This window comes from Streptomyces sp. NPDC058880 (genome assembly GCF_042742535.1).
GTDB lineage: Bacteria > Actinomycetota > Actinomycetes > Streptomycetales > Streptomycetaceae > Streptomyces.
Window position 1 is genome coordinate 19,721 of record NZ_JBHYMC010000023.1, and the last position, 57,671, is coordinate 77,391.

At 72.4% G+C, this 57,671-nt stretch carries 43 protein-coding genes and 1 riboswitch (1 of these 44 cut by a window edge); of the genes, 24 read left to right on the plus strand and 19 right to left on the minus strand.

Annotated elements, in window-relative coordinates:
* Positions 1-131: 131 nt before the first annotated feature.
* The gene (locus tag ACFW2G_RS15900) at positions 132-1,685 is read right to left on the minus strand and encodes an MFS transporter (RefSeq protein ID WP_384448322.1); all 1,554 of its coding nucleotides are present in this window, start codon (positions 1,683-1,685) and stop codon (positions 132-134) included.
* Between the two features lie 145 nt (positions 1,686-1,830).
* Between ACFW2G_RS15900 and ACFW2G_RS15905 the strand changes: the two genes are divergently transcribed.
* The 3 genes from ACFW2G_RS15905 to ACFW2G_RS15915 all read left to right on the plus strand — a co-directional run bounded on the left by ACFW2G_RS15905 (position 1,831) and on the right by ACFW2G_RS15915 (position 3,949).
* On the plus strand, positions 1,831-2,433 hold the full coding sequence (locus ACFW2G_RS15905; RefSeq protein WP_384448325.1) for a TetR/AcrR family transcriptional regulator: 603 nt from the start codon (positions 1,831-1,833) through the stop codon (positions 2,431-2,433).
* A gap of 116 nt (positions 2,434-2,549) precedes the next feature.
* A complete protein-coding gene (locus ACFW2G_RS15910; protein ID WP_037929774.1) occupies positions 2,550-3,260 on the plus strand; it encodes a ribonuclease HII in 711 nt (236 codons plus the stop codon).
* Between the two features lie 59 nt (positions 3,261-3,319).
* The gene (locus ACFW2G_RS15915; protein ID WP_384448328.1) at positions 3,320-3,949 is read left to right on the plus strand and encodes a hypothetical protein; all 630 of its coding nucleotides are present in this window, start codon (positions 3,320-3,322) and stop codon (positions 3,947-3,949) included.
* 207 nt (positions 3,950-4,156) lie between these two features.
* Here ACFW2G_RS15915 and ACFW2G_RS15920 read toward each other — a convergent pair whose 3' ends face one another.
* Both ACFW2G_RS15920 and ACFW2G_RS15925 read right to left on the minus strand, forming a co-directional pair.
* On the minus strand, positions 4,157-4,786 hold the full coding sequence (locus tag ACFW2G_RS15920) for a hypothetical protein (protein WP_384581512.1): 630 nt from the start codon (positions 4,784-4,786) through the stop codon (positions 4,157-4,159).
* A 215-nt stretch (positions 4,787-5,001) separates the two neighbouring features.
* Positions 5,002-7,161, minus strand: coding sequence for a RecQ family ATP-dependent DNA helicase (locus ACFW2G_RS15925; RefSeq protein WP_384581514.1), 2,160 nt, complete (start codon positions 7,159-7,161; stop codon positions 5,002-5,004).
* Between the two features lie 122 nt (positions 7,162-7,283).
* Between ACFW2G_RS15925 and ACFW2G_RS15930 the strand changes: the two genes are divergently transcribed.
* From ACFW2G_RS15930 to ACFW2G_RS15960, 7 genes are all read left to right on the plus strand, one after another.
* On the plus strand, positions 7,284-8,549 hold the full coding sequence (locus tag ACFW2G_RS15930) for a DUF4192 domain-containing protein (RefSeq protein WP_384448337.1): 1,266 nt from the start codon (positions 7,284-7,286) through the stop codon (positions 8,547-8,549).
* Positions 8,550-8,758: 209 nt separating this feature from the next.
* Positions 8,759-10,747 carry a glycogen debranching N-terminal domain-containing protein gene (locus tag ACFW2G_RS15935; protein WP_384581516.1) on the plus strand — a complete coding sequence of 663 codons (1,989 nt, stop codon included), beginning with the start codon at positions 8,759-8,761 and terminating at the stop codon, positions 10,745-10,747.
* 192 nt (positions 10,748-10,939) lie between these two features.
* A complete protein-coding gene (locus tag ACFW2G_RS15940; protein WP_037929764.1) occupies positions 10,940-11,686 on the plus strand; it encodes an NUDIX domain-containing protein in 747 nt (248 codons plus the stop codon).
* Positions 11,687-11,873: 187 nt separating this feature from the next.
* Complete coding sequence (locus tag ACFW2G_RS15945; RefSeq protein ID WP_384448344.1) at positions 11,874-13,655, plus strand: ATP-binding cassette domain-containing protein; 1,782 nt, start codon at positions 11,874-11,876, stop codon at positions 13,653-13,655.
* Positions 13,656-13,846: 191 nt separating this feature from the next.
* The gene (locus ACFW2G_RS15950) at positions 13,847-14,734 is read left to right on the plus strand and encodes a FadR/GntR family transcriptional regulator (protein WP_078557136.1); all 888 of its coding nucleotides are present in this window, start codon (positions 13,847-13,849) and stop codon (positions 14,732-14,734) included.
* Positions 14,735-15,117: 383 nt separating this feature from the next.
* Positions 15,118-16,698: an RNA polymerase sigma factor gene (locus tag ACFW2G_RS15955; protein WP_384581518.1), complete on the plus strand. Its 1,581-nt coding sequence runs from the start codon at positions 15,118-15,120 to the stop codon at positions 16,696-16,698.
* Positions 16,699-16,835: 137 nt separating this feature from the next.
* On the plus strand, positions 16,836-17,693 hold the full coding sequence (locus tag ACFW2G_RS15960) for a S1 family peptidase (protein ID WP_384448350.1): 858 nt from the start codon (positions 16,836-16,838) through the stop codon (positions 17,691-17,693).
* Positions 17,694-17,939: 246 nt separating this feature from the next.
* On the opposite strand, the gene ACFW2G_RS15965 is transcribed toward ACFW2G_RS15960, so the two are convergent.
* Positions 17,940-18,173: a hypothetical protein gene (locus tag ACFW2G_RS15965; protein WP_030028922.1), complete on the minus strand. Its 234-nt coding sequence runs from the start codon at positions 18,171-18,173 to the stop codon at positions 17,940-17,942.
* Positions 18,174-18,620: 447 nt separating this feature from the next.
* Here ACFW2G_RS15965 and ACFW2G_RS15970 point away from each other — a divergent pair, with 447 nt between their 5' ends.
* The 3 genes from ACFW2G_RS15970 to ACFW2G_RS15980 all read left to right on the plus strand — a co-directional run bounded on the left by ACFW2G_RS15970 (position 18,621) and on the right by ACFW2G_RS15980 (position 22,992).
* Positions 18,621-20,741, plus strand: a complete 2,121-nt coding sequence (locus ACFW2G_RS15970; RefSeq protein WP_384448353.1) for a type IIA DNA topoisomerase subunit B — start codon at positions 18,621-18,623, stop codon at positions 20,739-20,741.
* 176 nt (positions 20,742-20,917) lie between these two features.
* Positions 20,918-21,403, plus strand: a complete 486-nt coding sequence (locus tag ACFW2G_RS15975; protein WP_384448357.1) for a DUF485 domain-containing protein — start codon at positions 20,918-20,920, stop codon at positions 21,401-21,403.
* Positions 21,400-22,992 carry a cation acetate symporter gene (locus ACFW2G_RS15980; RefSeq protein ID WP_384581520.1) on the plus strand — a complete coding sequence of 531 codons (1,593 nt, stop codon included), beginning with the start codon at positions 21,400-21,402 and terminating at the stop codon, positions 22,990-22,992. Before ACFW2G_RS15975 ends, ACFW2G_RS15980 begins: the two co-directional genes overlap by 4 nt.
* 64 nt (positions 22,993-23,056) lie before the next feature.
* Here ACFW2G_RS15980 and ACFW2G_RS15985 read toward each other — a convergent pair whose 3' ends face one another.
* From ACFW2G_RS15985 to ACFW2G_RS15995, 3 genes are all read right to left on the minus strand, one after another.
* Complete coding sequence (locus tag ACFW2G_RS15985) at positions 23,057-23,758, minus strand: response regulator (protein WP_384581522.1); 702 nt, start codon at positions 23,756-23,758, stop codon at positions 23,057-23,059.
* Entirely contained in the window at positions 23,755-25,371 is a 1,617-nt protein-coding gene (locus tag ACFW2G_RS15990) for an ATP-binding protein (protein WP_384581524.1), read from the minus strand. Before ACFW2G_RS15990 ends, ACFW2G_RS15985 begins: the two co-directional genes overlap by 4 nt.
* 301 nt (positions 25,372-25,672) lie before the next feature.
* On the minus strand, positions 25,673-26,908 hold the full coding sequence (locus tag ACFW2G_RS15995) for a citrate synthase (RefSeq protein WP_037929741.1): 1,236 nt from the start codon (positions 26,906-26,908) through the stop codon (positions 25,673-25,675).
* A gap of 80 nt (positions 26,909-26,988) precedes the next feature.
* On the opposite strand from ACFW2G_RS15995, the gene ACFW2G_RS16000 reads away from it, so the two are divergent.
* Together ACFW2G_RS16000 and ACFW2G_RS16005 are read left to right on the plus strand one after the other, a co-directional pair.
* On the plus strand, positions 26,989-28,149 hold the full coding sequence (locus ACFW2G_RS16000) for a citrate synthase/methylcitrate synthase (RefSeq protein ID WP_384448369.1): 1,161 nt from the start codon (positions 26,989-26,991) through the stop codon (positions 28,147-28,149).
* Positions 28,150-28,173: 24 nt separating this feature from the next.
* A complete protein-coding gene (locus ACFW2G_RS16005) occupies positions 28,174-29,316 on the plus strand; it encodes a CobW family GTP-binding protein (protein ID WP_384448372.1) in 1,143 nt (380 codons plus the stop codon).
* A 27-nt stretch (positions 29,317-29,343) separates the two neighbouring features.
* Here ACFW2G_RS16005 and ACFW2G_RS16010 read toward each other — a convergent pair whose 3' ends face one another.
* The 3 genes from ACFW2G_RS16010 to ACFW2G_RS16020 all read right to left on the minus strand — a co-directional run bounded on the left by ACFW2G_RS16010 (position 29,344) and on the right by ACFW2G_RS16020 (position 35,129).
* On the minus strand, positions 29,344-30,261 hold the full coding sequence (locus tag ACFW2G_RS16010; RefSeq protein ID WP_384448375.1) for a CAP domain-containing protein: 918 nt from the start codon (positions 30,259-30,261) through the stop codon (positions 29,344-29,346).
* A 217-nt stretch (positions 30,262-30,478) separates the two neighbouring features.
* Complete coding sequence (locus ACFW2G_RS16015; protein WP_384581526.1) at positions 30,479-32,566, minus strand: restriction endonuclease; 2,088 nt, start codon at positions 32,564-32,566, stop codon at positions 30,479-30,481.
* Between the two features lie 106 nt (positions 32,567-32,672).
* Positions 32,673-35,129: a DNA topoisomerase (ATP-hydrolyzing) subunit A gene (locus tag ACFW2G_RS16020; RefSeq protein ID WP_384581528.1), complete on the minus strand. Its 2,457-nt coding sequence runs from the start codon at positions 35,127-35,129 to the stop codon at positions 32,673-32,675.
* Positions 35,130-35,371: 242 nt separating this feature from the next.
* On the opposite strand from ACFW2G_RS16020, the gene ACFW2G_RS16025 reads away from it, so the two are divergent.
* The 4 genes from ACFW2G_RS16025 to ACFW2G_RS16040 all read left to right on the plus strand — a co-directional run bounded on the left by ACFW2G_RS16025 (position 35,372) and on the right by ACFW2G_RS16040 (position 40,191).
* On the plus strand, positions 35,372-36,730 hold the full coding sequence (locus ACFW2G_RS16025; RefSeq protein ID WP_384581530.1) for a M16 family metallopeptidase: 1,359 nt from the start codon (positions 35,372-35,374) through the stop codon (positions 36,728-36,730).
* Between the two features lie 20 nt (positions 36,731-36,750).
* Positions 36,751-38,118, plus strand: a complete 1,368-nt coding sequence (locus tag ACFW2G_RS16030; protein ID WP_384581634.1) for a M16 family metallopeptidase — start codon at positions 36,751-36,753, stop codon at positions 38,116-38,118.
* A gap of 214 nt (positions 38,119-38,332) precedes the next feature.
* Positions 38,333-38,492, plus strand: a riboswitch (cyclic di-AMP (ydaO/yuaA leader).
* 12 nt (positions 38,493-38,504) lie between these two features.
* Positions 38,505-39,305, plus strand: a complete 801-nt coding sequence (locus ACFW2G_RS16035) for a M23 family metallopeptidase (protein ID WP_037929724.1) — start codon at positions 38,505-38,507, stop codon at positions 39,303-39,305.
* Between the two features lie 208 nt (positions 39,306-39,513).
* Positions 39,514-40,191, plus strand: a complete 678-nt coding sequence (locus tag ACFW2G_RS16040; protein WP_384448387.1) for a GntR family transcriptional regulator — start codon at positions 39,514-39,516, stop codon at positions 40,189-40,191.
* A 237-nt stretch (positions 40,192-40,428) separates the two neighbouring features.
* Here the strand turns inward: ACFW2G_RS16040 and ACFW2G_RS16045 are convergent, their stop codons facing one another.
* The gene (locus ACFW2G_RS16045; RefSeq protein WP_030026990.1) at positions 40,429-40,710 is read right to left on the minus strand and encodes an HPr family phosphocarrier protein; all 282 of its coding nucleotides are present in this window, start codon (positions 40,708-40,710) and stop codon (positions 40,429-40,431) included.
* Positions 40,711-40,895: 185 nt separating this feature from the next.
* Between ACFW2G_RS16045 and ACFW2G_RS16050 the strand changes: the two genes are divergently transcribed.
* From ACFW2G_RS16050 to ACFW2G_RS16070, 5 genes are all read left to right on the plus strand, one after another.
* The gene (locus ACFW2G_RS16050; RefSeq protein WP_384581532.1) at positions 40,896-43,685 is read left to right on the plus strand and encodes a GNAT family N-acetyltransferase; all 2,790 of its coding nucleotides are present in this window, start codon (positions 40,896-40,898) and stop codon (positions 43,683-43,685) included.
* Positions 43,686-43,752: 67 nt separating this feature from the next.
* Complete coding sequence (locus ACFW2G_RS16055) at positions 43,753-44,352, plus strand: DUF5998 family protein (RefSeq protein WP_037929715.1); 600 nt, start codon at positions 43,753-43,755, stop codon at positions 44,350-44,352.
* Complete coding sequence (locus ACFW2G_RS16060) at positions 44,352-45,554, plus strand: alkaline phosphatase family protein (protein ID WP_384448393.1); 1,203 nt, start codon at positions 44,352-44,354, stop codon at positions 45,552-45,554. Before ACFW2G_RS16055 ends, ACFW2G_RS16060 begins: the two co-directional genes overlap by 1 nt.
* Positions 45,555-45,615: 61 nt before the next feature.
* The gene (locus tag ACFW2G_RS16065; protein ID WP_384448396.1) at positions 45,616-46,266 is read left to right on the plus strand and encodes a thymidine kinase; all 651 of its coding nucleotides are present in this window, start codon (positions 45,616-45,618) and stop codon (positions 46,264-46,266) included.
* A gap of 205 nt (positions 46,267-46,471) precedes the next feature.
* Entirely contained in the window at positions 46,472-46,852 is a 381-nt protein-coding gene (locus tag ACFW2G_RS16070; RefSeq protein ID WP_384448399.1) for a hypothetical protein, read from the plus strand.
* 215 nt (positions 46,853-47,067) lie between these two features.
* On the opposite strand, the gene ACFW2G_RS16075 is transcribed toward ACFW2G_RS16070, so the two are convergent.
* The 8 genes from ACFW2G_RS16075 to ACFW2G_RS16110 form a co-directional block, all read right to left on the minus strand.
* The gene (locus ACFW2G_RS16075) at positions 47,068-48,351 is read right to left on the minus strand and encodes a DUF2254 domain-containing protein (protein ID WP_384581534.1); all 1,284 of its coding nucleotides are present in this window, start codon (positions 48,349-48,351) and stop codon (positions 47,068-47,070) included.
* A gap of 169 nt (positions 48,352-48,520) precedes the next feature.
* Complete coding sequence (locus tag ACFW2G_RS16080; protein ID WP_384581536.1) at positions 48,521-50,329, minus strand: cation:proton antiporter; 1,809 nt, start codon at positions 50,327-50,329, stop codon at positions 48,521-48,523.
* Positions 50,330-50,371: 42 nt separating this feature from the next.
* Positions 50,372-51,427 carry a cytochrome d ubiquinol oxidase subunit II gene (locus ACFW2G_RS16085; protein WP_037929680.1) on the minus strand — a complete coding sequence of 352 codons (1,056 nt, stop codon included), beginning with the start codon at positions 51,425-51,427 and terminating at the stop codon, positions 50,372-50,374.
* Positions 51,424-52,902, minus strand: a complete 1,479-nt coding sequence (locus ACFW2G_RS16090) for a cytochrome ubiquinol oxidase subunit I (protein ID WP_384448410.1) — start codon at positions 52,900-52,902, stop codon at positions 51,424-51,426. The genes ACFW2G_RS16085 and ACFW2G_RS16090 overlap by 4 nt, the downstream gene beginning before the upstream one ends.
* 31 nt (positions 52,903-52,933) lie before the next feature.
* Positions 52,934-53,728, minus strand: a complete 795-nt coding sequence (locus tag ACFW2G_RS16095) for an SDR family oxidoreductase (RefSeq protein ID WP_106967708.1) — start codon at positions 53,726-53,728, stop codon at positions 52,934-52,936.
* A 212-nt stretch (positions 53,729-53,940) separates the two neighbouring features.
* On the minus strand, positions 53,941-55,521 hold the full coding sequence (locus tag ACFW2G_RS16100) for a GMC oxidoreductase (protein ID WP_384581538.1): 1,581 nt from the start codon (positions 55,519-55,521) through the stop codon (positions 53,941-53,943).
* Between the two features lie 151 nt (positions 55,522-55,672).
* Positions 55,673-56,590, minus strand: a complete 918-nt coding sequence (locus ACFW2G_RS16105) for a cyclase family protein (RefSeq protein ID WP_384581636.1) — start codon at positions 56,588-56,590, stop codon at positions 55,673-55,675.
* Positions 56,591-56,638: 48 nt separating this feature from the next.
* Positions 56,639-57,671, minus strand: the 3' portion of a protein-coding gene (locus ACFW2G_RS16110) for a gluconokinase, GntK/IdnK-type (protein WP_384581541.1). It continues 467 nt past the right edge of the window; only the last 1,033 of its 1,500 coding nucleotides appear in the window; its start codon lies beyond the right edge, outside the window — the gene reads right to left on this strand; its stop codon occupies positions 56,639-56,641.

Sequence of the window (57,671 nt, forward strand, 5' to 3'; positions counted from 1 at the left end):
CTGCGGCGCCCGCTTATTTTTTTTAAAAGACCCTGGCCCACTCGGCGGCCCGGGGGCCAGTAGCAGGCCCCCCGCCGAGGGGGGGGGGCGGGGGGCGCCCCCCGCCCCCGACCCGCGTGGGCGAGGAACATTCAGGCCGCCGGACCGGCCTTCGCGGCGGTCCCGGCCAGGGCCTCCAGGTCGCTCTTGCGCACCCGGATCACCAGCAGGGCGGTGGCCAGGGCCAGGCCGGCCATCGCCACGGCGGCCATGAACGAGGTGGAGATCCCCTGGGCGAGGACGAGGTCCCCCCAGGGGTCGGGCAGCCGCCCGGTCTCCCGGAAGGCGGCCGCGGCCTGGGAATCCGCCTGGGACAGGAAGGCGGGGACCTGCTTCGAGGCCTCCTCGCGGCTGGCCGTGCCGAAGACGGTGACGAGGATGGACAGGCCGAGCGAGCCGCCGACCTGCTGGCTCGCGTTCAACAGTCCGGAGGCCGCGCCGGCCTCCTTCGGCTCCACCCCGGAGACGGCGGTGAGGGTCAGCGTCACGAAGTTCAGGCCCATGCCGAAGCCGAACAGGAGCATCGGCCCCAGCACGCCGGAGAGGTACGAGCTGTCGGTCCTCAGGAGGGTCAGCCATGCCAGCCCGGTGCCGGTGAGCGCGGATCCGATGACCATGAAGGGCTTGGGCCCGAAGCGCGGCAGGAAGCGCTGGGAAAGGCCGGCGGCGGTGACGATGGCGATCGTGACGGGCAGGAAGCCCAGTCCCGACCGGATCGGTGAGAAGCCCAGCACGTTTTGCACGAACTGGACGATGAAGAAGAACATGCCGAACATTGCCGCGGCGAGGCCGAGCATGATCACGTAGGTTCCGGTGCGGTTGCGGTCGGCGAACATGCGCAGCGGGATGATCGGCTCACGGGCCCGAGACTCGATGACGACGAAGAGGGTCAGCAGGACCAGGGCGGCGGCGAACGACCCGAGGGTGAGCGGGTCGCGCCAGCCCTCCTCCGAGGCGCGGATGAAGCCGTAGACGAGCGAGGCCATGCCGATGGTCGAGGTGAGGGCTCCGGCGATGTCGAACCGGCCGGGGTGGCGCTCGGACTCGCTGATGTAGAGCGGGGTGAGCACGGCGATCAGAAGGCCGATCGGCACGTTGACGAAGAGCACCCAGCGCCAGTCGAGCCACTCGGTCAGCATGCCGCCTGCCAGCAGGCCGATCGCGCCACCGCCTGCGGAAACGGCGGCGAACACGCCGAACGCCCGGTTCCGCTCGGGGCCTTCGGGGAAGGTCGTCGTGATCAGGGCGAGCGAGGTCGGGGAGGCAATCGCCCCGCCGACGCCCTGGAGGGCCCGGGCGGCGAGCAGCTGCCACGGTTCCTGGGCGAAGCCACCGAGGAGCGAGGCCAGGGTGAAGAGCAGGATTCCGGCCAGGAACACCCTGCGCCGGCCCAGGATGTCGCCGGCCCGGCCGCCGAGCAGGAGCAGCCCGCCGAACGTGAGAGTGTAGGCGCTGAGCACCCAGGACAGGCCGGTGGTGCTGAAGTCGAGCGCGGTCTGGATGTGCGGGAGCGCGATGTTCACGATGGTCGCGTCGAGGACGACCATGAGCTGGCAAGCGGCGATGACGGTGAGCGCCACGCCGGGGCGTCCCTCCCGGCGTGCCGCCCCCGGTATCCGGGGCGCGGCGAGTTGAGAGCTTGTCACTGAGGATCCCCCCCCAAAGTGAAATAGTGAACGCTGTCGTTCACTACGGGGTCCACGGTAGGAGCCCAGCCTTAGTGAACGCAAGCGTTCACTAAGGCTGGAAATCTATGCGGCGTCGGTGCTCGGGCCGGTCGGAGGTGGAGAGATGGTGGGTTCGCGCTGGTCATCGGCGTCGCCGGGGCGCAGGAGGGGCCCCGAACTCGAACGGGCGATTCTCGACGCGGCGTTGGAGCAACTGAGTACGGTCGGCTGGAACGCGTTGACCATGGAGGGTGTCGCGGCCGGCGCGCAGACCGGGAAGGCTGCGCTCTACCGGCGCTGGCCCTCGAAGGTGGACCTCGTGGCCGACGCGCTGCGCACCGGCCTGCCTGGGATCGGTGAGATTCCCGACTCGGGATCGATCCGTGAGGACCTCTATCTGCTGTGTGTCCGTACGAGGGAGGTCATGTACTCCCGGGCCGGGCAGGCCCTCTGGTCGGTACTTCACGAATGCGATCACGCGACGGCGGAGCGGTTTCATGGGGTCATCTGGTCCGGGTTGCAGGAACCTGCCCAGCGCCTGATCAGGGAGCTTGTGCTGCGTGGGATCGTGCGGGGGGACGTGCGACCGGACGCTACGGGTCCGTTCGTCGTGGACGTCATTCCGGCGATGCTGATGTATCGGGCCAAGGTGTGCGGAAGCGAATGGGGGGACGTCGACCTCGCCGAACTGATCGACGAGGTGATGGTGCCGCTACTCAGGGTCTGAGACGGGGAGGGGTGGCGGAGGGGAACGGTCCGGTGGGGTCCGAGGTCGGTCGCATGTCGCTCCGACCGGGGCGGGGGTGTGCAGCAGGCCCGGGGCGGCGTACCCTTGCTGGCGCCATGCCGTACGAAGCACCCACCCACACCGTCGAGCGCTCCCTCCGTGCAACCACCGGCGCCAAGGTCATCGCCGGGGTCGACGAAGTCGGACGAGGGGCCTGGGCCGGTCCCGTCACCGTGTGCGCGGCGATCACGGGCCTGCGTCGGCCGCCCGCCGGACTCACGGACTCCAAACTGCTCACCCCCAAGCGGCGCGATGCCCTGCTGGACGTCCTGGAGGCCTGGGTCACCGCGTACGCGCTCGGGCACGCCACACCCGAGGAGATCGACGAACTGGGCATGACGGCCGCCCTGCGGCTCGCGGCGCAGCGTGCGCTGGGAGCCCTACCGGTGCGGCCCGACGCGGTGATACTCGACGGCAAGCACGACTATCTCGGCCCGCCCTGGCGGGTTCGGACGGTGATCAAGGGCGACCAGTCCTGTATCGCCGTCGCCGCGGCATCGGTCATCGCCAAGGTCCGCCGCGACCGCATGATGGCCGAAATCGGTGAACAGGGCGGTGGAATCGAAGACTTCGCTTTCGCCGCCAACGCCGGATACCCCTCGCCCGTGCACCGGGCGGTCCTGGAGGAGCGGGGGCCCACCCCCTACCACCGGCTCTCGTGGTCGTACCTCGACGCGCTGCCCAGATGGCGCCACCTGAAGAAGGTGCGCCGCAGCGAAGACTCGATGGAGCTGGAAAACGGAGGCCAACTCGGCTTCGATTTCTGATCGCACACACGTGCCACCGGCCGGTACGTTTCGTACTGGCGTTTGAAGGACGTCAACTCATGCCTCTCACCCCCGCCATCGAGGAGCCTCAGATTCACGAGAGTGCCCAGGGTCCCCGCGTCACGCCGGCCGCGAGCCGCAACGCGCAGACCCCCCGCCCCGTACCTGGTCCGCGTCCCGCCGCCCCGCGGCCCGGCCGCCCCGGTCCCGCCCGGCCCGCACCCCCCGCGCAGCGTGCGGCGCAGGCCACCCCCGGACCCGTTCCCGCAGCCCCCACCGCACCGTCCGTCTCTGCGGCGGTGCCGCAGATCCAGCTGATCCCGGCGTCCGCCGATGGTGCGCTGGACGCGGCCGAAGAAGCCGTGGACCTGCTGCTCGACACCGGGCGCGCGCCCGGCGACATCCTGGTGCTCACCACCGGCGACCCGCACCCGTGGGCCGCTCACGAGCTGTCTTTCGGCGAGCCCGCCTACTGGGCCCTGCACGATGCCGGGGACGACGTCTTCTACGCGGACGCGGCCCAGGTCAAGCGTGCCGCCGGTCGTCCCGTCGTGGTCTTCGCGGCCAATGGCGGTCCGGTTGACACCGTGGCGGGTTCCCTGCCGGTCGCTCTCACCCGGGCGGGTGCGCTGCTGATCGTGTGCGGTGACCCGCAGCAGATCAACTCCGTTCTGGGTGCGGGCGTCTGACGCCCTGTACCCCGGCATGGGCGAGGGGCGGGGCGGGCGTTGAGCCGGCCCCGCTGAAGCCCCGGCCGGGGTCCGTGGCGTGGCCGCGTGGGCGGCCGGGGCCTGATCCGCCGTACGTCCGTTCCGCGTGTACGGCCGTGAGGCCCGCCCACGAGCGGGCTCCGCACCGTGAACCGGAGACGGCCGAGCCCGGCGACGGGTATGACCTCAGCGCGCGGCGGTCCGGCGCAGGGCCTCGACCGCACCGCCACCGGTGTGCAGGGCGAGCGGAGCGAACTCGGCCACGGTGTCGCCGAGCCGCTGCGGCCGCGAGTCCGAGCTGGGTCGCCGGCCACCGCGCCCTTCGCCCAGCACCTGCCAGCCGTCGCGGGTGAGCGTGATGTACGCGCCGCAGCGCAGCCCGTGCAGGGTGCAGGCGTCCCGCAGGCCCCACATCCAGGCCCCGTCCTCAGGGGTCCACCGCTCGTCGCCCTCGCGGCAGTAGAGGAGCACGGCCGTCCGAACCGGGGTCCGCCGACGCAGGTCGTGCGGGAGCACCCGGCGCAGCCGGGACAGCAGGGCGTTGCGGTACTCCCAGCCGTCGGCCGACACCGAGCGCTGTACGAAGGAAGCGCTCGCCACGAGCTGTTCCTCCGGGCCCAGGACGGCGATCACCGCGGTCGAGGGAACCGGACTGTGCCGGGAGTGCAGGCCGCTGACGACGTCGCGCGGATTGCGCAACAGGGGAATGCCCGCCGACAACCACTCGGACGGTTCCAGCAGTCTGCCGTGCCGGCTCGCGCCGCCGGTGGCTGTTGCCAGAGACGAAGTCGAAGGCGGCGTGAATCCGAAGGTCACGTTCCTCCCTTCGGGTACACGCCCGCGGACGGGCACGGCTGGAGTCAGGGCGCGCCGCAGCGCGGCCCAGGAGGGTGCCGAGGAGCCGAGCGGGAGCACTCCAATTCTCGCGTGGCTTCCGAGCATGCGGCAACGAGCAATTGACGACGCCGACCGGAATTCGCCGGTATGCCGTTCATATCCTTGCCCCGCCACGCCGAGGAAGACGCACGGGGTCACCCCTGGAGCGCCAGCACCAGCGGGAACACCTCCTTTGCGCCTGCGCGTCGCAGGAGCCGGGCCCCCACCGCGAGAGTCCATCCGCTCTCCGCGCGGTCGTCCACGAGGAGCACCGGGCCGGGGGTCTGCGCCAGCGCCGCCGCCAGCTCCTGCGGGACCGTCAGGGCCTGGTGGAGGCCGCGGACCCGCTGGGCGCTGTTGGAGGACGCCGGCCCGGACTCGGGGACCTGGTCGGTGTAGGCGACCGTGCCGAGCAAGGGCATTCGGCCGACTTCGGCGATCCGCGCTGCCAGCGAGCCGACCAGCTGGGGGCGGCTGCGCGAGGGCAGCGAGACCACGCCCACCGGACGCGCTGGTGCGTCGGGGGCGCCGGAGGCCCACCCCCCGGGGCCGCGCGCCCAGTCGGCGAGCACCGCGACCACGGCTTGTGCGACATCGTCCGGAACGGGCTGGTCGGGAGCCTGCGGGGCCAGCATCGGGCGCAGCCTGTTGCCCCAGCCGATGTCGGACAGACGGCCCAGGGCTCGGCCCGTCGAGGCCTGTTCCCCGGCGGGGATGCGTCCCTTGAGGTCGACACCGACGGCGGCGAGCCCGGTGGGCCACATCTTGCGCGGCTCCAACTCCACACCGGGGCGGCCCAGCTCGCCGCGTGCGGTGTCGAGCGCGGCTGTCGACACCTCGGCCGCGAACCGGGCGCCGGCGCAGTTGTCACAGCGGCCGCAGGGCCCGGCCTCGTCGTCATCGAGCTGCCGGCGCAGGAACTCCATCCGGCACCCCGTGGTCGCCGCGTAGTCACGCATGGCCTGCTGCTCGGCCGCCCGCTGACGCGCCACCCAGGCGTAGCGCTCGGCGTCGTAGGACCACGGTTCCCCCGTCGAGGTCCAGCCGCCCTTGACCCGGTGCACGGCGCCGTCGACGTCGAGGACCTTGAGCATGGTCTCCAGCCGGGTGCGGCGCAGGTCGACCAGCGGTTCCAGGGCGGGCAGCGACAGGGGGCGCCCGGCCTGGGCCAGCACGTCGAGGGTGCGGCGGACCTGCTCCTCTGGCGGAAAGGCGACCGACGCGAAGTACTGCCAGATCGCCTCGTCCTCCCGGCCGGGCAGCAGCAGCACCTCCGCGTGCTCCACTCCGCGGCCCGCACGTCCCACCTGCTGGTAGTAGGCGATCGGCGAGGACGGTGACCCCAGGTGCACTACGAAGCCCAGGTCCGGCTTGTCGAAGCCCATCCCCAGGGCCGAGGTGGCCACCAGTGCCTTGACCCGGTTCGCCTGCAGGTCGTCCTCGGCCTGCTGGCGGTCCGCGTTCTCCGTCTTGCCGGTGTACGAGGCCACCGTGTGCCCGCGGTGGCGCAGGTACGCCGTGACCTCCTCGGCCGCCGCGACCGTCAGCGTGTAGACGATCCCGGACCCGGGCAGCTCGCCGAGGTGGTCCGCGAGCCAGGCGAGCCGGTGCGCCGCGTCGGGCAGGGACAGGACCGCCAGGCTGAGACTCTCGCGTTCCAGCGGGCCGCGCAGCACCAGGGCGTCCGTCCCGGCTCCGGTGCCGAGCTGCTCGGCGACGTCGGCGGTCACACGGGCGTTGGCCGTGGCGGTCGTGGCAAGCACCGGTACGCCGGGCGGGAGGTCGGCCAGCATGGTGCGCAGCCGGCGATAGTCGGGGCGGAAGTCGTGTCCCCAGTCGGAGATGCAGTGCGCCTCGTCCACCACGAGCAGACCGGTGGCCGCCGAGAGCTTGGGCAGGACCTGGTCGCGGAAGTCCGGGTTGTTGAGCCGCTCCGGGCTGACCAGCAGGACGTCGACCTCGCCCGCCGCAACCTCGGCCTGGATCCCCTCCCACTCCTCGGGGTTGGCGGAGTTGATGGTGCGGGCGCGAATCCCGGCCCGGGCCGCGGCCTCGACCTGATTGCGCATCAGCGCGAGGAGGGGGGAGACGATCACGGTCGGGCCGGAGCCCGCCGCCCGCAGCAGCGAGGTCGCGACGAAGTACACGGCGGACTTGCCCCAGCCCGTGCGCTGAACCACGAGCGCACGCCGTTTGTGCGCGACGAGGGCCTCGATCGCGAGCCACTGGTCCTCGCGCAGCCGGGCCGTGCCCGTGGGGTCACCCACGAGGCGGGCGAGTACGGAGTCAGCCGATGACCTCAGGTCTGCGTTCATGCCTCCATGCAACCCGATGTGTCTGACATCGCGCCAATGCCGCCCCATCCCGGTGGAAGTTGAACCGTCAACACTTATCCACAGGGCTTTCGGTATCGGATCACGCACGGGACCTTCGTGGCATGACGAACAGCAACGAAGCCCGTCGCCCGTCCGGCCGGTCCCTGATCGGCCCGGCCGGAACCACCGGCGTACCCCAGATCACTCTGCGCAGCCCGGCCGAACTGGCCGACGCGCTGCCCTACATGCTCGGCTTCCACCCGTCCGACTCTCTCGTCATGGTCGCCGTGCACGGCGAGGGCGGGCGCTTCGGCGGTCGGCTCCGTGTCGGCATCCCCACCGCCCCCGCGGAATGGGAGGACACCGCCCGGCAGGTCGCGGACTGCCTCGTCCGGGGCAGCGAACGCCGCGGCGGCAAGCCCGACGGCATCGTCGTCTACCTCTGTCAGGAGCCGTGTGGAGACGAGGACGGCCGGGCTGTGATGACCCGGCTGCGGCCGTTCGCCCAGCGGATCCGACTGGCCTGTGGCGCGCTGGACGTGCCGGTGCTGGAGGCGCTGTGCCTGTCGGCGGGCCGCTTCTGGTCCTATGTCTGCCCTGACGAGCGGTGCTGCCCGGCCGAAGGCAGCCCGCTGACCCCGGTGGGCACCTCGGTGACGGCCGCTGCTGCGACCTTCGCCGGGATCCAGATCCGCGGCTCCCTCGAAGAGATCGAGGGCAGGCTGGCGCCGCTGCGCGGGGCTGTGGCGGAGGAGGCCGAGCGGGCTCTGGACCGGGCCGCCGCGGCTCTGATGCCCCGGATCCTGCACGGCGCCACCCGGGAGGAGGTCGGTGCCGAGACCATCACGCTGGCGCAGGCCCTGATGCGGCGCATGGTGCTGGCCCCGCCCGTCGAGGGCGGTGCCCAGGGAGACGACTGGGACGACGCGCTCCTCGGGCACGACGAGGCGGCCTCGCTGATCCTCGGCCTCCAGGACCGGGAAGTCCGCGACATCGCGGCCGAGTGGATGGAGGGAGAGGAAGCGGCCCCCGCCCTGCGGCTCTGGCGGGCCCTGGCCCGCCGCTGCGTCGGCGCCTACGCAGAGCACGCTGCAGCCCCGCTCACCCTGGCGGGGTGGGTCTCCTGGTCGACCGGCGACGAGCCCACGGCCCGGATCGCCCTCGGCCTGGCCCTGCGCGCCGACTCCGAATACCGCTTCGCACAGCTGCTCCACCACGCCTGCAACGAGGGGCTCGACCCCGAGGGGCTGCGGCAGTGCCTCAGGGAGGAACGACGCCGCAGGCAACCCAGGCGCAGCCGGTCCTCGGCCGCCACTCGGCCGCCCGGCCGGCGGGGCCGCACGGCCCCGCGCCGCGGATCCCGCCGCACTGCGGGGACCGGGCAGTGAGCGCGCACCGGCCGCCGTCCGGCCGTCCCGTACGGATGCACCGCGGTGTCCCGACACCCGCCCGGCCGAACGGGCCGCGCCCACGGAGCACCCGGCCGGAGCCGCGGCCCGTGACCCGGGCGGGGCCGGGGGCGTTCAGCTGGGGGGAGGTCCGGCCCCGGCCGCGCCGCCGCCCAGCTGAACCCACCGGAGCGCAGACAAGGCGACACATGTCTCACCCCGCACCCGCCCGCCCGCCCGGCGTGCCCGCTGCCCGCAGGCCCGAGCTGCCACCCGTGCACGGCGCCGTCATCTGCGTCGCCGCGCCCTGTCTGGTCATTTCGCCGGAGCACGGCCAGTTGACCGGGAGGGGGGTCGACGGGATCTACCGCTCCGGGCGCAGGCTGCTTTCCCGCTGCATGCTGCGCGTCGGCGGCCGGGACCCGGTCGCCGTCCAGGGGCGCAGCCTCGGTGCCGACCGGGCCGCCTTCACCGCGACCGTGCGGACCGGCGCCGACCCCGGACCCGACCCGGACATCGGGGTGGAACGCGTCCGCCACGCCGACGGCACCGAACGGATCACCCTGCGCAGCTTCGCGGCCCGGCCGGTACGGCTCCCGGTGGAGGTCCACCTCGGGACCGACCTGGCGGAGCTGGCCGCCGTGGCCGCCGGCCGGGCCGGCCCGGAGCTGCCCGCCGGGGTGCACGCTGCCGGTCTGCGCTGGAGCACCGGCGAGGCCCAGGCCGTCACCGCGGCCGACCCCGCGCCCGACGACGCCGTGGCCTCGGCCGGACTGCTGCGCTGGCAGCTCGAACTGGGCCCCGGCGAATCGCGCACCATCGAGCTGCGGACCACGCACGACCAGGTGGTGCGGGCCCCCGTCGGCCGGGTGGCGAACCCCCTGGCCGACGCCCGCGCGGAGGGGGACGACCCGAGGGTCGGGGCATGGTTCCGCAGCAGCGTCCAGGACCTGGGCGCGCTGCTTTCGCGGGACCCCGCGGAACCGGGCGACGCCTTCGCCGCGGCCGGGGTGCCCTGGCGGCTGGGCCTGGCGCCGGCGGAGTCGCTCTGGGCCGCCCGTATGGCGCTGCCGTTGGGGACCGGCCTTGCCACCGCCACCCTGCGCGTGCTCGCCCGGACGCAGACCGGGGGGCACGGGGCCGACGCCGGGAGGATTCCGGGTCCCCTGCGGGGGGCCGGCCCGCAGTTGCCGCCCGCCTGCACCGGCACCGAGGCGACCCTCGCCTTCCCTTCGGTGCTCGCCGAAGCCCGGCTCTGGGGTATGCCGGAGGAGGACCTCGTCCGGCTGCTCCCCGCTGCCGAACGGTGCCTGGACTGGCTGCGCGGAGCCCTCGGGGATGACGGCTTCCTGGCCGATCCCGACCCCGGTCCCCGACGCTGCGAGACCCAGGCCCACGCCCACCGGGCCGCCGTGCTCGGCGCCGAACTCCTCGCCGGATGCGGGCGCCCCGGCGCTGAGGAGTGGCGGGAGCGGGCAGCGGCACTGCGGGAGCGGTTCCGGGAGCGGTTCTGGATCGATGGCCCGGACGGCGGCCGGCCGGCTTCGGCCCTGCATCCCGACGGGCGGCCGCTGCCGCGGCTGACCGGCGCTGCCGCCCACCTGCTCGACACCGGGCTCCTCGGCGGCGGGCGGCTCGCCCCCGGGCTTCTCGACCGGATCCGCACCGAGCAGCTCGCCCGGCTGTTTGGAGCCCCGGCCATGGACTGCGGATGGGGGCTGCGGAGCATGGCCCTCAAGGAGCCGGGATTCAACCCGTTCGGCCACCGCTCGGGCGCCGTGCGGGCGTACGAGAGCGCCGTCGCCGTGTCCGGCCTGGCCGCTGCGGGCTTCGAGCAGGAGGCAGCGGGCCTGCTCAGAGGGCTCCTGGACGCGGCGGAGGCCTTCGGGTACCGGCTTCCGGAGATGTTCGCCGCCGAGCAGCGCACCGCGGGCAGCGCCCCGGTCCCGCACCCGGCGGCCTGCCGCCCCGCCGCAGTGGCCGCGGCCGCGGGAGTCCACGTGCTGACCGCCCTCGCGGGCATCCGTCCCGACGCCCCCGTGGGCACCGTCGCCCTCGCCCCCCTTCCCGGCGCGCCCCTGGGAGCGATCCGGCTCGCGGGCCTGCGGGTGGCGGGCGAGCCCTTTGCCGTCCGGGTCGGCCGGCTCGGCCTCGGCATGGTGGAGGAGGCCGCGGATGCGCTCCAACTGGGAGGCTGAGGGTTCCGGCGGCCCGAGCCTCGTACGAGTGGTGATGCCCCGCCTCGTGCGAGCGGTGATGCTTCGAGCCGGGCGCCTGGGCGGAGCACGTCACAGGTCGGGTGCGACGGGCACCCTCGCCGGCCCGCGGGCCATCGTCTTCAAGGTCACCAAAGCGCTGTTTATCGTCAAGCAGACGACTATGATCGCGGCATGTCGCCCTACGACCCGTCGGCCTATCCGCCCTTCGCAGTCACCGTCGACCTGGTCGTGCTCACCGTGCGGCGCCACGCGCTCTGCGCGCTGGTCGTCCGGCGGGGTGAGCAGCCGTTCCAGGGGCGCTGGGCGCTGCCCGGCGGATTCGTCCGCGGTGACGAGGACCTCGCGGCCGCCGCTGCGAGAGAGCTCTCCGAGGAAACCGGCCTGTGTGCCCACGATCCGGCCATGCCGGGTGCGGGCAACGGGGCCCACCTCGAACAGCTGGCCACCTATGGCGATCCGAAGCGTGATCCCAGGATGCGCGTCGTCAGCGTGGCGCACCTGGTGCTGGCTCCGGACCTCCCCGCGCCCCGGGCCGGAGGCGATGCCAACAGTGCGCGCTGGGCACCCGTCGACGAGGTGCTGGCCGTCGGGGACGAGGGCGCCGCGGGGCTCGCCTTCGACCATGCGCAGATCCTTGCCGACGGTGTGGAGCGGGCCCGCTCGAAGATTGAGTACTCCTCGCTGGCCACCGCCTTCTGCCCGCCCGAATTCACCGTCGGGGAACTGCGCCGGGTGTACGAGGCGGTGTGGGGGGTGGCACTGGACCCGCGCAACTTCCACCGCAAGGTCACCGGCACTCCGGGTTTCCTGGTGCCGGCCGGCGGAACGACGACCCGTCAGGGCGGCCGTCCCGCCCAGCTGTTCCGCGCGGGCGGGGCGACCCTGCTCAATCCGCCGATGCTGCGCCCGGAGGTCTGACCCGGGGGAGCCCGCGCCACGGGTGCCGCGTCCGGCGATGGCCGCACCAGGGCCCGGCCGGGGAAAGATCCGGCGGAACGATCGGCATTCGATCGGACCGGTTGCGCCGAAAATCGGACATATCGCGTTATCTTGCTTGCGGTACTCACGCTGCCGCAGAGCGGTCTCACACCCCGCGAGAGAAGCGATGCTCCAGGCCATCGGACTCACCAGCACACCACGATCCGACACTCCGCCCCTTGTGGACGACCTCACCCTCGAGGCCCGCCCGGGGCATGTGACCGCCCTGTTCGGAGGGTCGGGCTCGGGCAAGACGACCGCCCTGCGGCTCATGCTCGAACTCGAACCCGGGCGCGGCGTCACGTACTTCCGTGGCCGCCCGCTGCACCGGATTCCGCACCCCTGCCGTGAGGTCGGAGTGGTGCTCGGAGACGTCCCCGGCAACCCGGCACGGACCGTCCGAAACCAACTGAGGATGCTCTGCGCCGCCGCCGGGGTGCCCGCCTCCCGGGCCGACACCATGCTTGAGGTCGTCGGCATCGCGGGTCTGAGGGACCAGCGTCTCGGTTCGCTGTCGGTCGGCATGGAGCGCAGGGTCGCCCTGGCCTCGGCGCTGCTTGGTGATCCCTGCACCCTGCTCCTCGACGAGCCTGCCGCGGGGCTCTCGCCCCGAGAACGTGGCTGGCTGTACGGGCTGCTGCGCGGCCACGCCGCCCTCGGCGGCGCCGTCCTCTTCACTACTGCCGATGCCAGGGAAGCGGCCAGGAGCGCCGATCGGGTCGTCAGTATCGAGGCGGGCCGCCTCGTCGCCGATCAGGAGGCCGCGGAGTTCGCGCGGACCCGGCTGAGGCCTCGGGTCGCCGTACGTACCCCGCATGCCGCCCGCCTGGCCGACGTCCTGGGCCGGGAAGCCCGGGCGGCCCAGCGGGCGGTGGAGATCGTCGAGGAGAGCGGCAGCCGTTTGTCGGTGTACGGGAGCAACTGCGCCGAGGTCGGCGAGGCGGCGTTCCGTCACGGCGTGCTGGTCCACCAGCTCGCCGACGAGACCGGCGACGCTGGAACGCCGGCGACCCAGGTCCCGCACGCGCGGGTCGCGGACGCGACGGCCGCCGGTGCTGCACCCGGCCCCGGCGAGGACACCGCCGGGCGCGCTCGGCAGGGTCACCCCCAGGGTCCAGCCTCGGCCGTGCGGCGCCTGGGTGGGCCCCTGAGGCCGCTGCGCTACGAGCTGCTCCGGGTCTTCGGGACCGCCACCCCCATCCTCACCACTGCCCTCGTGGTCGCGGTCTCGGTTCTCACCGCCCTCGTGCTCGCCCGGTCCGGTCGGATCCCGCAGGGTCGACTGCTGGCCGCCTGGCCCGAGTTGCTGCCGCTGCCGCCTGCCGCCCTCGGCGCGGGGTTGCTCGGCGCGCTCGCCTTCGGCGAGGAGTACCGCTACCCGGCGCTGGCTGCCGACCGGGGCACCGTGCCCCGCCGGCTCGGGCTGCTCACCGCGAAGCTCGGCGTCAGCGCCGCCCTCGCCCTGCTGCTGGGCGCCCTGGTGGTGACGGCCGACGCGGCCGCCCTGGCGCTCGCCTTCGGCAGCGGCCCGCTGCGCGCCCCCGCGCACTGGCTTTCCCCGGCCGCGAGTTGGGCCGGACTACTGATCGGCTGCGCCTGGGCCGGCGTGCTGGCCTCCGGCGTCTTCCGATCCGCCGCCGCGGGGCTGGCGGCCGTGCTCGCCGTACCCGTGGGAGTGGTTCCGCTGGTGCGCAGGGCGCTGGAAGGCTCGTCCGCGTACCCGATGACCGGACTGGGCCCCAGGCTGCGCGGTCTGTCCTGGGTGCAGTGGCCGCCCGAGGCGGACCGGCTGCTGGTCGGTGCCCTGCGGGTGGTGACCCAGCCCGTCGCCACTGCACTGCTGTTGTCGCTGATGGTCCTGTTGTGCGCCTATGGGTTCACCGGACTGCGCAGCAGGGTTCGTTGGTGATCGTTCCGGTGCCGGAGCGGTCGCGGACGGGACCGATGCAGTCCATGTCGCGTCAAGGGGACCGCAACTCCGCGCAATAGGCCCGGTTCTTTACGATAAGTCGTCAATTGCGTAGGTGGCACCGATCACCCTTTCGTGTGCTTTTCACCAAAGACCTCAAGGGCCGCGGAGGCACGACCGACAAAGGATTCGTGAGTACCCTTGCGCACACCATGATGACCGCCGCCCGCCATGCCGACTCCGGCCTCGCCGGCGCGGGCGAACTCGACCGCTACCCCTACGCGGAGACCCCCGGGTCCGACCGCGTCGGAGCACCCCACTGGGACGGCGCCGACGTCGAGTTGAGCCGGGTGGGCCGCCGGGCGGCAGGCAGCCGCGGCCGCGGACTGCACGGCCAACTCGTCCAGCAGCTCGGCCAGATGATCGTTTCCGGCGATCTCGGCGCGGACCGCCCCCTGGTTCCCGAGGAGATCGGCCAGCGCTTCGAGGTCTCCCGCACGGTCGTCCGCGAATCGCTGCGGGTCCTCGAGGCCAAGGGCCTCGTCAGCGCCCGTCCCAACGTCGGCACCCGGGTGCGCCCCGTCGCCGACTGGAACCTGCTCGACCCCGACATCATCGAGTGGCGTGCCTTCGGGCCCCAGCGCGACGACCAGCGCCGCGAGCTCGGCGAGCTCCGCTGGACGATCGAGCCCCTCGCCGCCCGCCTGGCCGCCGGCCACGGCCGCCCGGACGTCCAGCAGCGCCTGGCCGACATGGTCGAGATCATGGGCCACGCCCTCGGTCAGGGTGACTCGATCACCTTCGCGCGCGCCGACAACGAGTTCCACGCACTCCTCATCCAGGTGGCGGGCAACCGCATGCTGGAACACCTCTCCGGCATCGTCTCCGCCGCCCTCCAGGTCTCCGGCAGCCCGATGACCTCCTGCGACCGCCCGAGCGAGGCGTGCGTAGCGCACCACGCCCGGATGGTCGAGGCCCTCGCTGCGGGCGACGCAGCGGGTGCCGAGAGCGCGATGCGCCAGCTCCTGACGGTTCATCCGGAGGTCGAGCGCGTGGTTCCTGCCCCGCGCGAGCACTGACGGGCGGGCGCGCGGGGGTGTACGACACGTCGCCGGGCCCGGCCGGGCCCGGCGACACCGGCGTGTGGGCTTCGTCCCTCTTTCGGAGCCCCTCCGGGGCTGCCGCGAAGCTTCCGGGGCCGAGGGGTGCGACCGTATGACCGGCATCCGCGCATACAGGGTGTGACTCGGGCCACGAAGATTGGGCGTAACGCTCCGCGAGGTCGCGCGATGACTTAAGAGGTGATGGCCGACGGAGGGAACAGCAGCCCTTGGGGTTGCTGTGCAGCTCCCCGGCCCCTGCCCGCGCCGCCGGCCCATCCCCGGTCGGTGGTCGTCGGCTCCGGTCCAGCACCACCAGGCCCGGGGTCGGAAGCCGTTCCCATCGTTCCGAGAGGTTGTTCGTGTCGGCCAGCACATCCCGTACGCTCCCGCCGGAGATCGCCGATTCCGAGTCTGTGATGGCGCTCATCGAGCGGGGCAAGGCCGAGGGGCAGATCGCCGGCGATGACGTGCGTCGGGCCTTCGAGGCTGACCAGATTCCTGCGACCCAGTGGAAGAATGTTCTGCGCAGCCTCAACCAGATCCTCGAGGAAGAGGGTGTGACGCTGATGGTCAGTGCCGCGGAGTCGCCCAAGCGCACCACCCGCAAGAGCGTCGCAGCGAAGAGCCCGGCCAAGCGGACGGCCACCGAGCCCGTCAGGAAGACGGCGGCCAGGACGGCGGCGGCCCAGCCCGTGGCCGCGGCACCTGCCGCGGTGGACCCGCAGGAGCAGGAACCGGACGCCGCCGTCGAGCAGGCCGCGGCGGAGCCCGTCGCCAAGAAGGTGGCCGCGAAGAAGACGGCCGCGAAGAAGGCCGCGCCCGCCAAGAAGGCCGCCGCGAAGAAGGCCGCCGCGAAGAAGACCGCGGCCAAGAAGGACGCGGACGAGGCCGGCGAGGACGAGACCCCGGACGAGGGGCCCGACGCGGTCAAGGCCGAGGGCGACGAAGAGGACGAGGGCGGGGAGAACAAGGGCTTCGTCATCTCGGACGACGAGGACGACGCCCCGGCCCAGCAGGTCGTGGTGGCCGGCGCGACCGCCGACCCGGTCAAGGACTACCTCAAGCAGATCGGCAAGGTGCCGCTCCTCAACGCCGAGCAGGAGGTCGAGCTCGCCAAGCGGATCGAGGCCGGTCTGTTCGCCGAGGACAAGCTGGCGAACTCCGACAAGCTGGCGCCGAAGCTCAAGCGCGAGCTGGAGATCATCGCCGAGGACGGCCGCCGCGCCAAGAACCACCTGCTGGAGGCCAACCTCCGTCTCGTGGTCTCGCTGGCCAAGCGTTACACCGGCCGCGGCATGCTCTTCCTGGACCTGATCCAGGAAGGCAACCTGGGCCTCATCCGTGCGGTCGAGAAGTTCGACTACACCAAGGGCTACAAGTTCTCCACCTACGCGACCTGGTGGATCCGGCAGGCGATCACGCGTGCCATGGCCGACCAGGCCCGCACCATCCGCATCCCCGTCCACATGGTCGAGGTCATCAACAAGCTCGCCCGCGTGCAGCGCCAGATGCTCCAGGACCTGGGCCGCGAGCCCACCCCGGAGGAGCTGGCCAAGGAACTCGACATGACCCCCGAGAAGGTCATCGAGGTCCAGAAGTACGGCCGCGAGCCGATCTCCCTGCACACGCCCCTCGGCGAGGACGGCGACAGCGAGTTCGGTGACCTCATCGAGGACTCCGAGGCCGTCGTCCCGGCCGACGCCGTGAGCTTCACGCTGCTGCAGGAGCAGCTGCACTCGGTGCTCGACACTCTGAGCGAGCGCGAGGCCGGCGTGGTCTCCATGCGCTTCGGCCTCACCGACGGACAGCCCAAGACCCTCGACGAGATCGGCAAGGTCTACGGCGTCACCCGCGAGCGGATCCGCCAGATCGAGTCGAAGACCATGTCGAAGCTGCGCCACCCGTCGCGCTCCCAGGTGCTGCGCGACTACCTGGACTGAGCCGGTCGGCGGGCCTCGGCGGCGGATGCCGCTGAGGCCCGCGCGACGGAGGCGCCGACGGTGTCCGCGCGGGTGCGCTCGGCCACCGGGCAACCCACTCTGGGTGGAGTCATGCACACTCGGAGTCAGGAGGCCCCATGCGTCGTCCCTTTGCCCGTGTCCTGGCGGGCGCGCTGACCCTGGCGGCGGGAACGGCCGCGGTGCCGCTCGCCCAGATGCCCCGGGCGGCCGCGGACAGCGTGGTGATCGGCGGGAAGCCGGTGAAGGTGGCCGACAGCCCCTGGGTCGTGGCCCTGGCCAGCCGTGACCGGTTCGGAGGTACGCGGGACGGGCAGTTCTGCGGGGGTGTCGTGGTCGCGCCGACCAAAGTGGTCACCGCGGCGCACTGCCTGGGCCGGCAGGTGCTCGGCGGACCCGTCGAGTCCGTGTCCGATTTCCGGGTGATCGCCGGTCGTACGGAGCTCCGGGCGGCCGACGGCCGGGAGATCGCGGTGCGCGGGGCACGGGTGAATCCCGACTACGACCCGCGGAGCAATGCGGGCGACCTCGCCGTCCTGGAGCTGGCGGAAGCCGTTCCGGCACACCACGTCCTGCCCATGGCGGAGACGGGGCATCCCGCCTACCGGGCGGGCACCGAGGCGGACGTGTACGGCTGGGGCGACACCAGCGGCTTCGGCGACTACGCGTACGCCCTGCGGGCCGCACGCGTGAGGGTCCTCGCGGACGAGGTGTGCGGGCGCGCCTATCCCGGGGACATGGACGGACAGTACCGGGCCGAATCCATGGTGTGTGCGGGAGACGGCGGGGGAGGCAAGGACGCCTGCCAGGGCGACAGCGGCGGGCCGCTGGTGGCGCAGGGCCGGCTCATCGGGCTGGTCTCGTGGGGCCGGGGCTGCGGACGTGCCGACAGCCCGGGTGTGTACACGCGTATCGCCCCACTGGCCGGCTTCGTGACGGGCTCGGAGAGGGCCTCGCAGCAGGACGGGGTCCAATAGGTCGGCCGGGGGCCCCGCGGGCGACCTGGCCGCGTGCAGCGTCCGCACAGGGGCAACGAGCGGACCAGGGGCGGCCGGCCCGTTGCCGCCGTCCTGTGACACCGGCCCGGGACGGCTCGGTACCGCCGACTTTCCCAGTGCGGGCGGCCTGCGGACGTGAGGACGGGCGGCACCCCTGGGTCTCAGGGGTGCCGCCCGTCGACCGGCCTGGCCGGTCCTGGCTCGTCGGATGCGAGGTGGCCTGTGTCAGCGGTCCTCGGGTTCGGCGTGGGCAGCCGGAGCGGACGTGAGCCGCTCGGTCTCATCCTGTATTTCCGCGGCGATCTTCTTGAGTTCCGGCTCGAACTTGCGACCGTGGTGGGCGCAGAAGAGCAGTTCACCGCCGCTCAGCAGGACGACGCGCAGATATGCCTGGGCGCCGCAACGGTCGCATCGGTCAGCGGCCGTCAGCGGGGTCGCGGGTGTCAGAACAGTAGTCACGTCGCCTCTTCTCTAGCTCGACGAGCTGTCGTACCAGGGTCAACATCCAACCAGGCCGAAAACGTTCCCGCTCTCGGCTTTTCCTCGAAACTTCCTTCCGAAGCTGGCCGGCTGTTGCCGGTTGGCGGCGAAGGAGCCGTATTGCGTTGCTTTACGGTTTCGCGTTGTCACTCGTGCGCTTGTTGCAGTTCCATCCTCCCCGGCGTGAGTGCCAGGTTGTTCATGAGGACGTGCCCGAACCCTAAATGGTTCATGCGCGGAAGGGAACGTGATGTTTCCTTCACCCGCCCGGGGGATCGAACATCCGTACGGATCTGGACTAGGCTGAGGAAAGCGCGAGGGTGGCGTTGCATCGGCTCTACCTGGCCTCGGTACCCTTCGACGGGTACCCGAGCCACCCCTGCGCCCGACAGGGCCAGAAAAGAAATTCAGCGAGGAGCGAACTGCGTGACCGCCGACACGTCCGTGCCTTCCAGCGCGCTGCTGCCCGGAGCAGACCGGGACGGTTCCAACTACACCGCGCGGCACCTGCTCGTCCTCGAAGGGCTGGAGGCCGTCCGCAAGCGTCCCGGCATGTATATCGGCTCGACCGACAGCCGGGGCCTCATGCACTGCCTGTGGGAGATCATCGACAATTCCGTCGACGAGGCCCTGGGCGGCTACTGCGACCACATCGAGGTGATCCTCCACGAGGACTCCTCGGTCGAGGTCCGCGACAACGGCCGCGGCATCCCCGTGGACGTCGAGCCCAAGACCGGCCTGTCGGGTGTCGAGGTCGTCATGACCAAGCTGCACGCGGGCGGCAAATTCGGCGGCGGCTCGTACGCCGCCTCCGGCGGCCTGCACGGCGTCGGCGCCTCGGTGGTCAACGCCCTCTCCGCCCGCCTGGACGTGGAGGTCGACCGGGGGAGCGCCACGCACGCCATCAGCTTCCGGCGCGGCGTCCCCGGGATGTTCACCGAGCAGGGCCCCGACAGCCCCTTCGACCCGGCGAACGGCCTGCGCAAGGTCAAGCGCATCGCCAAGGGCAGGACCGGCACCCGGATCCGCTACTGGTCCGACCGCCAGATCTTCCTCAAGGACGCCCGCCTCAACCTGGAGACGCTCTACCAGCGCGCCCGCCAGACGGCCTTCCTCGTCCCCGGTCTGACCCTGGTCGTCCGCGACGAGCGGGCCATCGACGGGGCCGGCAAGACCGAGGAGACCTTCCGCTTCGACGGGGGCATCAGTGAGTTCTGCGAGTACCTGGCCCAGGACAAGGCCGCCTGCGACGTGCTGCGGCTGACCGGCTCGGGCACCTTCAAGGAGACCGTCCCCGTCCTGGATGACCGCGGCCACATGACCCCCGCCGAGGTCACCCGCGATCTCGGTGTGGACATCGCGCTGCGCTGGGGCACGGGCTACGAGACCAACGTCAAGTCCTTCGTGAACATCATCGCCACCCCCAAGGGCGGCACCCACGTCACCGGCTTCGAACGCTCCGTGACCAAGACCGTCAACGAGGTGCTTCGCTCGGCCAAGCTGCTGCGCGTCGCCGAGGACGACGTGGTCAAGGACGACGCGATGGAGGGCATGACGGCCGTCGTCACCGTCCGTCTCGCCGAGCCGCAGTTCGAGGGCCAGACCAAGGAGGTGCTCGGCACCTCGGCCGCCACCCGGGTCGTCGCGGCGGTGGTCGCCAAGGAGCTCAAGGCCTTCCTGACCTCCACCAAGCGTGACGACAAGCAGCAGGCCCGCGCCGTGATGGAGAAGATCGTCGCGGCCGCCCGGACGCGGATCGCGGCCCGCCAGCACAAGGAGGCGCAGCGCCGCAAGACCGCGCTGGAGACCTCCTCCCTTCCGGCGAAGCTGGCAGACTGCCGCAGCGACGACGTGGACCGCAGCGAGCTCTTCATCGTCGAGGGCGACTCCGCCCTCGGCACCGCGAAGCTCGCCCGCAACTCCGAGTTCCAGGCGCTTCTGCCCATCCGGGGCAAGATCCTCAACGTCCAGAAGTCCTCGGTCTCGGACATGCTCAAGAACGCCGAGTGCGGTGCGATCATCCAGGTCATAGGGGCCGGATCGGGCCGGACCTTCGACATCGACGCCGCCCGCTACGGCAAGATCGTGCTGCTCGTCGACGCCGATGTGGACGGCGCCCACATCCGCTGTCTGCTGCTCACGCTCTTCCAGCGGTACATGCGGCCGATGGTCGAGGCCGGCCGGGTCTTCGCGGCCGTCCCGCCGCTGCACCGGATCGAGCTGGTCCAGCCCAAGAAGGGCCAGGACAAGTACGTCTACACGTACTCGGACAACGAACTGCGCCAAACTCTTCTGGAGTACCAGCGCAAGAACATCCGCTACAAGGACTCGATCCAGCGCTACAAGGGCCTCGGCGAGATGGACGCGGACCAGCTGGCGGAGACCACCATGGACCCCCGCTTCCGCACCCTGCGCCGGATCAACATCGGCGACCTGGACTCCGCCGAGCAGGTCTTCGACCTGCTCATGGGCAACGAGGTGGCCCCGCGCAAGGAGTTCATCACGAGCTCCGCGGCCACGCTGGACCGCTCGCGCATCGACGCCTGAGCGGAACGCCGCCGGCGGCCGGCGGCATCTGACACGGGGCGGGCGCCACGGCACACCGGTGCTCTTCGCTGCATCACCTGTTGGAGTGAAGAGCACCGGTACACCAGTCCGGAAACCGTCCATTCCGCACATCCTTGGGGCACGCGGCCAATGCGGCAGCGGACAAGGAGAGTTCGGTGGACAAGCACGAAGGCCGCGATGCCGGAACGATCCGGCTGGACGACCCCTGGTACGACGCGCTGGCCGTCGGCTGGGGCGAGGGCGCGGAACCGTACCCGCCCCGGCCGGCCCCGGTCGGCCGCCCGACGCCCGGCGCATCCGACATCTACCGGGAAGTGCAGCGCAGCGCCGCCTTCCAAGAGGTCCGCAGCCGGTATCGCCGCTTCGTCGTCCCCGCGACCGCCGGGTTCTTCCTCTGGTACGTCGCCTACGTGGTGGCCGCCACGGCCGCGCCCGGCCTGATGGCACGGCCCGTCCTGGGCGCGGTAAACGTGGCCATGCTGGCGGGGCTGGGGCAGTTCCTCAGCACCTTCCTGCTCACCTGGGCCTACGCCCGGCACGCACGGCTGCGCCGGGACCGGGCCGCACTCGACCTGCGCTGGACCGTCTTCGAGCAGGAACACGGCCGGGAGCGGAGCCGGGCGAGGAGGGCAGGCCGGTGACCAGTGAGCACCAGACCCTCGCGCTGATGCTGTTCAGCCTCTTCATCGCGGTGACCCTGGGCATCACCACCTGGGTCAGCCGCAACCGGCACGGTTCCGCCGAGGAGTTCTACGTCGGCGGGAGACTCTTCTCCCCGATGGAGAACGGCTTCGCCATCGCGGGCGACTACATGTCCGCCGCGTCCTTCCTCGGCATCTCCGGGCTGATCGCCCTCTTCGGCTACGACGGCCTGCTCTACTCGGTGGGGTTCCTGGTCGCCTGGCTGGTCGTGCTCTTCCTCGTGGCCGAACTGGTGCGCAACTGCGGGCGCTTCACCCTCGCCGACGTGGTCGCCGCCCGGATGAGCGAGCGCCCGGTACGGATCGCCGCCGGCACCTCCTCGGTCGTCGTCTCCGTGCTCTACCTCGTCGCGCAGATGGTCGGCGCGGGCAGTCTGGTCGGGCTGCTGCTCGGCAACTCGAGCGCCGCGGCACGGACCTTGACGGTGATCGGGGTGGGCGCCCTGATGGTGGTCTACGTCTCCTTCGGCGGTATGCGGGCCACCACCTGGATCCAGATCGTGAAGGCCGTGCTGCTGATGGGCGGGGCGATCACCCTGACCGTGCTCGTGCTGCTGCGCTTCCACGGCGATTTCGGCCGGCTGCTCACCGGCGCCGCCGAACGCAGCGGGCACGGGCTCGCGTTCCTGAGCCCCGGCCTGAAGTACGGCGGGGACTGGACGGCCCGCGCCGACTTCATCAGCCTGGGTCTCGCCCTGGTCCTGGGGACCGCGGGCCTGCCCCACATCCTGTCGCGCTTCTACACCGTGCCCACCGCCCGGGCGGCCCGCCGCTCGGTGGTCTGGGCGATCGGGCTGATCGGCGGCTTCTACCTGATGACCATCGTGCTCGGCTTCGGGGCGGCGGCCCTCGTCGGACCCGACGAGGTACGGGCCTCCAACGCCTCGGGGAACACGGCCGTCCCCCTGCTGGCGGCCTTCCTCGGCGGCGGCGCCGATACCACCGGGGGTGCGGTGCTGTTCGCCTTCGTCGCCGCCATCGCCTTCGCGACCATCCTGGCCGTGGTGGCCGGGATCACCCTGGCCTCGTCCGCCTCCGTCGCCCACGATCTGTACGCCTCGCTCAAGCGCAGGCACGCTAGGCAGCGCAGCGAGGTCTCGGTGGCCAGGGCCGCGGCCGTGGGGATCGGCGCGGTGGCCATCGCCCTCGGGCTGCTCGCGCAGAACCTCAACGTGGCGTTCCTGGTGGGGCTGGCCTTCGCGGTGGCGGCCTCGGCCAACCTTCCGGTGCTGCTGTACTCGCTCTTCTGGCGCGGTTTCACCACCCGGGGGGCTGTCTGGTCGGTGTACGGGGGCCTGGTTCCGGCGGTGCTGCTGGTGCTGGTCTCGCCGGTGGTGTCGGGCAGCGCGGAGTCGCTGTTCCCGGGGGTGGACTTCCAGATCTTCCCGCTGCAGAACCCGGGGATCGTCTCGATCCCGCTGGGCTTCCTGGCCGGCTGGGTGGGTACGGTCACCTCGGGCGAGGAACCGGACGAGGCGAAGCACGCGGAGATCGAGGTTCGCTCGCTGACCGGCGCGGGAGCGGTCTGAGCCGCGACCGGTTGCGCAGGCTGCAGGGGGGGGCGGGCAGGAGGCGGGGTGCCGGGCGTAGGCCTCAGGCGCGCCCGTCCGACGGGATCCAGGCGTAGCGGTGCTCCGGGCGGCCGGTCCCGCCGTAGCGCAGGGCCAGGGAGACGCGGCCGGAGCGTTCGAGGAGCTTCAGATAACGCTGGGCGGTCTGGCGGCTGATACCGGCGCGGTCGGCGATCTGCTGGGTGGACAGCGGGCTTTCGGCCGGGCGCAGCACCTGGCGGACCAGCTCGGCCGTGGTGGGGGAGTGGCCCTTGGGCAGCTCGTTCTCGTACGCAGCACCGGCGAGGGCGCCGAAGATCCGGTCCACCTCGTCCTGTTCGGCCTCGCCGCCCGTGGCCAGGGTTCGGCGCAGCGAACGATAGGCCTCCAGGCGGGCGCGCAGGCCGGCGAAGGTGAACGGCTTGACCAGGTACTGGAGTGCTCCGAGGCGCATCGCGGCCTGCACGGTTGCGAGGTCGCGGGCGGCGGTGACCATGATCACATCGGTGCCGTCGCCGCGCTGGCGCAGACGGCGGACCAGGTCGAGACCGTTCTCGTCGGGCAGGTAGTGGTCGAGGAGGACCAGGTCCACCGGGTGGGCGGAGAGGAAGTCCAGGGCCTCTGCGGTGGAACGGGCCTGAGCGATCACCCGGAATCCGGGAACCTTCGCCACGTACGCCGCGTTGATCTGGACAACACGCATGTCGTCGTCGACGACCAATACGTGGATCGGGGTCTCGTTCATCGCAGGGCCTCCGGAAGTACGACGGAGAATTCCGCCCCTCCGTCCGCTGCTTCACCGGCCCGGGCGCTGCCGCCCTGCCGCTCCGCGAGGCGGCGTACGAGGGCGAGGCCCAGCCCGCGCTCGCGGTGGGCCCGGGGCAGCTTGGTCGACCAGCCCTCGGTGAAGATCTCCTCGCGGCGCGCGGCGGGGACTCCGGGGCCGTTGTCGCGCACCCGCAGCACGGCGGTACGGCCCTCCGCGCGGAGCTCCACCTCGACCAGGGGCGCCGTCCCGCCGGCGGCGGCGTCCAGGGCGTTGTCCACCAGGTTGCCGACGATCGTGACGAGCCCGCCCGGGTCGACCAGGCGGTCGGGAAGGAGCGTGGCGGACGCCAGCCGCAGGGGGATGCCGCGCTCCGCGGCGACGGTGGCCTTGCCCACGAGGAGGGCGGCCAGCAGCGGGTCGTGGACCTTCTCGGTGACCTGTTCGGCGGTCGTGCGGTGCGCGCCGACGACTTCGGTGACGAACTCCACCGCCTCCTCGTGCAGGCCCAGTTCCAGCAGGCCGAGGAGGGTGTGGAGGCGGTTGGCGTGTTCGTGGTCCTGGGCGCGCAGGGCGTCGATGAGGCCGCGCGTGGAGTCGAGTTCGCGGCTCAGGTGCTCCAGCTCGGTGCGGTCGCGCAGGGTGGCGACGGCGCCTCCGTCCGCCGTGGGCATGCGGTTGGCGACCAGCACCCGGGGGCCCTGGACGGTGAGCAGGTCCCGGCCCGTCACACGGCCCGAGAGCACGTCGGCGGTGCGGCCGGCACCGAGGACGTCGTCCAGAGGGTGTCCGGCGAAGGCGCCGGTGGAGTCCGGGGTGAGGCCCAGCAGCCGGGCGGCCTCGTCGTTGACCAGCCGGACCCGGCCGTCCGGGGCGAGGGCGATCACGCCTTCCCGGACGGAGTGCAGCATGGCCTCGCGTTCGGCGAGCAGGCCGGCGATGTCGGAGAAGGCCAGGTCGCGGGTCTGGCGGTGGATCCTGTGGGACAGCAGGCAGGCGGCCAGGGCGCCCGCGGCCAGGGCGCCGCCGGCGTGGGCGAGCAGCCCCGGGACGGCCCCGAGCAGGCGGTCGCGGACGCTGTCGTAGGCGATGCCGACCGAGACGGCGCCGACGATCTCGCCGTCGGCGGCGACGAGGGGGACCTTGCCGCGTGCGGTGCGCCCCAGGGTGCCGTCGTCGATCTCCATGACCTCGCGGCCCGCCAGGGCGTCGCTCGGGTCGGTGGAGACGGGCAGGCCGATCCGGTCGGGGCTCGGGTGCGAGTGGCGGATGCCGTCCCGGTCGAGGACGACGACGTACTCGGCGCCGGTCGCCTTGCGGATCCGCTCGGCCGAGGCCTGCACCGGGCCGTCCGCCGACGCCGCGGTCTCCAGGAGACCCGCGGCGATCGCGGGGTCCGCCGCGGCGCTCTGCGCGATGGCCAGGGCGCGGCGCATGGCCTGGTCATCGAGCTGGGCGCCGAGCGGCGCGAGGAACAGCCCCGTGGCCAGGACGACGACTCCGGCCGCGATGGCCAACTGGGCCAGCAGGATCTGCGAGACCGCCCGCTTGGGCAGCCCGAGGCGCCGAGCGCTGATGAGGGGGAACCGCATGGACAGCAACGGTAGGTCGGCCCCGGTGCGAGCGGAATGTCCGGGCGCCGTTCGTCGGGCACCCCGCTCCGTGCCCGGGCCATGGGCCATGGGCCCTTGCGGGTGACGCGGACGACACGGGTGTCGTGGCGGTCGGCGGCGGCGCCTCGTGCTCTGGCCAGAAAGGTTCACCGCCTCGCGGGCCCCGGCACGGCACCTCGCCGCGTTGTCGGACCGCGGGAGGACGCCGGGGGCGAGCTGCGGCCCTCCGCCGTGCGCCGCACCGGACGCTGCGAGCCGGCACACCTCTCCGGCCACAGCACTAGGGAATCGGGCGGGGCGGACGGGGGCCCCGGTAGTCGCCGCTCGGGCGCATGCGCAGCGGGCGCTCCTGGTACTCCTCCAGCGCGTGGGCGATCCAGCCCGCCGTGCGGGCCACCGCGAACACGGTCTCCCCGGCCTCGGCGGCCATCCCGCAGGCCAATGTCAGCACGGCCAGTGCCAGGTCCACATTGGCATGCAGACCGCCCTGACGGGCCATCACGGCAACCACCTCACGGGCCGCCGCCAGTGCGGGGGCGGCCTGTTCCAGCCCCTCCAGCCGGGCGAACAGCGCCGCCGCGCGGGGATCCTCACCCTGGTAGAGGCGGTGGCCCAGGCCCGGAACCCGGCGTCCCGCGCGCAGGTACTCAGCGACGACCGGCGCAGCGCCGCCCCGTTCCAGCACCTCCCCCAGCATCCGGTGCGCGAGCCGCCCGGCCGCCCCGTGCAGGGGTCCTTCGAGCGCGCCGAGCCCGGCGGACACCGCCGCGTAGGGATGCGCGCGCGCCGACGCCGCCACCCGTACGGCCAGCGTGGAGGCGGCCAGGTCGTGGTCGACCAGCAGTGTCAGGGCCAGGTCCAGGGCGGCGAGGGCATCCGGATCGGGCTCCCGCGGCGTCAGCCGGGACCACAGCTGCCGGGCGATCCGGCCGTCACCGGCCCACCCGGTGCCCACCGTCGGCAGAGCGCCGACCAGGGTCGGGATCAGGCAGCGCGCGGAGCCGAGAACGGCCTCCTCGGACAGGTCGAAGCGCAGTGGATCGGCCACCGCGGCGGCGGCGACCGCCACCCGCAGCCGGTCGATGGGGCCGCTGTGCGCCGGCAGGGCGTCCACCGTCCGGCGGGCGGCTTCCAGCACCTCCGGGGGAGCGGTGAACCGTGCCCCGGGGGTGACGGTTCCCGTCCAGAGCCACTCGGCGACCTCCTCGTAGCGGTACTGCGAGGCCAGGGCCACGGCGTCGACCCCGCGGAAGTAGTACCGGTCGGGTTCGATGAGCGTCAGCGACGTGCGGACGGACAGTTCACCGGCCGGCGGAGGGGCCGCCTCGCGCCGGCTCCGCCGGGCCAGCGCCGTCACCTCCGCAGGGTCGAAGCTGCTGCCGCGCCCCGCCGGATCACGTCGGCTGGTGAGCTGGCCCCGGCTGACGTAGGCGTACACGGTGGCCGGCTTCACGCCCAGCACCCGGGCCGCCTCCTGCGTGCTGAGCCGGCGTCCGCCGTCCGTCTGGTCACTCATGCCGCCCACCCTACAGATGGATCCGTATATTGATTCAATCAATATTGACAGTGATGGAATCCATCGTAGATGTTCGATGCATGAACACCATCGAAAGCACCGTCGAAGGACCGCGGGGCCTCGCGGGAGTCGTGGTCACCGACACCGTGCTGGGCGACGTCCGGGGCCGCGAGGGCTTCTACCACTACCGCCAGTACTCGGCCGTAGAGCTCGCCTCCTGCCGCAGCTTCGAGGACGTGTGGCACCTGATGTTCCGCGGCGAGCTCCCGGCGGACCCCGCCGAACGGGTCGCCTTCGCCGCCGAGACCGCCGCGCTGCGCCCGGTCCGCGAGGAGGTGCGGGCGGCCCTGCCGGACCTGGCCCGCGCCACCCGGCTGTCCGGCCCGCTCTCCGGGCTGCGCACCGCGCTCTCGCTGCTCGGTGCGTCCGCCGGCTTCCGGCCGGTGTACGACCTCACCCCCGAGCGCCGCGCGGCGGACGCGCTGGCCGCATGTGCCGCGGTGCCGACCCTCCTGACCGCCCTGTACCGGCTGGGCCGGGGGCTGGAGCCGGTCGAGCCGCGCGAGGATCTTCCGTACGCCGCCAACTACCTCTACATGATGACCGGCGAGGAGCCCGACCCGGCTCGGGCCCGTGCCGTCGAGCGGTACTTGATATCCACCGTCGACCACGGCTTCAACGCCTCGACGTTCACCGCACGGGTGATCGCCTCCACCGGTGCCGACGTCGCCGCCTGCCTGACCGGGGCCATCGGCGCGCTCTCCGGCCCGCTGCACGGGGGCGCCCCCAGCCGCGCCCTGGACACCCTCGACGCGATCGGGACCGTGGACCGCATCAGACCCTGGATCCGCGGGCGCGTCCTCGCGGGCGAGCGGATCATGGGGTTCGGGCACCCCGTCTACCGCACCGAGGACCCCCGTTCACGCATGCTGCGCGAGATCGCCCTCGGCTTCGGCGGGCCCCTCGTGGACTTCGCCGTAGAGGTCGAACGCCAGGTGGAGGAGATCCTCGCCGAACTCAAGCCGGGCCGTGAACTGCACACCAACGTGGAGTTCTACGCGGGTGTGGTCATGGAGCTGTGCGGGCTGCCGCGCGAGATGTTCACCCCGACCTTCTGCGCCGCCCGGGTCGTCGGCTGGAGCGCGAACATCCTGGAGCAGGCCACCGACTCCAAGATCATCCGTCCGGCCGCCCGGTACACGGGCCCCACCCCGCCGCAGCCCGTTCCGCCGCCGCACTGACCGGGCCTGGATACGATCGACCGGGTGAACAGCAGGCAGCCCATCCCCGTCGTCGTCCTCGCCGGATTCCTCGGATCCGGGAAGACCACCATGCTGAACCACCTCCTCGCCAGCCGTGGAGGCACCCGCGTCGGCGTCGTCGTCAACGACTTCGGATCCATCGAGGTCGACGCGATGTCGGTGGCCGGCCAGGTCGGAGACTCGATGGTCTCCCTCGGCGGCGGCTGCCTGTGCTGCGCGGTGGACGGCAGCGAGCTGGACGCGTACCTGGAGAAGCTCTCCGCACCCGTCCACAGGATCGACGTGATCGTCATCGAGGCGAGCGGGCTGGCCGAGCCCCAGGAGATGATCCGCATGCTGGTGGCCAACGAGAACCCGGCCGTCCGGTACGGCGGCATGGTGCAGGTCGTGGACGCCGCGGAGTTCGACGCGACCCGGGTCCGGCACCCGGAGACCGACCGCCATCTCGCCGTCGCGGACCTGGTCGTGCTCAACAAGACCGACCGGGTCGACGCGGACGAACGGGCCCGGATCGAGAGCGCACTCGCCACGCTCTGCGCGCCGGGTACCCCGGTGGTGGGCGCCGCCCACGGCCGCATCGACCCGGAGCTGCTCTTCGACCGCAGGCCCTGGACCGAGACCCGGGGACAGCTGTCCTTTGAGGACCTGATCGCGGAGGCCGAGGGCCACGACCACCGCACCCACGCGCACGCCGCCTACGAGAGCACGGAGTTCACCTCGGAACAGGCCCTCTCCCCGCGCCGGTTCATGGACTTCCTCGACCGCCGCCCGGCCGGGCTCTACCGGATCAAGGGTTTCGTGTGGTTCGGAGTCCCGGGTCACGGGGAGTGCTACGAGATCCAGGCGGTCGGCCGCTTCCTCCGCTTCGCCCCGCGGCCCTGGGGGCGGGGCGAAGCACGCCTGACGCAGCTGGTCCTGATCGGCTCGGGCACCGACGGCCAAGGTCTGGTGAGGGAGTTGGCGGCCTGCCGTGAGCAGAGCCCCCAGGACGTGAACCCCGAGACCATGTGGGGCGTGCTGCGGTACGTCGACCGGCCCGGGCCGGAAGGGGAGGACACCCCCGGCCCGGAGGAGGGCGACGCCCCCGGGGCGGACGGGAGCGACGTCCCCGGGCCGGACTCGCCCGGGACAACCCGGATGTATTGACCCGCGGCGCCGGCCCCGGTCCTTCCCCTACGCGCCGTCCGAGAAGACGTGGACGCCCCACCAGCCGGAGGCGTCCCGGTACATGCCCACACCGACCTCGGTGAACTCCGGATTGACCTGGCCCTTGTAGTGGCCGGGGCTGTGCCGCCACATCGACTGGAACTTCTCGGCGGCTTCCTGGGCGGTCATCGAGGCATCGCTCCACCAGACGATGTTCTCGCCCGTCCAGGTGCGCGAGCCGGTCTTCAGGTGCGCGCGGTCCCGGTCGGAGGAGTGGCCGAACCCGTTCTTGCTCATGTGCTCGGCCCAGGTGCGGGCGAAGGTGCTGAGGTCCTGTTTGAGCGCGAGCGGAGGCCTCCCGACGGTGGCCCGTTCGCCGTTCAGCAAGCGCAGGGACAACGACTCGGCCACCTGGACGTCCTGGGTCGAGGTGCGGGCGCCCGCAATCTTCGGGTCCGGCCCCACCGGACCGGTCCCCGAAGGGGCGCGGGTCGGCTGCGCGGACCGCTCCTGCTTCGCGGACCGCCCGGACGACGGTTCGGCCGACGCGGCACGCGCAGGGGACGCGGCGGTGGTGGCACTCGCGCTCGGCGTCGCCGAGGCCGTGGGGGTCCCCTCCGCCGCAGCGGCGGTGGGTGAGGCCGGGTCGGCCGACGGCTCACCCAGGGGGCCCGGGCCGACGGCGTCGGAGGACGGGGTCGAGGACGACGCCGTCGCCGCGGTGCGGGCAGGGGCATCGGCGGATATGAGGGTGTACGCACTCCCGGCCCCGGTCAGCAGGACCACAGTGGCGACCGCTGCCGGCACGGGCATCTTCCTGCGGGCCCGGCGGCGGCCACCGGTCACCCGGCCCGCGTGGCGAGGCCCGGAAGGCAGGCCCGTCCCCGCCGTGTCGACCGTCGCCCGGTCCCCGTCCTGTCCGAACTCGTCGTCGCGCAATTGCATCGCATCTCCTCAGAGGTGTGACGGCCCACTCGGCCTGACACATGAGGAGACCTGCGGGGCGGGCGGCGATAACACTTTCTCCGCGTGATCCGCGTGATCCGCGTGATCCGGCCGGATCCGCGCCGACCCGGCTGCGTCGGCCCCGTCGGAGCCGTCCGGGTACGCCGCCTCGCCGGTGGGGCGGGCGGGGCATGCGGGCCGCGGTCCCGGTCCGCCCCTACGCGACCTCGACGCCGTAGTCGCGCAGCAGGTCCTCCAGGCCGCCCCGGTAGCCCTTGCCGCCGATCACGAAGTCCCAGTCGCCGTTGGACCGGCGCCGGAAGGAGCCGAGCACCAGCGCGGTCTCTCCGGCCCGGCCGTCGGAGACCTCCAGCCGACCCGCCTCGGCGCCCGACGCGTCCAGGAGCCGGATCCGGGCGTCGGTGAATCCGGCCAGGTCGGCGTGCGGATCGGCCTCCGGGTCGATGGCGGCCACGAGCACCAGCCGGTCGGCCCCGGATGGCAAGGCGTCGAAGGAGACCTCAAGTGCCGCCTTGTCCGGCGCCGCGTGTGCCCGCGTCCGTACCGAACCGTCGGGCGTGCACGGGTTGTTGAAGAACACGAAGTGGTCCTCGCTCAGCACCCGGCTGCCGGCGCAGACGAGGGCGCACACGTCCAGCGCGACCCGCCCCGACCAGGTCATGCCCAGCACGTTGTGGTCGGCCGGCGGGGCGGGCTCGGCAGCGCGCTGTGCCGGTACCGGGGCCGCCGGACCGTCGCCGAGGCGCCCGCGCAGCCCGTACTGGTGCAGGAGTTCCACCAGCCGGTCGCCGGGAACCAGCTCCAGCGGCTTGCCGTTGGAGAAGGTGTACGACGTCGGTCCGAAGGACGAGGTGGTGACCAGCACCCCCTTGTTCGCGCCCTTGTCCTGGACTGTGCCGTACAGGTCCCGTACCGCCGTGGGCGGCACGGTGTTGCGGTAGCGCTTGACCTGGACCACGATCCGTCCGCCCGTGATCGGGGAGGGGTCGTTCGCCTCGATGTCCACACCTCCGTCGCCGGACCGCTGCGTGGTCAGCGCCTCCATGCCCATCGCCCGGAAGAGCTCCGCCACCAGGTTCTCGAAGGCGATCGGGTCCATGACGAAGAGGTCGGGCTCCTCGTCCTCGGCCGCGTCCCCGCCGTGGCTGACGACTCCGCCGCCGACCTCGTCGGGCCTGCGCCCCGGCCGTACGGCCGTCAACTGGTCGGGCCGCGCCGACAGCTGCCCGCGCAGCCCCTCCAGCAGGCAGTCCACCGCGCTGACCTGTTCCAGCCTGAGCCCCGCGAAGGCGGTGCGGGCGGTCGACACCGAGGCGAGTACGATCCGCGCCTCCTGCCCCGTCACCGGATCGTGGTCGTCCACGAACCCGTTGACCACGACGGACTCCAGCGCGCCGAACTCGTCCGCCGCGTACAGCTCGCGCACCACCAGCAGCAGGCACTGTGCCAGCAGGTCGCGGTAGAGCGCGCGTCGCTGAGTCACCGGGCGGGCCGTCTCCCGGTCCTGGTCCGTGCTGGGCATGTACCGCACCGACTTGGCCTCGGGCACCACCCGGAAGCCCGGCAGCTGCCAGTCCAGCACCAGCTCGCGCGTGCCCGGGTCGTACGCGGCCGCCAACTGCCTCGGCAGTGCCTCGGGCCAGGCGGTGGACGCGTAGAGGGCTGCCGAGAAGTACTCCACGGCCGCATCCGGGTCGCCCGCGCGCAGCGACCGGGCCAGTTCGGCGAGGCCGTCGTTGTGCTCCCGGATCCCCGCGAGCTGCTGCGCCGCCCACTGGTCGTACTGCTGTCGGTACGCGGCCAGTTGCTGCTGCCGCTGCATCTCCGCGGCATGCGCCGCCTGCCAGGCCTGGGTGTAGCGGGCGTGCGCCTCGCGCTCCGCCTGTGCCCGGCGGTGCGAGCCGAGCGTCCAGCCGGTGTTCTGCTGCTGGAACTGCTCCAGGCGCGGCATCGGCAGCGGATGCGCGAGGTTCCCCGGGGCGAAGGGCTCCAATCGCTCCGGTCTGACCAGCGCGGCCGTACGGAACGCCGGAGCCCGGCAGCCTGCCGCCAGCAGCCCCTGCAGGGCGGCGACCTCTGCCTCGATGCGCTCGGTGCGCCGTCGTGCCTCGGCCTCGCGGTGCTGCCGGTAGGCGGCCTGCTGCTCGCGCTGTCCCCGGGCCGCCTCGCGCTCGTACGCCCGTTGCCGGCGTTCCGCCTCGCGGTGCTGGATCAGCTGTGTCTGCTGCATCCGGCGCTGGGCCTCGGCCCAGTCCCCGATCAACCCGCCCGACCGACGACTCATCAGCTCTGTGTTCTCCCGCCCCACCCGACAGTGCCAAGAGGGAAGACACTAGTCGCCGTTCGGGTGGTACGTCCCCCCGACGTACCACCCGAACGGCCCGCAATCCCTACAACGCGGGTCCCGCCAGCGTCGCCACGGCGGCCGGCAGGGCCGCCCCCGAACCGTCCCGGCGCGGGTCCGGGGTCGGCAGCTCGGCCGGAGCGCCGTTCGCCGCGGCCGCGCGGGCGGGTGCGCCGCCCGCCCAGGCGAGGACCAGCAGGTCCTCGCCCTTCAGGAACCGCTGGCAGCGCACGCCGCCGGTGGCCCGACCCTTGCGCGGGTACTGGTCGAACGGGGTGAGCTTCCCGGACAGCACCGAGTCGTCCAGGGTCCCGTGCGAGCCGGCCACCGTGAACACCACGGCGTCCCGGCCCGGGTCGACGGCCGAGAAGTGGATCACCTTGGCGTTCTGGGAGAGCTTGATGCCCGCCATACCGCCCGCCGGGCGGCCCTGCGGGCGCACCTGGCCGGCGGGGTAGCGCAGCAGCTGGGCGTCGTCGGTGATGAAGACCAGGTCCTCCTCACCCGTGCGCAGCTCGACCCCGCCCACGATCCGGTCGCCCTCCTTGAGGGTGATGACCTCCAGCTCGTCCTTGTTGGCCGGGTAGTCCGGCACGACCCGCTTGACCACGCCCTGCTCCGTGCCCAGCGCCAGGCCCTGCGAGGACTCGTCCAGTGAGGTCAGGCAGACCACCTTCTCGTCCGCCTCCAGTCCGGAGAGGAACTCCGAGACCGGCGCGCCCCCCGCCAGGTTGGGTGCGGCGTGCGTGTCCGGCAGCTGCGGCAGGTCGATCACCGAGAGCCGCAGCAGTCGGCCGGCGGAGGTGACCACGCCGACGTCCGCCCGCGCGGTCGCCGCCACCTGCGAGACGATCAGGTCGTGCTTGGCCCGGGCGCCGCCCTCGTCCTGGGGTAGCGGGTCGCCGTTCGCCGTACGGGCCAGCAGGCCCGTCGAGGACAGCAGCACCCGGCACGGGTCGTCCGCGACCTCCAGCGGTACGGCGGCCACCGCGGTGCCCGCCGACTCCAGCAGGACGGTGCGCCGCTCGGTGCCGAACTTCTTCGCGACGGCGGCCAGTTCCGCGGAGACCAGCTTGCGCAGCTCGTTGTCGGACTCCAGGATGCCGGTCAGCTCGTCGATCTCGCCCGTCAGGCGGTCGCGCTCGGACTCCAGCTCCAGGCGGTCGAACTTGGTGAGCCGGCGCAGCGGGGTGTCGAGGATGTACTGGGTCTGCGTCTCGCTGAGCGAGAACCGCTCCATGAGCCGCGCCTTGGCCTGGGCGGAGTTCTCGCTGTCGCGGATGAGCCGGATGACCTCGTCGATGTCGATGAGGGCCACCAGCAGGCCCTCGACGAGGTGCAGCCGGTCCCGGCGCTTGGTGCGGCGGAACTCGCTGCGCCGCCGGACGACCTCGAAGCGATGGTCGAGGTAGACCTCCAGCAGCTCCTTGAGGCCGAGGGTGAGCGGCTGCCCGTCCACCAGCGCGACGTTGTTGATGCCGAAGGACTCCTCCATCGGCGTCAGCTTGTAGAGCTGTTCCAGCACGGCCTCCGGGTGGAAACCGTTCTTGATCTCGATGACCAGGCGCAGGCCGTGGGCGCGGTCGGTGAGGTCCTTGACGTCGGCGATGCCCTGGAGCTTCTTGGAGCCGACCAGGTCCTTGATCTTCGCGATGACCTTCTCGGGACCCACCGTGAAGGGCAGTTCGGTGACGACCAGGCCCTTGCGGCGCGCCGTGACGTTCTCCACGGCCACCGTCGCGCGGATCTTGAAGGAGCCGCGGCCGTTCTCGTAGGCGTCCTTGATGCCCGAGAGGCCGACGATCCGGCCGCCGGTGGGCAGGTCGGGACCCGGTACGAAGCGCATCAGCGCGTCCAGGTCCGCGTGCGGGTACCGGATCAGGTGGCGGGCCGCCGCGACGACCTCGCCGAGGTTGTGCGGGGGCATGTTGGTCGCCATGCCGACTGCGATCCCGGACGCGCCGTTGACCAGCAGGTTCGGGTAGGCGGCGGGGAGCGCGACCGGCTCCTGTTCCTGGCCGTCGTAGTTGGCGGTGAAGTCGACGGTGTCCTCGTCGATCGACTCCGTCATCAGCGACGTGGCATCGGCCATGCGGCACTCGGTGTAGCGCATCGCGGCCGGCGGGTCGTCGTTGCCGAGCGAGCCGAAGTTGCCGTGGCCGTCGACCAGCGGCAGCCGCATCGAGAACGGCTGGGCCATGCGTACGAGGGCGTCGTAGATCGAGGCGTCGCCGTGGGGGTGGAGCTTGCCCATCACCTCGCCGACGACACGGGCGCACTTGACGTACCCGCGGTCGGGGCGCAGGCCCATCTCGTTCATCTGGTACACGATGCGCCGGTGCACCGGCTTCATGCCGTCCCGTGCGTCGGGCAGGGCACGGGAGTAGATCACCGAGTACGCGTACTCGAGGAAGGAGCCCTGCATTTCGTCGACGACGTCGATGTCGAGGATCTTCTCCTCGAAATCCTCCGGCGGCGGGGTCTTCGTGCTGCGGCGGGCCATCGCTGCGCGGCTCCTTAACCAAGAATGGGATGTGCTGGGTGTCTGGCTGGTCTGGCGGGGTCTGGCTGGGTCCTGCCGAGGTCCGGCGGGACGTACGACGCGGACCATTGTGTCCCGAGCGACCGACAACGCCGACTCCGACCCAGGTCTGGCCCGGGAACTTATCCGGTGGCCGACGCGCTTGCATACAGTGGCAGGTCTGACGGAAATCTCTGCATCGCGATCGAAGGGACCACATGCCCATGGGTCACACGGCCACAGCCCAGGCCGGCTCCGGCGGCCTGACAGCGACCGAGCACCGGCTGGCCAACGGCCTGCGCGTGGTGCTGTCCGAGGACCACCTGACCCCGGTCGCCGCGGTCTGCCTCTGGTACGACGTCGGCTCGCGCCACGAAGTCAAGGGGCGTACCGGTCTGGCTCACCTCTTCGAGCACCTGATGTTCCAGGGCTCGGCGAGCGTACCGGGCAACGGCCACTTCGAGCTGGTCCAGGGCGCCGGCGGCTCCCTCAACGGCACCACCAGCTTCGAGCGCACCAACTACTTCGAGACGATGCCGACCCACCAGCTGGAGCTCGCGCTCTGGCTGGAGGCGGACCGGATGGGCTCGCTGCTGGCCGCCCTGGACGACGAGTCCATGGAGAACCAGCGCGACGTCGTCAAGAACGAGCGCCGCCAGCGCTACGACAACGTCCCCTACGGCACCGCCTTCGAGCGGCTGACCGCCCTCGCCTACCCCGAGGGCCACCCGTACCACCACACCCCGATCGGCTCCATGGCCGACCTGGACGCCGCGTCCCTGGAGGACGCGCGCGCCTTCTTCCGCACCTACTACGCGCCCAACAACGCCGTGCTGTCGGTCGTCGGGGACATCGACCCGGAAAAGACGCTCGCCTGGATCGAGAAGTACTTCGGCACCATCCCCGCCCACGACGGCAAGCAGCCGCCCCGCGACGGCTCGCTGCCCGACGTCATCGGGAAGCAGCTGCGCGAGGAGATCGTCGAGGAGGTCCCGGCACGCGCGCTGATGGCCGCCTACCGGCTGCCGCACGACGGTACCCGCGAGTGCGACGCGGCCGACGTGGCACTGACCATCCTGGGCGGCGGCGAGTCCTCGCTGCTGCACAACCGGCTGGTGCGCCGCGACCAGACGGCCGTCGCCGCCGGCTTCGGCATGCTCCGCCTGGCCGGGGCGCCGTCGCTGGGCTGGCTGGACGTGAAGACCTCCAGCGGGGTCGAGATCCCCGCCATCGAGGCGGCCGTCGACGAGGAGCTCGCGCGGTTCGCCGCGGAGGGCCCGACCGCCGAGGAGATGGAGCGCGCCCAGGCGCAGCTGGAGCGCGAGTGGCTGGACCGGCTGAGCACGGTGGCCGGCCGCGCCGACGAACTGTGCCGGTACGCGGTGCTGTTCGGAGACCCGCAGCTGGCCCTCACCGCCGTCCAGCGGGTCCTCGACATCACCGCCGAGGAGGTGCAGGCCGTGGCCGCGGCCCGGCTGCGCCCGGACAACCGCGCGGTCCTCGTCTACGAGCCGCTCGCGGCGGACGGGGCCGAGGGCGAAGAGAACGCCGACAGCGACGAGAACGAGGGGGCGGAGCAGTGAGCGACACCGCAGCCGTCACGATGACCTTCCACCCGCGCCCGCAGGCCGGCGAGCCGCAGCCGTGGGCCTTCCCGGCCCCTGAGCGCGGGACGCTGCCCAACGGGCTGACCCTGCTGCGCTGCCACCGCCCGGGCCAGCAGGTCGTCGCGGTCGAGATTAACCTCGCCGCGCCCCTCGACGCGGAGCCCGAGGGCCTGGACGGCGTGGCGACGATCATGGCGCGGGCCCTGTCGGAGGGCACCGACAAGCACACCGCCGAGGAGTTCGCAGCCGAGCTGGAGCGCTGCGGGGCCACGCTCGACGCGCATGCCGACCACCCCGGCCTGCGGGTCTCCCTGGAGGTTCCGGCCTCCCGGCTGGCCAAGGCGCTGGGTCTGCTCGCCGAGGCGCTGCGCGCCCCCGCGTTCGCCGACGCCGAGGTCGACCGGCTCGTGCGCAACAGGCTCGACGAGATCCCGCACGAGCTGGCCAACCCGCAGCGCCGCGCCGCCAAGCAGCTCTCCAAGGAGCTCTTCCCCGCGTCCCTGCGGATGTCCCGGCCGCGCCAGGGCACCGAGGAGACGGTCGCCCGGATCGACGCCGCCGCCGTGCGCGCCTTCTACGAGGCCCATGTACGCCCCGCCACCGCCACCGCGGTGGTCGTCGGCGACCTGACCGGCATCGACCTCGACGCCGTGCTGGCCGACACCTTGGGCGCCTGGACCGGGGACACCGCCGAGGCGCGCCCCGTCCCGCCGGTGACCGCCGACGACACCGGCCGCGTGGTCATCGTCGACCGGCCCGGCGCGGTACAGACGCAGCTGCTGATCGGCCGCATCGGGCCGGACCGCCACGACCGGGTCTGGGCGGCCCAGGTGCTGGGCACGTACTGCCTCGGCGGCACCCTCACCTCCCGTCTGGACAAGGTGCTGCGCGAGGAGAAGGGGTACACCTACGGCGTGCGGGCCTTCGGCCAGGTGCTGCGCTCCACCGCCGACGGCAAGGGGGCCTCCATGCTCGCCATCAGCGGCTCGGTCGACACCCCCAACACCGGACCGGCGCTGGAGGACCTCTGGAAGGTGCTGCGCACCCTCGCGGAGGGCGGCTTGACCGACGCCGAACGCGATGTGGCCGTGCAGAACCTGGTGGGCGTGGCCCCGCTGAAGTTCGAGACGGCCGCCTCGGTCGCCGGCACCCTGGCCGACCAGGTCGAGCAGGAGCTCCCGGACGACTACCAGGGGCAGCTGTACGCGCAGTTGGCCGCAACCGGCACGGTGGAGGCCACCACGGCCGTCGTGCAGGCCTTCCCGGCGGACCGGCTGGTCACGATCCTGGTGGGTGACGCCGCGCTGATCGAGGAGCCCGTGAGGGCCCTCGGGATCGGTGAGGTCTCGGTCGTCACCAACTGAGGCCGCGGGCGCCCGGAATGACGGGCAACTGACGCATCGGGCAAGGGGTTCCGGCGGAAACCGCCGGAACCCCTTTTGTCCGTTTAGTGGCGAGGTTGCTTGTATGCGGTGTGGCGTACGCAACAAAAAGGCGCGTCTGTTTGGCGATTGACTGATGATCCGCCTAGCGTCAGGCGTGCTGTCCGTCAGTTGTGCCCGCCGCACCCGCGGCACCGGACAGCGATCGCCGAGTCCCCGTCAGGCGCGAGCCTGGGGAGCCGGGGACCCACATCAGTCCCTGGGGTGAATCGGACCCCCTCGCAAGAGGAAGTCCGTAGGAGACCTTCCTGCTCCGAACCCGTCAGCTAACCCGGTAGGCGAGAAGGAAGGAAAGGATCAAACCCTTCATGGCGTTTGGCAGTCGTCCCGCTGGTACCGGCAAGCACCGTGGTTCCAGCCGCCTGAGCAAGAAGACCGCCGGCTACGCCGGTATCGCCGCGATCGCCACCACGGGTGTGGTCGGCTCCCTCGCCGCCCCGGCCTTCGCCGCGGACAACCACAGCAGCTCCGCACCGGAGAACGGGCTCGGTGCCGTCCTCGTCGCCGAGGACCTTGCGGGCGACATCACCGACCAGGCCGTCTCCCAGCAGCGCGCCGCCGAGCACGCCGCCGCCCAGGAGCAGGCCGAGGCCGCCGCCAAGCAGCAGGCCGCCGAGGCCAAGCGCCTCGCCGAGGCCAAGGCGAAGGCCGAGCGCGAGGCCGCCGAGCGCGCCGCGCGCGAGGAGGAGCGCAAGCGCCTCAACACCTTCGTCTCGCCGCTGGACGACTCCTACGTCAGCACCCAGTACCGGGCGGGCGGCGGCATGTGGTCCTCCGGCAGCCACACCGGCATCGACTTCCACGCCGCGTCCGGCACCTCGGTCCACGCGGTGGGCTTCGGTACGGTCGTCGAGGCAGGCTGGGGCGGCGCGTACGGCAACAACGTCGTGATCAAGCACAACGACGGCACCTACACGCAGTACGGCCACATGTCCTCGCTGAACGTCACCGTCGGCCAGCAGGTCACCCCGGGCCAGCAGATCGGCCTGTCGGGCTCCACCGGCAACTCCAGCGGCCCGCACCTGCACTTCGAGGCCCGCACCGGCTCGCAGTACGGCTCGGACATCGACCCGATCGCGTACCTGCGCTCGCACGGCGTCAGCCTCTGACCCTCCGCGCCGCCCGTCGGGCCCGGCGCACGAAGCACAGCTCCACGAAGACCCCGCCTCCCGAGCCGGGGTCTTCGTGTTTTTGTGCTTCGGCGCAATGTTTCGGATTCCTGCCCGCTCTCGAAATTTTGCTGTGCTGCAATAGAGTCGTTGTGTGCGCGGCTGCGCGCACGGGGGTTGGCGGTCGGAATTAGACGGAGGTTCGGTCTTGCGTATTCCTGCGCACGCGGTATGCACGGCAATTCGCGACGACATCGTCTCCGGGGTGTTCGAACCGGGCGGTCGGCTGACCGAGGAGGTGCTGGCCCGCCGGTACGGGGTCTCGCGCGTCCCGGTCCGCGAAGCCCTCCGGACGTTGGAGTCCGAGGGCTTCGTGACCACGCGGCGGCACGCGGGGGCCTGCGTGGCCGAACCGACCGCCCAGGAGGCGGCGGATCTGCTGGAGCTGCGGATGCTGCTGGAGCCGCTGGCCGCGGCCAGGGCCGCCCGGCGCCGCACGGACGCGCACCTCAAGGTGCTGCGGGGGCTGGTCAGGCTCGGCCAGGAGCGAACCAGGCGGGGCCAGGGCGAGGACCTGCGGGCGCTGGGTGGCTGGTTCCACGAGACGCTGGCGCAGGCCTCCGGAAGCCCCGGATTGATCGCGCTTCTCACGCAGATGCGGCACAAGGTGGCGTGGATGTTCGTGGTGGAGGCGCCCGCCCGGCCTGCGGAGTCCTGGGCGGAGCACGGCGCGATCGTGGACGCGGTGGCCCGCGGGGACGCCGAGCGGGCGCGGACGCTGGCCGCGGTCCACGCCGACCGGGCGGCCGCCGCGCACCGGCTGCGGCAGCGCCCGGCGGTGAGGACTTCGCAACCTGCCGTAAACATGTCGAGCCTACGGCATTAACAAGAGCCGTATACAAAGGACGGAATCACGCGAATTCGGTGCGCGATTCAATATGCCCGGCCGAATTATGTGGAGCGGGCGGAATGCCGCGCGATGCGGTCGGGTCGGCCGCTTTTCGTCGGGCGGAGTTTCCCCGGGGCCGGTCTCGTCGGCCCGGGCGCCGCACCACGCCGAAGCCGCGACCCCGTGGGGCCGCGGCTTCGCCGTACGCGGGGTGCGGGATGAACCCGAAGGGTCTCAGACGGTCTCGGGGAGCTCTTCGAGGCCCTCGGCGACCAGCTTCGCGAGGCGGTCCAGTGCGGCTTCCGCGCCCTCGGCCTCGGAGGCGAGGACGATCTCCTCGCCGCCCTGGGCGCCCAGGCCCAGTACCGCCAGCATGGAGGCGGCGTTGACGGGGTCGCCGCCGGACTTCGCGATGGTCACCGGGACGCCGGAAGCGGTCGTCGCACGGACGAAGATCGAGGCGGGACGAGCGTGCAGGCCCTCGGCCCAACCGACGTTGACGCGGCGCTCTGCCATGGTGATGCCCTTCAGGTTCTTACGGTTGTCTAGACCAGTCTCTCACGGCATCCCGCATGCTCCGACCGACCTTCGGCCTGAATTCCGCCGCTCGCCGACGCTCCCCAGCTTGCACCGTTTTGTCACTTCTTGTCTCCTGCGCCGCGCGAGCGCTGTCCGGCCCGGTCCGGCCGTAAGGTAGGCGCATGACCATAGAGTCGGACCTGTCCTACCCGGCCCACTGGGAAGCCGACGTCGTCCTCCGCGACGGCGGCACCGCCCGGATCAGGCCCATCACCACCGAGGACGCCGGCCGGCTCGTCAGCTTCTACGAGCTGGTCTCGGAGGAGTCGAAGTACTACCGCTTCTTCGCGCCCTACCCCCGCCTCTCCGCCCGCGACGTGCACCGCTTCACCCACCACGACTACGTGGACCGGGTGGGCCTCGCCGCGACCGTCGGCGAGGAGTTCATCGCCACCGTCCGCTACGACCGCATCGGCGCCGACGGCCGACCCGCCTCCGCTCCCGCCGACGAGGCGGAGGTGGCCTTCCTCGTGCAGGACGCCCACCAGGGCCGCGGGGTCGCTTCCGCACTCCTCGAACACATCGGCGCGGTGGCCCGCGAGCGCGGCATCCGCAGGTTCGCCGCCGAGGTGCTGCCCGCCAACACCAAGATGATCAAGGTGTTCACGGACGTCGGCTACGAGCAGCGGCGCAGCTTCGAGGACGGCTCCGTCCACCTCACCCTCGACCTCGAACCCACCGCCGAGTCGCTCGCCGTGCAGCGCGCCCGGGAACAGCGCGCCGAGGCCCGCTCCGTGCAGCGTCTGCTGGCCCCCGGCTCGGTGGCCGTCGTCGGAGTCAGCCGGTCCGGCGCGGGCGTGGGCGCGGCCGCGCTGCGCAACCTGCGCGACAGCGGCTTCCACGGACACCTCTACGCCGTCAACGAGGCCGTCACGCGCGACCTCCTCGACGGGGTGCGGGCCTACCGCTCCGTCGGGGCCATCGGCGCCCCCGTCGACCTCGCGGTGATCGCGGTCCCGGCCGACCGGGTCCCCGACGCGGTCGCGGCCTGCGGCGAACACGGCGTGCAGGGGCTCGTCGTCCTCTCCGCCGGATACGGGGACAGCGGCCCGGCCGGACTGGCCCGCCAGCGCGAGTTGCTGCGGCAGGTGCGCTCGTACGGGATGCGGCTCATCGGACCCAACGCCTACGGGGTGATCAACACCGCCCCGGAGGTGGAGCTCAACGCCTCGCTCACCCCCGCACCGATGCCGGTGCGCGGCCGGACCGGTCTGTTCACGCAGTCCGGGGCGATCGGGATCGCCCTGCTCTCGGCGCTGCTCCGGCGCGGCGAAGGCCTGTCCTCCTTCGTCTCCGCCGGGAACCGGGCCGACGTCTCCGGCAACGACATCCTCCAGTACTGGTACGAGGACGAAGCGACCGACGTCGCCCTGCTGTACCTCGAAACCCTCGGCAACCCGAGGAAGTTCACCCGCCTCGCCCGCCGGACGGCGGCCGTCAAGCCGGTGGTCGTCGCCAAGGGCGGCCGGCACACCCCCGCCGGGCACGTCGTCCCCGGCACCCGGCTGTCGGAGGACACCGTCTCCGCCCTGCTGCGGCAGGCCGGCGTGATCCGGGTCGACACGGTCACCGAGCTGGTGGACGTGGGCCTGCTGCTGGCCTCGCAACCGCTGCCCGCCGGCCCCCGGATCGCGATCCTCGGCAACTCCGAGTCGCTCGGGGTCCTGACCTACGACGCCTGCCTGAACCAGGGCCTGAAGCCGCTGCCGCCCCTGGACCTGACGACCGCCGCCTCCCCCGAGGACTTCCGCACCGCGCTGGCCGCCGCCCTCGCCTCCGACGACTGCGACGCAGTCGTCGTCACCGCCATTCCGTGGGTCAGCGAGCACGCCCTCGCCGACGACCTGGCCGACGCGCTCCGTGAGGCGGTCGCCGGGGCTCCCGGCAAGCCCGTGGCGGTCGTGCACGTGGAACTGGCCGAGCTGGTGCGGGCCCTGTCCGCGCCCCGCGGACCCGCCGCCGAGTCGCCGGACCGCTCCGCCGGGGACAGCCCCTGGACCCCGGCCGCCCTGGCGGCGACCGCTCCCGCCACCGCCGACCCGGAGCGGATCCCCAGCTATCCCGCCGCCGAGCGCGCCGTGAAGGCCGTCGCGGAGGCCGTGCGCTACGGCCAGTGGCGGCGGGCCCTCGCCGACGCCGGCCAGGTCCCCGAGTACGAGGACATCGACGAGGCCGGCGCCGCGACCCAGCTCGCCGCCCTGCTCGCGGACGTCGACGGCGGGGCCGTACTGACCCTGAGCGACGGGGACGCCCGCGAGCTGCTCGCCCGCTACGGCATCCAGGTCCTGCCCACCCTTCCCGCACCCAGTCCCGACGCGGCCGTCCGGGCGGCCGCCGTCCTGGGCTACCCGGTCGCCCTCAAGACCACCGCCCCGCACCTGCGCCACCGCGCGGACCTGGGCGGCGTACGGCTCGACCTGACGGGCGAGGCCGAGCTGAGGCGTTCGTACGAGGAGCTCACCGACGCCCTGGGCAAGCCGGCCGAGCTCCGGCCCGTGGTCCAGGCCATGGTGCCGCGGGGCGTGGACACCGTCGTCCGGTCCGTGATCGACCCGGCCGCGGGCGCCGTCCTGTCCTTCGGGCTCGCCGGGGTGGCCTCCGAGCTGCTCGGCGACACCGCCCACCGGCTGGTCCCGGCCACCGACCGGGACGCCGCCGGACTGATCCGGTCCATCCGGGCGGCACCCCTCCTCCTGGGCTGGCGGGGCAGCGATCCGGTCGACACCCCCGCCCTGGAGGAAGTGCTCCTGCGGCTGTCCCGGCTCGTCGACGACCATCCCGAGGTGATCGGTGTCAGCCTGGAGCCCGTCGTCGCCGCCGTCGAGGGGGTCTCCGTCCTCAGCGCCACCGTCCAGGTCGCCCACCCGCCCGTCCGGAGTGATCTCGGGCCGCGGACCCTCCCCAGCTACTGAGTGGGTACGGCCACCGGGCGGGTACGGCGCGGCAGGAAGGCACCCGGGGGGCCTTACCATTGACCCCATGGCGAAATCCGGTACGACGACCCAGGGGCTGCGCACGGCGATCGAGCGCAGCGGCTACTACCCGGCCCTCGTGGCCGAGGCGGTGGAGGCCGCGGTGGGCGGCGAGCCGATCGCGTCGTACCTGGTCCACCAGGAGACGACCTTCGACTCCAACGAGGTGCGCCGCCACGTCACCGTGCTGGTCCTGACCGGCAACCGCTTCATCGTCAGCCACACCGACGAGCAGGCCGCCGACGCAGGGTCCCCGTCCCCGTACGCGACGACCTCCACCGAGTCGGTCAAGCTCTCCAGCATCTCCTCCGTGGTGCTGAGCCGCGTCGTCGCCAATCCGGAGTCCTACACCCCCGGCACCCTGCCCCGTGAGGTCGTCCTGACCATCGGCTGGGGCGCGGTCTCGCGGATCGATCTGGAGCCGGCCGCCTGCGGCGACCCCAACTGCGACTCCGACCACGGCTACACCGGCAACTCCACGGCCGACGACCTCAGCCTGCGGGTCAGCGAGGCCGGCGACGGACCGGAGGCGGTGCGCCAGACCCTGCTCTTCGCGCAGGCCCTCTCCGAGGCGACCGCGGCGACCTCCGCCACCTCCGCCCGCTGATGGTGTATTCCGCACCGCAGGACTGGACCGAGCCGGAGCTGCTGGACCTGGCCGGCGCACCCGTCCCGGAGTACGGTGCCGGGTCGCTCGCCGACCTGCTGCCGACGCTCGTGGCCGGGCAGGGCGTGCCCGGCTACGCCCCCGCCATCGCCGAGCTGACCCCGGCCGACCGCAACTGCGTGTTCCTCGTCGACGGCATGGGCTGGGAGCAGATCAAGGCCCACGCGGACGAGGCGCCCTACCTCGCCTCCCTCCTCGGCAGTTCGCGCGGCGGCACCGGGCGCCCGATCACCGCGGGATTCCCGGCGACCACCGCCACCTCGCTGGCCTCCGTCGGCACCGGGCTGCCGCCGGCCCGCCACGGCCTGCCCGGCTACGCCGTGCGCAACCCGGCCACCGGCGAGCTGATGAACCAGCTCCGCTGGCACCCGTGGACGCCGCCGAAGCCGTGGCAGCCGTACCCGACGGTCTTCCAGGAGGCCGACAGGGCGGGCGTGGCGACCGCCCAGGTGTCCTCGCCCGCCTTCCAGACCACCCCGCTGACCAAGGTGGCACTCAGCGGCGGCACCTTCCTGGGCCGGATGACCGGTGAGGAGCGGATGGACGTGGCCGCCGAACGCCTCGCGGCCGGTGACCGCTCGCTCGTCTACACCTACTACAGCGAGCTCGACGGGGCCGGCCACCGGCACGGCGTGGACTCGGACGCCTGGCGCGGGCAGCTGATGTACGTGGACCGGCTGGTCCAGCGGCTCGCGGAGCAGCTGCCGCCGCGCACCGCGCTGTACGTGACCGCCGACCACGGCATGGTCGACGTCCCCTTCGACGAGGACGCCCGGATCGACTTCGACGAGGACTGGGAACTGGGCGCGGGTGTCGCCCTGCTCGGCGGCGAGGGCCGCGCCCGGCACGTGTACGCGGTGCCGGGCGCGGAAGCCGACGTGCTGACCGTGTGGCGCGAGGTGCTCGGGGACCGCTTCTGGGTCGCGAGCCGCGAGGAGGCCCTGGAGCTGGGCTGGTTCGGTCCGCCGGGGGAGTGCGACGAGCGTGTCCTCGGCCGGATCGGCGACGTGGTCGCGGCGGCCCATGCCGACGTCGCGATCACCGCTTCCCGCAACGAGCCCAACGAGTCGGCCCTCGCCGGAATGCACGGCTCCATGACTGCCGCGGAACAGCTCGTACCGCTCCTCGAAATCCGCACCTGACCCGTCCCCGCCCGCCGAGCCGCCCCCGATCCGCCCACGACCCGAAAGGTCCGTACTTCCCATGCCCGAGCTGGTGTTCTTCTCCGGAACGATGGACTGCGGAAAGAGCACTCTGGCGCTCCAGATCACGCACAACCGCTCGGCCCGGGGCCTCCAGGGCGTGATCTTCACCCGCCAGGACCGTGCCGGCGAGGGCAAGCTGTCCTCGCGCCTGGGCCTGGTTACCGAAGCGGTCGAGGTCGCCGACGCCATGGACCTCTACGCCTACCTCGTGGGGGAGCTCTCGCAGGGCGGCCGGGCGGACTACGTCATCGTCGACGAGGCCCAGTTCCTCGCCCCGGAACAGATCGACCAGCTGGCCCGGATCGTCGACGACCTCGACATGGACGTCTTTGCCTTCGGCATCACCACCGACTTCCGCACGAAGCTCTTCCCGGGCTCGCAGCGCCTGATCGAGCTCGCCGACCGCATAGAGCAGCTCCAGGTCGAGGCACTGTGCTGGTGCGGCGCCCGCGCCACGCACAACGCCCGCACGGTCGGCGGGGTGATGGTCGTCGAGGGCGAGCAGGTCGTCGTCGGTGACGTGAACCGCCCGTCGGAGGAGATCGGCTATGAGGTCCTCTGCCGCCGCCACCACCGCCGCCGCATGACCTCCGCCGTCGCCCACGCGGCAGCCCTCTCCCCGGACGTCCTCCCGGTCACCAACCCCTGACCGACCGTCTGTGGGGCCGTACTGCCGGTGTGCCGGCAGGCGCCCTCTGGCTTTGTTCACGAGAACGGACAGCAGATGTTCACCACTTCGGGAGGCACCCGGTGGGTGGTTGTTCGAAACGGGGGTTGCCCGCATGGAACTGCGCCTGAGACGGTGTCCACGTGATCATTTCCTCGGAGACGCGGCCCCCGAAGGGGTTGCCGATATGAGTGGCGGCGGGAGCTGGTGGATTCTCGTGGAGGCCTCCGTCGGAGGAGACTTCCGCTGGGAGTTGGTCCGCACGGTGTTGGCGGACGGGGGCCGGGACGGGGCCGTCACGCGGGCTGCAGAGCTGGCCCGTACGTCCGATCATTCCGGGCTGGAGACCGAGGATCCAGGGAAGTACGGCCGGCGGGTTTTCCGGATGACGGAGACGAGCTGGATCGTGGAGCTCAGGGAGTCCTACTGGTCGGACGTGCTGAAGGATGCCGTCCCGTCTAAGACCCACCTGCGGATCTCCGTCGGCGAGCTGGAACACGAGCACGACACCCCGGCCGCCGTGCGGCCGTCCAAGGGCCGCCTGCGCCGCGCTCTGGGCGGGAGCTGACGGGTAGTCGCGGTGCTCGCCCCGGCTTCCGGACGTTCGATTTCAGCGGTTGCTCATGTGCCTCCCGAAGTGGTGAACATCTGCTGTCCGTTCTCGTGAACAAAGCCACGCGACCGTGCGCGCCGGGTCGCGGGCGTCGTGGCCAGGAGCCGGGGCACGTGCCGGACGGTGCCCGACCGCATCCCCGGGGTGGCGCAGGTGACCGGCGGCGCCGGTCACCTGCGGCGGGGGCGGGCGCCGATGCCCTGGCAGTCGGGGGTGCGGGCCAGCGCGCGGCGGGCGGGGTCGGTGTACTCGCGCTCGACCGACGCGCGCAGCAGGGTCAGTTCGGTGCGGACAGCCGGCAGACAGCCGGGCGGCAGCGCCGTGAGCAGGCCCTCCAGCAGCGAGCGGAGCCGTCGGCAGATCTGGACGGACCTGACGCCGTACTCGCGGATCTCGGTGACGGCCAGCTGGAGGTAGTCCTCCCAGTCCCGGCCTTGGACCACCAGCCGCGGCGTGCCGTGGCGGTCGCCCAGCACGTAGCGGCTGCGTGGACCGGCCCGCCCGACCGCGTGGAGGATCGCCTCGATCTCGTTGAGCACCTGGACCGCGGTGGTCGGGTCGTTCACGGCGGGGGACAGCGCCCGGACGGCGATGTCGACGAGGACCCGCAGCGCGAAGGCCGGGTCCTGCTCGATGGTCCGCTCGGAGCCGAAGGCGATCAGCCCGGCCACCTGCCGCTGCTCGGGGGCCGGGTTGCCGCCGTGGATCTCGACGACGACCGCGCCCGGCGGCACGTAGTCCCCGACCAGGCGGGTGACCACAAGGACGCAGTCGTGGCGCACCGCCAGGGCCGTCAGCTTCTCCGGGTGGAACGCCTGGATCACGCCGCCGTGCTCGGCGGGTACGTACGTGACCGCACCGCCCGCGGCCTGCGCCGCGGGGTCCCAAGGGCGCGCGGTCGCGTCGCGGATCGTGGCCTGCGCGCGGACCAGGACCGTCTCGCCCATCCGTCCGACCAGGCCGGCGATGGCCACGGGGCGCAGGTTGTGGGTGAAGCGGTTGAGGTAGACCAGCAGCAGCAACAGGCTGACGGACACAGCCGCCCCGGCCATGGTGACTCCGAGGTCGGGCACGGAGTCCGGCTCGATGGTGCGCAGCAGGGCGAAGGAAAAGGAGAAGGTCCCGGTGAAGGTGGCCAGCACCGCCTTCTGCAGCCGGTCGCGGTACCACAGGCGCATGTAGCGCGGGGACAGGGTCCCCGTGGCCTGCTGGACGACGAGCACCCCGATCGTGACGACGAATCCGAGCAGGGCGATCATGGCGCCGACGATGGCGGTCAGCACGCCGGCGGCCGTCGAGGCGGAGTAGCGCCAGCCGGCCGGGAGCCATGGCGTGGCGTCCATGGTCACGGCCCACTCCGCCAGCAGTACACCGAGGACCAGGCCGAGCAGCGGCACCATCCACAGGCTGGCCTTCGTGTACTGCAGCAGCCGGAACCGGGAGGCCCAGGACATCAGGGGCCGCAGCGGGAATCCGGTCGCCCCACGGGCGCCTGCGTACGTCGGTGCGGCAGCGGCACGGGTGACCTCCGGCCTCCGGATCGGGGTGCGGGGTGCGGGGTGCGGGGTTCGGGACGCCTTCCGTCCCACGGTAAGACCGGCACCCGGCCGCCGCATGCGCCCGTCACCCGGAACGCCCCTCAGCGGGTTCCGGGCCGGCCGGCGCGGGCGGTACGGGACCGAGCAGGACGAGGGTGTCGTCCTGCGACGGGGCGACGGCGCCGGACCGGCTCTCGGTGACCGCGTCGAGCCTGCCGTCGAAGCGCACCACGAACAGCGTCTCGCAGTCCGCCGGGACCGGCCGGGCGGCCGACTGCACCAGGTACCGGGCGCCCTGCCGGTAGCGCTCGGCCAGGACGTGCCGCACCAGCCGGGAGCCGAAGAGGACCTCGCCGCCTGCGCTGGGGGCGACGACGCCGAGACCCTTGTCGTGCGGGGGCCCGACCCGGTACACGGGGCCCTCGACGTTGCCCTCGGCCATGACCGCGGCGAGGGCGTTGAAGTTGTCGTCGTCCGTGCACAGGAAGACGGTGGTGACCCCCTCCAGGCGGGCGCGCGGGTCGGAGGCCGCGGCCAGCAGCTCGCCCCGGGCCAGTTCCAGCCCGGCGTCCCTGATCCGCTCCCGTTCGTCCTCGCTGCCGGCCCACATCAGCACGTCGAGCCCGGCCGCCCGCAGGGCCCTGCCCAGGTCGACGACCCAGTGGTCGCCGCCCACCAGCAGCGGGCGCGAGCGGGACGGGCGGACGACACCGAGCCTGCGGGCCACGGGAGCGGCGGTCAGCGCGTAGAGCAGAACCGTTCCCACGATCACCAGGAAGGTGACGGGGAGGATCTTCGAGGCGCCGGCCAAACCCTGGTCGGAGAGGCCGGCGGCGAAGGCCGAGGCCGTGGAGGCCGCGACGATCCCGCGCGGCGCCATCCAGCCGATGAACCTCCTCTCCCCGCGGGCCAGCTCCGACTTCCCGGTGGAGACGAAGGCCACGAGCGGCCTGACGACCAGAACCAGGAACGCGATGAGGACGAGGGAGGGGAGCAGGACCGGCGTCAGGGACGCCGGGGTCACGGTCGACGAGATCGAGACGAACAGCAGCCCGATGATCAGCTGGACGAGCGTCTCGAAGAAGGGCCTGCGGGCGGGCATGTCGAAGCCGGGGAGGTTGGCGACCGCCAGCCCGGTGACCGTCGCGGCGATCAGCCCGGTGTCGTCTCGAACGATGTCGCACCCCGCCGCCACGATGATCACCACCGCCAGCTGGGCGATCGTACCGAGCGTCTCGCCGAGCCGCATGACGTGCAGCGTCAGCCACAGCAGGGCCAGTCCCACCGCGCCGCCGACCAGGCCGACGCCCATGCTGATCGCGAACTGGCCCAGCTGGTGGCCCCGGCCCACTTCGGAGTGCGTGGAGGAGACGCCGTGGAAGACGAGCGCGCCGAGGATGCCTCCGATCGGGTCGATCAGCGTCCCCTCCCAGACCAGGATGCGCCGCAGCGTGTCGGTGGGCCGCACGTAGTCCAGCAGCGGCCCCACGACCGTCGGGCCCGACACCACGAGGATCACGCCCAGCATCGTGGCGCTGGCCAGCGACATGCCGAACAGCGCGGGTGCGACGGCTGCGACGGCCAGGAAGGTGACGAGGACACCGGCCACCAGCAGCCTGCCGACGATCCCCCGGGTGCGGCCGGTGAGGTGGCGCAGGTCGAGCCCGAGCCCCGCGTCGTAGAGGATCACCGCCACCGCCAGGGAGACCAGGGCGGAGAAACCGGGCCCGAGCAGGTCGTTCGGGTGGATGACGTCGGTCAGCGCCCCCGTGACGAACCCGGCGGGCAGCAGCAGGAGCAGCGCGGGCACGCGCAGCTTCGCGGCGAGGATCTGGGAGGCGGCGGCCAGCGCCACCGTCAGGGCGATCCCGAGGAGGAGCCGGTCCCCGGTCACGGAGGCGTTCCAACACGGCCGCCCGTACCCGGCGGGCGGCCGTCAGCCCCCATCGGCGCTCTTCCCCGGTTCGGCGCCGCCGCGCCGCAGGTCGGCGTCGCCGAGCGACTCCAGTTCGCCGTGCGTGTCCAGCCAGTACAGCAGGACGAGGGCCGGGGCGACGACCACCAGGGCGACCAGCGTGACGAACGCCAGCCAGGTCAGGGTGGAGGGAGCCCCCGCCGCGTCGGCGACGGTCAGCGAGGTGGGGATGAGGTAGGGCCGCTGGGCCATGCCCCAGGCCAGGACGGCCGACGCGACGACCCCCACGGCCGTGACACGCACCCAGGTCCCCGGCGGGCGCAGGAGCAGCCATGCCGTGGCGAAGGTGGCCGCCGCGGCCAGCAGGACGAAGAGCAGGCCCATGCCGTGGGTGAGGCCGTGCCACACGTGCGGGGCGTCGGTGCGCGTGACGAACAGCGCGACCACGGCCAGGACGGCGACCGCCGCGAGCGCCGCCAGCGCCCGCCCCCGGAAGTGGTCGACGAGGTCGGGCGCGCCGAAGCGGCGGGCGTCCCCGGAGAGGAACACGGCGCCGAGGAAGGCCGTGGTCGCGATGGCCAGCAGCCCGAACAGCAGCGAGGTGGGGTTCGACCAGGCCTCGGCCGAGGCCTCCGTGCCGAGCGCGACCCGGCCCGAGGCGATGCCGCCGACGGCCGCGCCGAGGAAGAAGGGAGTCACCAGCGAGGACACGGCGAACACGCTCCCGAACAGCCGCCGCCCGGCGAGCCGCCGCGAGGCCTTGCGGAAGGCGAAGCCCGCACCGCGCAGGACCATGCCGACGGCGGCCAGGGCGAGCGGCACCCACATCGCGGAGAACACCGTCTGGAAGAAGACCGGGAACCCCGTCCACATGATGACGAAGATGAAGATCAGCCAGACGTTGTTGACCTCCCACACCGGGGCCATGGCGTGGTCGATGAGCCATCGCTGCCGTTTGCCCCGCTGCGCCCCTCCCGCGGTGAGGTCCCAGAAGCCGGCCCCGTAGTCGGTGCCGCCCGCGCAGGTGTAGGCGGTCACGGCGAGCAGCAGCGCGAAGGCGATGACGTCGGCGGTCACGGGCGGCCGTCCCCGGGGGCTGATGACGACGACGAGGGCGGCGGTCCGGACGGGACGGGGGAGCGCGGCCCGTACGGGGTGTCCGCCTCCGGTGCCTCGACGGCAGGCTCCGCCCCCTGCTGCGCGTCGGCGAGACGCCATCGGGTGCGCATCGTGAGCAGGATGGCGAGGAACGCGCCGAAGACGAACACGTACACCACGATCACCAGCCCGAACATGATCCACAAGGTCGTCGAGCGGGTCGCGGTGACCGCTTCGGCGACCCGCATGTTCTGGTAGACGATCCACGGCTGGCGTCCCACCTCGGTGGTCACCCAGCCGCATTCCACGGCCACGACGGACGCGACGCCCGCGCAGGCCGCGCTGCGCCAGAACCAGGGGGAGGCCGGCAGCCTGCGGTGCCGCAGCCAGACCACGGCGTACCAGAGGGCGAGCAGCACCAGTACGGACCCGATCACGACCATGAGGTCGAAGGCCCAGTGGGCGATGGTCGCCTGGGTGGCGTTGGGGCGGTCGCTCTCCGGGACGGAGGCCAGCCCCATCACCTTGGTGTCCGGGCTGAAGCCGGCCAGGATGGAGTCGAGCTGGGGGATCTTGATGCCGCCCGAGACCGTTCCGTCCGGGTGGAGCCGGCCGAAGATGTACTCCGGCATGTGGGTGTCGGTCTCCCACACGATCTCCATGGCGGCGAACTTCACGGGCTGCTTGTGGAACACCTGCCGGGCGATGGAGTCGCCCAGGAAGAACTGGATCGGGGTGGCGATCGCGGCGACGGTGAAGGGGATGGTGAAGCCGAGCCGGTGGTAGTGGTCCCGGCGGCCCCGCAGCCATCCGACGGCGTAGACACCGGCCACCACGTATCCGGCGGTCAGCAGCATCGCGACCACGAAGTGCCAGTACTGCGGCCCGAACATCGGGGTGAAGATCGCCTTCCAGATGTTCACGTCGACCGGGTTGCCGGCGGAGTCGAGGGTGAACCCGCGCGGGGTGTTCATCCACGAGTTGGCGGCCAGGATGCCGAACGCCCCCATCAGCGCGGCAGCCGGCAGCGGGAGCCCGAGCAGGAAGTGCGTACGGGGTTTCAGCCGGCGCCAGCCGTAGAGGTAGATGGCGATGAGCACCGCCTCCAGGAAGAACGCCCACCCCTCGACACCGAAGCCGATGCCGAACACGTCACCCCACTTGCCCATGAGCCCCGGCCAGAGCAGGCCGAACTCGAAGGACAGGACGGTGCCGGTGACGACTCCGACGGCGAACTGCACCGCCATCACGGCCGACCAGCGCCGCGCCAGCAGCAGGGCGGTGGGGTCGTCGCGGCGGATTCCCCGGTAGTGCATCAGCAGGGTGATGAACGGCAGGGCCACCCCCATCGGCACCAGGATGATGTGCGAGGCCAGGGTGAAGGCCATGAGCTGCCGGGCCGGGAGCAGCTGGGCCGGCGCGTCCGCCGCCAGCAGGAGAACCGTGGTGTGCATGCGTGCCTTCGCTGGGAGCCGGGGAGGGGAGTCAGCCGCCCGTGGCGAACCCGGGGAAGAGGGTCATCCCGCCGTCGACGTAGAGGGTGGTCCCCACCACGTAGTCCATGAGGTCGGAGGCGAGGGCGACGACCGCGTGGGCGATGTCGTCCGGATCGCCGATCCGGTCGTAGGGGATCAGCTTCAGCAGGTCCTCACGGGCCTGCTCGGTCTCCCAGGCGCCGCGGTTGATTGGCGTCTTGATGGCCCCGGGGGCGACCGCGTTCACCCGGATCTTCTGCGGTGCGAGCTCCTGGGCCAGGGTCTCCATCATCATCTGCACGCCGCCCTTGGAGGAGGCGTAGTTGACGTGGCCCGCCCACGGGATGACCTGGTGGACCGAGCTCATACAGATGATCTTCCCGGCCGCCCGGGACACCTCGGGGACGACGCCGCGCCGCAGGAACTCCCGCGTCGCCTCCCGGGCGCACAGGAACTGCCCCGTCAGGTTGACGTCCAGGACCTTCTGCCACTGGGCGAGGGTCATCTCGGTGAACGGGGCGTCCCGCTGCAGGCCGGCGTTGGCGACCAGGATGTCGATCGTGCCGAACTCCCGGACCATCCGGTCCATCATGGCCACGACCTGGTCCTCCTGGGACACGTCCGCCTCGTACGCCGCCGCGCGCACCCCGAACGAGGCGATCTCCCGGACGACCGCCTCGGCGGACTCCCGGTCGGCCACGTAGTTGACCACCACGTCGGCGCCGGCCCTGCCGAGCCCGATGGCGGTCGCCTTCCCGATACCGGAGTTGGCGCCGGTGACCAGCGCCTTCTGACCCTTCAGCAGATGAGCCGGAATCACACCCTGCGGTGCGCCCACGGTGGAATCCACGTTGTGCTGCCTCCTCGACGAGCGGGCCCCGGCACGCCCCGACCGCAGCGGGCCGGACCGACCGCCCACGTAATCACCGGCCGTGGCGGGGGACCTGCCGGGCGGGCGCCGGTTGCGCCGTTCGGTCGAGGATCTTCCTCCGGTCGGCGCAGACCCGGAGGCCGGGGTCAGTTCAGCCGGGCCAGGAGGTGGTCGCCGACCCGCAGGGCGTTGGCGATGGCGGTCAGGGACGGGTTGACCGCGCCGATGCTCGGGAAGAAGCTCGTGTCGACCACGTAGAGGTTGTCGAGGTCGTGGGCCTTGCAGTTGACGTCCAGGGCCGAGGAGGCCGGGTCCGTGCCGAAGCGGACGGTTCCCGCCTGGTGCGCGGTCGCCCCGATCGGCATTCCCTTGTGCAGGTAGATGCTGTGCGGCAGCAGGTGGTGCTCGTGCATGCCCAGGTGTCCGAGCATGCCCTGGAGCTTGTGCCGGAGCCGGTTCAGGCCCTCCGTGTTGTTCTTCTCGTCGAGCGCGAGGTGGATGGCGCCGGCACCGTCCAGGGTGACGCGGTTGTCGGGCATCGGAAGGTCCTCGCCGCACAGCCAGAAGTCGACCGCGTGGTGCGCCAGCACCTCGAAGGGCATGTCCGGCGTGACCGCCCCGGCCCAGCGCGGCGCCTCCCCGTGAATCTGCGCGGCGTCCGACTTGCCGAGCATCTGGATGCCGCCGAGCGGGAAGTCCCAGTCGTCCGCTCCCAGGTACCAGTCGTGCAGCGCCAGGGTCTTCTGGAATTGCGTGGGGTTGGGCTCCCTCGACACCGCCATCAGGGCCAGGTTGTTGTGCCGCATGTAGTGCCGGCCCACCACGCCGGAGCTGTTGGCCAGCCCCCGGGGATGACGGTCGCCGGCCGAGGCCAGCAGCAGCGCGGCGGAGTTGACCGCCCCGCAGGAGACGACCACGACGTCCGCGCGGAACCGGGTCTCGGAGCCGTCCGCGAGCCTGGCGACGGCGGCGGTGACATTGAGCCCTGACGCGTCGGTCTCCAGCCGGACCACGCGGGCATCGGTGATCAGCTCCACGTTGGGATGTTCCAGGGCGGGTTCCACGCAGACCACCTGGGCATCGGACTTGCCGCGCACCAGGCAGGGGAAGCCGTCCACCCGATCGCAGCGGATGCACGCGCTGGAGGGGGCGGCCCGCCCGTCGGCGTCCTGGACGAGGTCGACCCCGATGGGCAGGTGGAAGGGGTGCAGTCCCTTCCGCTCCAGGTCGTCGCTCAACTGCTGGATGCGTGGCTCGTGTGCGACCGGAGGGTGGGCGTACTGCGCGCTCACCGGCCCCTCGCCCGGGTCCTCCCCGTGCCGCCCGTGCACCCGGTAGAGGTGCTCGGCCTGCGTGTAGTACGGCTCCAGGTCCTCGTACCGCAGCGGCCAGGCGGGGGAGATGCCGCCGTGGTGCCGGATCTCGCCGAAGTCCTCGGGCCGCAGCCGGAAGAGGGCGGCTCCGTAGAACTTGGTGTTCCCGCCGACGTAGTAGTTGACCTCCGGCGGGAACGCGTTGCCGTGCTGGTCGAACCAGAACTCCGGAGCCCGGTACTTGCCCTTGACGAACACGGCGCTGGAATCCCAGTTGTCCCGCTCCCGCGGCAGGTAGCCGCCGCGTTCGAGGAGGAGCACGCGCTTGCCGGAGGGGGCCAGCCGGTGGGCGAGGGTGCCGCCCCCGGCGCCGGTGCCGATGATGATCACGTCGTAGTGGGGAGAGTCGCCCACGTCGACCACCGTCCTTGGGCTCGTGGCCCCGCCCGTCGGACCGGAGCCTGCCACTCCGCGGAGCGGAGACCAAGCATTCCCACCCATTCGAAGCTAGCCGCCCGCGAGCCGGTCGGCGACCGGGCCGGGCCCGCCCCGGGGCGGAGCGCCGTCACAGCACGGCGATCGGGTTCACCGGAGAGCCGGTGGCGCCCGGCAGCCGCAGCGGCGCGACCACGCACAGGAAGCTCCACCGGCCGGCCCGCGCGCAGGCCCCCGCCAGTTCTTCCAGCTGCAGGTAGTCCATGAGGTGCACTCCCATCGCCTGCACCGCCAGGACGTGCACGGGGAAGGCGACGTCCGCCACCGCGCTGGGCGCGGTGTCGTTGTTGCCGTCGCCGCCCAGGACGGCGACCTCCCGTTCGGCCAGGAACGGCATGGCGGAGGGGTGCAGGCCGGCGCGCGCCACGGCCGCCTCCCACGGCCCGAGCTCCCTGCGGCGCCGCCGGTGCCCCACCCGTACCAGCAGCAGGTCCCCGGGGCCGACGCGGACACCCTGGGCGGCCTCCGCGGCCGTCAGGTCGTCCGCCGTCACGTGCTCCCCCGGCTCCAGCCAGGGCACGTCCCGCAGGCGCGGAACGTCCAGCAGCACACCCCGCCCGACGATGCCCTCGCGGACCAGGTCCACGGAGAGTGACCGGACCTCCGGGGCGGCCGGGTCCCCGGCCGGGACCCCGCCGTGCAACTCGCCGTCGAACAGCACGTGGTTCAGCGCGTCGAGGTGGCTGTCGGCGTCCCCGTGGACGTTCATGGCGAACCGGTCGAGGGCGAAGTGCAGTCCCGGGGCCCCGGCCTCGCCGGGTGCGGGCCCCGTCATCCGGTGCTGGGCCGGCTCCGGGTCGTCCGGGCCCGGCCGGGTCTCGATCGGCGCCGCCAGGGACACCGTACGGCCGAGCCGGACCACGGCCGCGGCCGCGGCCACACGGGCGGGTGTCAGATGGCGCAGCGCCCCGCGCCGCACGCCGTCCGGGCCGGGCCGGGCCGTCCCGCGCAGCCGCTCGTACAGCGTGCGGAAGTCCTCGGCGCTCATGGGCCGGGGGACGGGCGGTGCGGGGTGCCGGGTCATCGGATCGCCGCCTCAGCCGGTGGCCGTCCAGGGGCGCAGACCCCAGCGCAGCGTATGGCCGGCCCCCGGTTGCAGGACGGTCAGCCCGCTGCCGGTGCGGAAGGCGTCCGCCGGACAGGACATCGCCTCCACGGCGACACCGCGACGGCGCCGCCCGGGCTCGGCCAGCGTGTCGCCCGTGTAGACCTGCACGTACCGGGTGCCCTCGCCGAGCCACAGGTCGGTACCGCGGTGGCCCGCCGGGTGCGCCAGCCGGACCACGGCCCGCCCGTCCGCTTCGCGTGCGAGCCCGGTGAAGGCGGTGTCCAGCGCTCCCGCACCGATGGGCCGGGCGGAGCGGAAGTCGTACTCGGTGCCCGCGACGGGCACCTCGCCGGTCGGTAGGCCCTCGGCGTCGGCGGTCAGCCGGTGGCGGGCGGGCACGGTCAGCAGTGCCGTGTCGACGAGACCGGTGCCGACCGTCAGGTACGGGTGCTGCCCCACGCCGTACGGGGCCCGCGCCCCGCCCGTGTTGACGGCGCGGACCAGCACCTCCAGGCCGTCGTCGTCGAGCCGGTACTCGGCGAACACCTCCAGCAGGAAGGGGTATCCGGGCTGTGGGTGAAGGGTGGTGCCCACCCGCACGGCGTTCCCGGAGTGGGCGAGCAGCCGCCACGGGGTCCAGCGCAGCAGCCCGTGGATCGCGTTGTGCCGCTCCGGCTCGCTCAGAGGGAGCTGCAGGTCCGCTCCGTCGAAGTGATAGCGGCCGCCGCCGACCCGGTTGGGCCAGGGTACGAGGATCTGGCCGCGCCCCGAGGTGACGGGCTCATCGGCGGCGAACCCGTCCAACAGGGGCACGCCGTCGGCCTCGTAGTGGCGCAGGGCGCCGCCGAGTTCGACGACGAAGGCGCGTTGCCCGCCGTGACGCAGCTCCCACTGCTCACCCGTCGGGCCTGCGGACCGGGGCGTCTGTGCGGACATGGGAGCCTCCTCGGACGGCGGGGAAGGGGCGGAGAGGCCCAGCAACGAGAGCGCGGCCGCCGCCACGGCCCGCGGCGGCTGGTCG

What these genes read in the sequence shown, in the direction of transcription:
- ACFW2G_RS16025 (WP_384581530.1), top strand. Translation starts at nt 35,372, where the DNA reads ATGGGTCACACGGCCACAGCCCAGGCCGGCTCCGGCGGCCTGACAGCG.
- ACFW2G_RS15935 (WP_384581516.1), top strand. Translation starts at nt 8,759, where the DNA reads ATGTCTCACCCCGCACCCGCCCGCCCGCCCGGCGTGCCCGCTGCCCGC.
- ACFW2G_RS16065 (WP_384448396.1), top strand. Translation starts at nt 45,616, where the DNA reads ATGCCCGAGCTGGTGTTCTTCTCCGGAACGATGGACTGCGGAAAGAGC.
- ACFW2G_RS16055 (WP_037929715.1), top strand. Translation starts at nt 43,753, where the DNA reads ATGGCGAAATCCGGTACGACGACCCAGGGGCTGCGCACGGCGATCGAG.
- ACFW2G_RS15930 (WP_384448337.1), top strand. Translation starts at nt 7,284, where the DNA reads ATGACGAACAGCAACGAAGCCCGTCGCCCGTCCGGCCGGTCCCTGATC.
- ACFW2G_RS16015 (WP_384581526.1), bottom strand. Translation starts at nt 32,566, where the DNA reads ATGAGTCGTCGGTCGGGCGGGTTGATCGGGGACTGGGCCGAGGCCCAG.
- ACFW2G_RS16020 (WP_384581528.1), bottom strand. Translation starts at nt 35,129, where the DNA reads ATGGCCCGCCGCAGCACGAAGACCCCGCCGCCGGAGGATTTCGAGGAG.
- ACFW2G_RS16010 (WP_384448375.1), bottom strand. Translation starts at nt 30,261, where the DNA reads ATGCAATTGCGCGACGACGAGTTCGGACAGGACGGGGACCGGGCGACG.
- ACFW2G_RS15910 (WP_037929774.1), top strand. Translation starts at nt 2,550, where the DNA reads ATGCCGTACGAAGCACCCACCCACACCGTCGAGCGCTCCCTCCGTGCA.
- ACFW2G_RS15925 (WP_384581514.1), bottom strand. Translation starts at nt 7,161, where the DNA reads ATGAACGCAGACCTGAGGTCATCGGCTGACTCCGTACTCGCCCGCCTC.
- ACFW2G_RS15915 (WP_384448328.1), top strand. Translation starts at nt 3,320, where the DNA reads ATGCCTCTCACCCCCGCCATCGAGGAGCCTCAGATTCACGAGAGTGCC.
- ACFW2G_RS16060 (WP_384448393.1), top strand. Translation starts at nt 44,352, where the DNA reads ATGGTGTATTCCGCACCGCAGGACTGGACCGAGCCGGAGCTGCTGGAC.
- ACFW2G_RS16045 (WP_030026990.1), bottom strand. Translation starts at nt 40,710, where the DNA reads ATGGCAGAGCGCCGCGTCAACGTCGGTTGGGCCGAGGGCCTGCACGCT.
- ACFW2G_RS15945 (WP_384448344.1), top strand. Translation starts at nt 11,874, where the DNA reads ATGCTCCAGGCCATCGGACTCACCAGCACACCACGATCCGACACTCCG.
- ACFW2G_RS15940 (WP_037929764.1), top strand. Translation starts at nt 10,940, where the DNA reads ATGTCGCCCTACGACCCGTCGGCCTATCCGCCCTTCGCAGTCACCGTC.
- ACFW2G_RS16090 (WP_384448410.1), bottom strand. Translation starts at nt 52,902, where the DNA reads ATGCACACCACGGTTCTCCTGCTGGCGGCGGACGCGCCGGCCCAGCTG.
- ACFW2G_RS15905 (WP_384448325.1), top strand. Translation starts at nt 1,831, where the DNA reads ATGGTGGGTTCGCGCTGGTCATCGGCGTCGCCGGGGCGCAGGAGGGGC.
- ACFW2G_RS16105 (WP_384581636.1), bottom strand. Translation starts at nt 56,590, where the DNA reads ATGAGCGCCGAGGACTTCCGCACGCTGTACGAGCGGCTGCGCGGGACG.
- ACFW2G_RS15985 (WP_384581522.1), bottom strand. Translation starts at nt 23,758, where the DNA reads ATGAACGAGACCCCGATCCACGTATTGGTCGTCGACGACGACATGCGT.
- ACFW2G_RS16030 (WP_384581634.1), top strand. Translation starts at nt 36,751, where the DNA reads ATGACCTTCCACCCGCGCCCGCAGGCCGGCGAGCCGCAGCCGTGGGCC.
- ACFW2G_RS16075 (WP_384581534.1), bottom strand. Translation starts at nt 48,351, where the DNA reads ATGTCCTGGGCCTCCCGGTTCCGGCTGCTGCAGTACACGAAGGCCAGC.
- ACFW2G_RS16035 (WP_037929724.1), top strand. Translation starts at nt 38,505, where the DNA reads ATGGCGTTTGGCAGTCGTCCCGCTGGTACCGGCAAGCACCGTGGTTCC.
- ACFW2G_RS16050 (WP_384581532.1), top strand. Translation starts at nt 40,896, where the DNA reads ATGACCATAGAGTCGGACCTGTCCTACCCGGCCCACTGGGAAGCCGAC.
- ACFW2G_RS15995 (WP_037929741.1), bottom strand. Translation starts at nt 26,908, where the DNA reads ATGAGTGACCAGACGGACGGCGGACGCCGGCTCAGCACGCAGGAGGCG.
- ACFW2G_RS15990 (WP_384581524.1), bottom strand. Translation starts at nt 25,371, where the DNA reads ATGCGGTTCCCCCTCATCAGCGCTCGGCGCCTCGGGCTGCCCAAGCGG.
- ACFW2G_RS15960 (WP_384448350.1), top strand. Translation starts at nt 16,836, where the DNA reads ATGCGTCGTCCCTTTGCCCGTGTCCTGGCGGGCGCGCTGACCCTGGCG.
- ACFW2G_RS16070 (WP_384448399.1), top strand. Translation starts at nt 46,472, where the DNA reads ATGAGTGGCGGCGGGAGCTGGTGGATTCTCGTGGAGGCCTCCGTCGGA.
- ACFW2G_RS16000 (WP_384448369.1), top strand. Translation starts at nt 26,989, where the DNA reads ATGAACACCATCGAAAGCACCGTCGAAGGACCGCGGGGCCTCGCGGGA.